Source organism: Mycoplasma paraquilae, from assembly GCF_048284415.1.
Classification (GTDB): domain Bacteria; phylum Bacillota_I; class Bacilli_A; order Mycoplasmatales; family Metamycoplasmataceae; genus Mycoplasmopsis.
In genome coordinates this window covers 57672-99932 of the sequence record NZ_JBLVZU010000004.1, presented here as the reverse complement: position 1 = coordinate 99932, position 42261 = coordinate 57672, and the positions used below count along the sequence as shown (strand labels likewise).

At 29.5% G+C, this 42261-nt stretch carries 33 protein-coding genes, 5 tRNA genes and 1 other RNA gene (1 of these 39 cut by a window edge); 17 read left to right on the top strand and 22 right to left on the bottom strand.

The window, feature by feature from the left end:
• Positions 1-252: 252 nt before the first annotated feature.
• Positions 253-645, bottom strand: a complete 393-nt coding sequence (locus tag ACNQ12_RS02765; RefSeq protein WP_416754774.1) for a hypothetical protein — start codon at positions 643-645, stop codon at positions 253-255.
• A gap of 189 nt (positions 646-834) precedes the next feature.
• On the opposite strand from ACNQ12_RS02765, the gene ACNQ12_RS02760 reads away from it, so the two are divergent.
• Together ACNQ12_RS02760 and ACNQ12_RS02755 are read left to right on the top strand one after the other, a co-directional pair.
• Positions 835-1479, top strand: a complete 645-nt coding sequence (locus ACNQ12_RS02760) for a hypothetical protein (protein WP_416754773.1) — start codon at positions 835-837, stop codon at positions 1477-1479.
• 43 nt (positions 1480-1522) lie between these two features.
• Positions 1523-2344 (top strand): MAGa7180 family putative nuclease, encoded by an 822-nt coding sequence (locus tag ACNQ12_RS02755; RefSeq protein ID WP_416754771.1) that lies wholly within the window; start codon positions 1523-1525, stop codon positions 2342-2344.
• A gap of 41 nt (positions 2345-2385) precedes the next feature.
• On the opposite strand, the gene ACNQ12_RS02750 is transcribed toward ACNQ12_RS02755, so the two are convergent.
• Genes ACNQ12_RS02750 through ACNQ12_RS02720 form a run of 7 tightly spaced genes read right to left on the bottom strand, consistent with a single transcriptional unit; the run spans position 2386 to position 17377 of the window.
• Positions 2386-3966, bottom strand: coding sequence for a hypothetical protein (locus ACNQ12_RS02750; protein WP_416754770.1), 1581 nt, complete (start codon positions 3964-3966; stop codon positions 2386-2388).
• Positions 3967-3985: 19 nt separating this feature from the next.
• Positions 3986-5317 (bottom strand): ABC transporter ATP-binding protein, encoded by a 1332-nt coding sequence (locus tag ACNQ12_RS02745; RefSeq protein WP_418037208.1) that lies wholly within the window; start codon positions 5315-5317, stop codon positions 3986-3988.
• Between the two features lies 1 nt (position 5318).
• The gene (locus tag ACNQ12_RS02740) at positions 5319-6599 is read right to left on the bottom strand and encodes an ABC transporter ATP-binding protein (RefSeq protein WP_418019329.1); all 1281 of its coding nucleotides are present in this window, start codon (positions 6597-6599) and stop codon (positions 5319-5321) included.
• A gap of 6 nt (positions 6600-6605) precedes the next feature.
• Positions 6606-7679: an ABC transporter permease gene (locus ACNQ12_RS02735; RefSeq protein ID WP_416754765.1), complete on the bottom strand. Its 1074-nt coding sequence runs from the start codon at positions 7677-7679 to the stop codon at positions 6606-6608.
• 1 nt (position 7680) lies between these two features.
• Positions 7681-8730, bottom strand: a complete 1050-nt coding sequence (locus tag ACNQ12_RS02730) for an ABC transporter permease (protein ID WP_418019327.1) — start codon at positions 8728-8730, stop codon at positions 7681-7683.
• A gap of 2 nt (positions 8731-8732) precedes the next feature.
• Entirely contained in the window at positions 8733-11825 is a 3093-nt protein-coding gene (locus tag ACNQ12_RS02725) for an ABC transporter substrate-binding protein (protein ID WP_418019326.1), read from the bottom strand.
• An 11-nt stretch (positions 11826-11836) separates the two neighbouring features.
• A complete protein-coding gene (locus ACNQ12_RS02720; protein ID WP_418019325.1) occupies positions 11837-17377 on the bottom strand; it encodes a PDxFFG protein in 5541 nt (1846 codons plus the stop codon).
• A gap of 145 nt (positions 17378-17522) precedes the next feature.
• Between ACNQ12_RS02720 and ACNQ12_RS02715 the strand changes: the two genes are divergently transcribed.
• Entirely contained in the window at positions 17523-19862 is a 2340-nt protein-coding gene (locus tag ACNQ12_RS02715) for a hypothetical protein (protein ID WP_418037210.1), read from the top strand.
• A 39-nt stretch (positions 19863-19901) separates the two neighbouring features.
• Here the strand turns inward: ACNQ12_RS02715 and ACNQ12_RS02710 are convergent, their stop codons facing one another.
• The 6 genes from ACNQ12_RS02710 to infC form a co-directional block, all read right to left on the bottom strand.
• Positions 19902-22862 carry a hypothetical protein gene (locus ACNQ12_RS02710; protein ID WP_418037212.1) on the bottom strand — a complete coding sequence of 987 codons (2961 nt, stop codon included), beginning with the start codon at positions 22860-22862 and terminating at the stop codon, positions 19902-19904.
• Between the two features lie 112 nt (positions 22863-22974).
• Positions 22975-23856, bottom strand: coding sequence for a translation elongation factor Ts (tsf, locus tag ACNQ12_RS02705; protein ID WP_416754759.1), 882 nt, complete (start codon positions 23854-23856; stop codon positions 22975-22977).
• A 23-nt stretch (positions 23857-23879) separates the two neighbouring features.
• The gene (gene rpsB, locus ACNQ12_RS02700; protein ID WP_416754758.1) at positions 23880-24716 is read right to left on the bottom strand and encodes a 30S ribosomal protein S2; all 837 of its coding nucleotides are present in this window, start codon (positions 24714-24716) and stop codon (positions 23880-23882) included.
• A gap of 231 nt (positions 24717-24947) precedes the next feature.
• The gene (gene rplT, locus ACNQ12_RS02695) at positions 24948-25301 is read right to left on the bottom strand and encodes a 50S ribosomal protein L20 (RefSeq protein ID WP_416738679.1); all 354 of its coding nucleotides are present in this window, start codon (positions 25299-25301) and stop codon (positions 24948-24950) included.
• Positions 25302-25361: 60 nt separating this feature from the next.
• Positions 25362-25541, bottom strand: a complete 180-nt coding sequence (gene rpmI, locus ACNQ12_RS02690; RefSeq protein ID WP_369810263.1) for a 50S ribosomal protein L35 — start codon at positions 25539-25541, stop codon at positions 25362-25364.
• Positions 25531-26109, bottom strand: coding sequence for a translation initiation factor IF-3 (infC, locus tag ACNQ12_RS02685; RefSeq protein WP_416754996.1), 579 nt, complete (start codon positions 26107-26109; stop codon positions 25531-25533). Before infC ends, rpmI begins: the two co-directional genes overlap by 11 nt.
• Before the next feature lie 377 nt (positions 26110-26486).
• On the opposite strand from infC, the gene whiA reads away from it, so the two are divergent.
• A complete protein-coding gene (gene whiA / locus ACNQ12_RS02680; RefSeq protein ID WP_416754756.1) occupies positions 26487-27350 on the top strand; it encodes a DNA-binding protein WhiA in 864 nt (287 codons plus the stop codon).
• Positions 27351-27430: 80 nt separating this feature from the next.
• Here whiA and ACNQ12_RS02675 read toward each other — a convergent pair whose 3' ends face one another.
• The 6 genes from ACNQ12_RS02675 to ACNQ12_RS02650 form a co-directional block, all read right to left on the bottom strand.
• On the bottom strand, positions 27431-28723 hold the full coding sequence (locus ACNQ12_RS02675; RefSeq protein WP_418019322.1) for an aldehyde dehydrogenase family protein: 1293 nt from the start codon (positions 28721-28723) through the stop codon (positions 27431-27433).
• A gap of 103 nt (positions 28724-28826) precedes the next feature.
• A tRNA-Leu gene (locus ACNQ12_RS02670) sits at positions 28827-28910 on the bottom strand.
• A gap of 71 nt (positions 28911-28981) precedes the next feature.
• Positions 28982-29057, bottom strand: a tRNA-Thr gene (locus ACNQ12_RS02665).
• Between the two features lies 1 nt (position 29058).
• Positions 29059-29134: transfer RNA gene (locus ACNQ12_RS02660), tRNA-Val, on the bottom strand.
• A 3-nt stretch (positions 29135-29137) separates the two neighbouring features.
• Positions 29138-29213, bottom strand: a tRNA-Glu gene (locus ACNQ12_RS02655).
• A 5-nt stretch (positions 29214-29218) separates the two neighbouring features.
• A tRNA-Asn gene (locus ACNQ12_RS02650) sits at positions 29219-29293 on the bottom strand.
• A 1093-nt stretch (positions 29294-30386) separates the two neighbouring features.
• Here ACNQ12_RS02650 and ffs point away from each other — a divergent pair.
• Positions 30387-30483, top strand: an RNA gene (gene ffs, locus ACNQ12_RS02645) — signal recognition particle sRNA small type.
• Between the two features lie 54 nt (positions 30484-30537).
• Here the strand turns inward: ffs and rplL are convergent.
• Both rplL and rplJ read right to left on the bottom strand, forming a co-directional pair.
• Positions 30538-30909 carry a 50S ribosomal protein L7/L12 gene (gene rplL / locus ACNQ12_RS02640; protein ID WP_416754754.1) on the bottom strand — a complete coding sequence of 124 codons (372 nt, stop codon included), beginning with the start codon at positions 30907-30909 and terminating at the stop codon, positions 30538-30540.
• 34 nt (positions 30910-30943) lie between these two features.
• Positions 30944-31441, bottom strand: coding sequence for a 50S ribosomal protein L10 (gene rplJ, locus ACNQ12_RS02635; RefSeq protein WP_416754753.1), 498 nt, complete (start codon positions 31439-31441; stop codon positions 30944-30946).
• A gap of 312 nt (positions 31442-31753) precedes the next feature.
• On the opposite strand from rplJ, the gene ACNQ12_RS02630 reads away from it, so the two are divergent.
• The 12 genes from ACNQ12_RS02630 to ACNQ12_RS02575 form a co-directional block, all read left to right on the top strand.
• Positions 31754-33121 carry a hypothetical protein gene (locus tag ACNQ12_RS02630; protein ID WP_418037215.1) on the top strand — a complete coding sequence of 456 codons (1368 nt, stop codon included), beginning with the start codon at positions 31754-31756 and terminating at the stop codon, positions 33119-33121.
• Positions 33122-33140: 19 nt separating this feature from the next.
• Entirely contained in the window at positions 33141-33455 is a 315-nt protein-coding gene (locus tag ACNQ12_RS02625) for a 4'-phosphopantetheinyl transferase superfamily protein (protein WP_416754751.1), read from the top strand.
• Between the two features lie 11 nt (positions 33456-33466).
• Entirely contained in the window at positions 33467-34240 is a 774-nt protein-coding gene (locus ACNQ12_RS02620) for a lysophospholipid acyltransferase family protein (protein ID WP_416754750.1), read from the top strand.
• Positions 34224-34988: a segregation/condensation protein A gene (locus ACNQ12_RS02615; RefSeq protein ID WP_418037217.1), complete on the top strand. Its 765-nt coding sequence runs from the start codon at positions 34224-34226 to the stop codon at positions 34986-34988. Before ACNQ12_RS02620 ends, ACNQ12_RS02615 begins: the two co-directional genes overlap by 17 nt.
• On the top strand, positions 34978-35550 hold the full coding sequence (gene scpB, locus ACNQ12_RS02610) for an SMC-Scp complex subunit ScpB (RefSeq protein ID WP_416741835.1): 573 nt from the start codon (positions 34978-34980) through the stop codon (positions 35548-35550). The genes ACNQ12_RS02615 and scpB overlap by 11 nt, the downstream gene beginning before the upstream one ends.
• A gap of 53 nt (positions 35551-35603) precedes the next feature.
• Complete coding sequence (locus ACNQ12_RS02605) at positions 35604-36479, top strand: pseudouridine synthase family protein (RefSeq protein ID WP_418019320.1); 876 nt, start codon at positions 35604-35606, stop codon at positions 36477-36479.
• Between the two features lie 8 nt (positions 36480-36487).
• Positions 36488-36790, top strand: coding sequence for a hypothetical protein (locus tag ACNQ12_RS02600; RefSeq protein WP_416754747.1), 303 nt, complete (start codon positions 36488-36490; stop codon positions 36788-36790).
• Positions 36790-38115: an amidase family protein gene (locus ACNQ12_RS02595; RefSeq protein WP_418019319.1), complete on the top strand. Its 1326-nt coding sequence runs from the start codon at positions 36790-36792 to the stop codon at positions 38113-38115. Before ACNQ12_RS02600 ends, ACNQ12_RS02595 begins: the two co-directional genes overlap by 1 nt.
• Positions 38108-39535 carry an Asp-tRNA(Asn)/Glu-tRNA(Gln) amidotransferase subunit GatB gene (gene gatB / locus ACNQ12_RS02590; protein WP_418019318.1) on the top strand — a complete coding sequence of 476 codons (1428 nt, stop codon included), beginning with the start codon at positions 38108-38110 and terminating at the stop codon, positions 39533-39535. Before ACNQ12_RS02595 ends, gatB begins: the two co-directional genes overlap by 8 nt.
• The gene (locus ACNQ12_RS02585) at positions 39513-40586 is read left to right on the top strand and encodes a YhjD/YihY/BrkB family envelope integrity protein (RefSeq protein ID WP_416754743.1); all 1074 of its coding nucleotides are present in this window, start codon (positions 39513-39515) and stop codon (positions 40584-40586) included. The genes gatB and ACNQ12_RS02585 overlap by 23 nt, the downstream gene beginning before the upstream one ends.
• 439 nt (positions 40587-41025) lie before the next feature.
• Positions 41026-41535, top strand: coding sequence for an MAG0490 family ComEA-like DNA-binding protein (locus ACNQ12_RS02580; RefSeq protein WP_416754741.1), 510 nt, complete (start codon positions 41026-41028; stop codon positions 41533-41535).
• A protein-coding gene (locus ACNQ12_RS02575) for a ComEC/Rec2 family competence protein (RefSeq protein ID WP_418034707.1) crosses the window boundary here: on the top strand, positions 41457-42261 show its 5' portion. It continues 593 nt past the right edge of the window; the window shows 805 of its 1398 coding nt (coding positions 1-805); its start codon is at positions 41457-41459; its stop codon lies beyond the right edge, outside the window. The genes ACNQ12_RS02580 and ACNQ12_RS02575 overlap by 79 nt, the downstream gene beginning before the upstream one ends.

The following is a 42261-nucleotide window of genomic DNA, read 5'->3' as shown; positions in this document are numbered from 1 at the left end:
TCGAAAAAATTGACTGTCATGTACATTGTATATATCTAGTTTTCAAAGAACTTTTTGTATGTTTGTTATTCGTGATAACAAGCGATAATATTATAACACCAAAATATTTTTTTATCAACAAATTTTTTATTTATTTTTTTAAATATTTTTTAGCTTTTGAAGCTATCTGTGTTGGAAATATTGATTAAATAATACCACTATATTATTTCATTCCTAATAAAAAAATAAAAAAATAGCTGAAATAGCTATTTATTATTTGTCTGAAACTTCTTCAGCTTTAAAACCACCAATAGTAAATATTAATTCACTTGATTTAGCATTAGTTTTTAAGTCTTTTATTTCATATTCAACATATATAGTTGATGATAAATATGGTACAGCTTTAACACTTTTGATAATTATTTGAAATTCTTTAACATCATAGCCTTTAACTTTGATGTCTGCAAGATTCACATCTTTTGCATATGTATCAGCTTTATTACCATTATATGAAAACTCTAACTTTTTATATACATTAATAAAAGGTTTGATATCAGCACCTTTTTCTTCAGGCTCTGTGTTTCCACAAGCAACTACAGAAAGAATTGGCAAAGCTAAAGCAGAAGTTCCAATAACTGAGTTTAATAATAATTTAATCTTTTTCATGTAAGAAATATTACATTATTTATTGCAAAAAATTGAATATTTGCTAAAAAAAATAAATGTGGAAATTCTTTTTTTCACATTTTAGTTTTTTTTAAGTTTTATCTAATTCTTATTCAATTACAATGTATAATAACATAACAAAACAACAAAAGAGCTAGTAGCTTTTTTTATATCATAGGGAGGAACAAAATGAAAAAAAATACACACTTAATTATTTTAATCAATGGTAAAAGAAGAAGTGGAAAAGGGCTTTTAAGTACTGAATTATCAAATAAATTAAAAGAACAATTCGATGATAACATCCACATTTTATCATTTGCTCAACCAATTAAGCAAATTACACAACCAATCTTAGATGAAATTAACTGAGATGGTATCGATAAAGAAATCGTTAGACCTTTATGAATCGCGATGGGTGAAGTAGGGAGAAAAATTGACTCAAATGTTTGATGTGCCAAAGTGTTTGACAAAATTAGAGAAACTATGGAAAAATCATCTAAGGAAAGCTTAAACAGTTTATTCATTATTGATGATCTTAGATTTCCAAATGAATTAGATTACTTTAAGGGTAATAAAGCATCACTTGAAAAATATGTAAAAGAAGGTGATGAAGTTAAAGTTTTAGCTATAAGAATTGAAAAATTTATGGATGCAACTAAATTTGTGCCTGGAGTTGATGATAATTCAACTGAAACAAGTTTTGATAAATTAGTAAATATTTGTTTTGACGAAATTGTTCCTCAAAATACACTAATTGACTTAGAATGATATCCTAAATTTGACAATGTTAAAGTTATTGCTGATGTTATCATTCGTAATCACATTAATAAATAGTCATAATGACTATTTTATTTTTGCCTTATGTTAAAATTAAAATATGCCTAGAAAATTTTTTAACAAAACTGATTACTATATAGATTATGAAAAACAAGTGCTAATTTTAAGTGATCATCTATATGAGAGACTTCATTCTAATGGACAATTTGATAAATATAAAAAAATGGGTGGTAGCTCAATTGCCGATATTTTGATTAAAGATGCTTTTAAAAATGAATTTAGTGCCTTTTGCCATATAACTCGACTTAAGCTACCAGTTCTGACTCAAAAATACGTGCATGCTGGAGTGGTGCTTGAACCGCGTATTTTTGACTACTTACGAAGCAAAATGCCAAATATTACAATTGAAAATTATGAAGCAGCAGCTTATAATTATGACTTTTTTGCTTCAGACCCAATTATCGGCGGGGTACCTGACGGATACTTACCATCTAAAAACATGATTTTAGAAATCAAAACAGCTGGTGAAAAGAAAAAAGATCTGTGAGCCAAAGAAGGAGTCGACCCCTCTTATCGTAAGCAGGCACAACTTTATTCATATTTAAAAGGAGCTGATTCTTACTCCATTGTTGCTTTATTCTTACATCCGGAAGATTATGAACATCCTGAAAGCATTGATTTAAGCCAACGAAATTTACAAACTTATGCATTCAAATTAAATAAACAAGATGCCCTTGATGACATAGCTAAAATTAAAAATTGATATAATTATTATACTAATACAAAAATTTCACCACGTTTTGACCTTTCAATTAATGCTGATCAAATTGAATATTTAGAATGTGAAAACTTTGCTCAGTGAGAAGCTTTATTAGAGAAATGAAAAGCTCAAGGCAAAGCAGATCCTGATATTAAAGCATAAAAAAATCCAGTGCTAACTAAGCTGTTAGGCTGGATTTTTTCTTAGACATTTGCATTAGTTGCTGTTTTCTTAGCAATGTCAATCATATTTTCTACATTATATGTAAGATATATAGCAAATAGTTCTTTTCCTTTAGGAGCATTAAATAATTGGTATGGTTCTGATTTAGGTTTTGATGCATAGTATTGTCTATCAATAGAGAATAAAATTGTTGCTAAAAATGTTCTTTGTGTAGTTGGTAAGTTAGGAATAATCATTAATGAACCTGATCCATCATTTGATTTTACAAATAGATTATCAAGAATTTTTTGACGTAATTCTTTATATTTATATTTTAAATCTTTGTGTGGGTCATTTTCATCAATTGGGTCTAAGTCTTTTTTAACAAATGCTGTTGCAGTAGTATATTTCTTATCTTCTGTTTTTTTTCTATATTGAAGTTGTAAATATTTAACATCTCTTGAGCCTGCTGATTGAGCTGGTTCTTCAACAACTGTTTTAGCTAATGGCGTTGAGAAAATACTTGCTGTAATATTTGGAAAACCACTTTTAATTTCAAATTCACCTGTTTGGCTGATTTCTGAATTAGTTTTTGCAGTTAATTTGAATTTAATTTTTAATCCTAGCTTTGCATATTTTGATGAATCTAATTTAAATTGTGGTTGTAATGCAGGCTCAACAACTTTAATTATGTTTCCTTCTTGTTGAGTTACATCATCTAAAATGCTAAAAGTAAAATTCTTTTCATCATAATTGCTTGCGGCAATATCATTACGAGTTACTTGTGAAGGAACTAATTTATTATTTTTTACAGTTAATTTAATGTCCTTCATATTTGCAGTTAAAGCTTCCTTAAGAGCAGCATTATTTAACTCATTTTCTTCATTTTTAAACCCTTCAATATCAAGTAAGATAGTTTCTTTTGCCGAGCTATTTTTAGCAGAAATTAATAAAGTTACTTCTAAAGTAGTTGAAACTGCTTTTGGTCTAAAGCTTATAATTTCAACATTAAATAAATCTTTTTGTGGAGCTTCTGGATCTATATTAATTGCGATTTGTTCCTTAGTTACATCTTTTGCTAACATTTCAGCTTTAGAAGCAACATCTAATGTAATTTTTTTAGCAAAAGCGTTGATGTATTTGCTTGCTATTAAAGCTTTTAGGTCTGCATCTGATATATTAAATCCACTTAAACCTTTAAATTTTCTTGTAAATGAAGTAACATCATTTTTTGCTTTATCAACAAGTTGAATGGTTAAATCTAAGTCGTAAGCAATTCCATCATCATTTAATTTCTTTTCAGCATTAACTACTATGATGTTAAAGTCCTCTGGGTTAAAGTTATCATCAGCTATAGTGATTAAACTTGCTAACTCTGCTTTATCCATAGCAACTAATTGATCTACAGTGTAACGCGCTTTATCTTTAATGTCTAAGTTTTTAATACTATTAATTGTTTTATTTAATTTTGTTTTTATTTTTTCATCTAATTGAGAATCTGTACCAGGTGTTTCTGGATTTGTTCCTTGTTGTTGACTAGGTTGATAACAACTAGCAGCTAATACAGGAGTTGCTACTAGTGGTAAGCCACTAATAGTTAGTAATATTCCTTTTAATTTCATAATATATTCCTTTATTATTTTATTTATAAATTCCTTTGCGTCACTCATCAAGCTCTTCTGGTGTAGCTAGAATATAGTGATCGTTATTAATTTTAATTCATTGAGGTTGTTTTAATGAGGTGTAACCGTGAATTGCTGGATTATAACTATAACCAATTAAACTTCCTTTTTCTCCTTCAATCGAAGGAACAGCGTCTAATAATGACTTAGTATATGGGTGTAATGAATGGTTCATAATTTCATCAGTTGTTCCGATTTCGAGCAATCTTCCTTTATTCATTACTGCAATACGATCTGAAATATATTCAACCATACGTAAGTCGTGAGCAATAAATAGAATAGTTAAATTATATTTTTCTTTCAGTTCATTAAAGATATTTACTACTTGAGCTTGAATAGAAACGTCAAGTGCCGAAATAGGTTCGTCAGCTATTAAAAGTGAAGGACGAAGCACTACAGCACGTGAAATACCAATCCGTTGTTGTTGTCCACCTGAAAATTCAAGTGGATAACGTTTAAGAACTGAATCATCTAGACCTACTGATTTTAAGATATCACGAACTAAGATTCTTTTACACTCAACTTCTGTTAGTTTGTTTAATTCTTCACGGTGTGCCTTAGCTTGAGCTAAATAATCACTAGCTTGTTTTAATTCTGGATAGTTAGCTAAATCATTAGCTAATTTGTTGTATAAACTTTCGAAAGCTACATTTTCATTTAGTGCAATATCAGCGTCTAATTGTTTTTTATATTCATCATAAAATTGTGAGTAGCTTATTTCTGGTAGTCACTTTGTATATAGCTCTTTTTCTACATCTTGGTCAATATTAAATAAATAAATTTCTTTGGCATTTTTAATATTTGTTAGCCCTTCTGACACTACTGCCTCAACATTGATGTGTGGGTTTAATGAGTTAGCAGGGTCTTGAAAAATCATTTGAACTTTATTAACCATAAAGTTTTCAATTTCTTTATATTCTTTAAGTTTTTTGCCAAACTTAAAGCCTCTTGCCATTTTTTTTGGCACAACTTTATCAAAAATCTTTATTTCTCCAAAGCTATGTGGTGTCAATCCGATAATTGCTCTTCCAATTGTACTTTTTCCTGAACCAGACTCTCCTACAAGTCCTAAAACTTCTCCACGATAAATATTCATATTCATATCCGTAACTGCACGGAATGCTTTGGTTCCAGAACCATAAGTAATATCAACATTTCTTAAAGTTGCAAGTAAAGTTTTACCTTTAGGAACTTCAAGCATTCCTTCTACACCTGGTGTGTTAAAACGGATTTGTTTTTGTTTAAAGAAAAGGAATTTTCTTTTGGTTTCATAATAAGGTTTTTGTGACATATTATTTAGACTTTGCTAAAAACTCCTTTCATAATTTTTTAATGTGTTTTGGAGGCTCATATTCAGGCGCACGATCATCAAGCAAGGCTGATTTAACTCTATGCGTTTCAGATAAGTAATAGAATTTAGGCTCTTCTTGGAAGTCAATTCCCAAGGCATAATCGTTTCTAACAGCAAAAGCATCTCCAACAATGTTATTTAAGTTTGAAGGAACTGAACCTCTAATTGTAGCTAAACGATCACCTCTGTTAACATCAGGCATACTTAGAATTAGTCCTCATGTATAAGGGTGTTGAGGGTATTGCAAGATTTCTTTCGCAGTACCTTCTTCAATAATTTGACCAGCATACATAATAGAAATAAAGTCACTAATTGAAGCTACTACCCCAAGGTCATGGGTAATAAAGACAATTGATAAGTTTAGCTTCTGTTGTAAATCTTGAATAACATCAAGAACTAAAGCTTGTACTGTAGGATCAAGTGCAGTTGTGGGTTCATCCATAACTAATATTTTAGGTTCAAGAGCAACAATTGCTGCTATAACTACCCGTTGGATCATTCCCCCTGACATTTCGTGAGGATAAAGTTTCATAACCCCTTCAGGGTCTGAAATCTTTGTTAATTTTAAGAATTCTACAGCTCTGTTGTAGGCTTCTTTTTTATTCTTAACAACTTTATTAATTAACATACCTTCCATGATTTGTTTTCCAACTTTCATAGTAGGGTTTAAAGTTGACATTGGGTTTTGGAAGACAGCCGAAACAACTCTTCCACGGTAGTGAGATTTTTCTCAATCTTTAAATGTAAATTTCTCTACATTATTGTTATATAACTTTACTTCACCACTATCGATAACAGCATTATCACCGGTTAATCCGTAAAGTAAAGAGGTAATAACTGATTTCCCAGATCCTGATTCACCTATAATAGCATGTACCTTTCCTTCATAAATTTGAAGCGAAGGGCCTCTGAGAACTTTATTTTTTTCTCCAGGTCTAGATGGGTTAGTAAATGATAACTGTACATCATTGATTTCAGCAGCTATTTTTACTTTTTCACCATTTGGCAAAATTTTATATTGCACGTTTTTTTCAAATTCTTCTCAATCAAATAAATTATTTTTTGAAGAGAAGAATGAAAATTTATTTGCTAAATATACTGTAAACTTACGTCATAATTTGTGTCCTATTGTGTGTCCTGCAGCTATATCACGTGCATGTTGAATTTCACGTTGACGTTTAGCAATATTTTTTTGATCTTTTGATAAGTATTCTGATTTCATAATTTCCTATCTTTGTCTTCTTAAGGAATCTTGCACAGAAGCTCCAATAAGTTGAACACTAGTTGTAATTAGAATTAAGAATGTTGCAGGCACGAAGACATATCTTACATAATCTGGGAATAATTTTTGACCATCTGAAATTAAGTTACCAAGAGTAGGCACATCTTCAATTGCAAGTCCAATGAAAGCAAGAGAAGTTTCAGATAGAACAACTCCAGGAATTGTAAAGACTAATTGAGTAATTAATATTGGTAAGATTACTGGAATGTAGTTTTTAAGAATTTTTCAAGTAGGTGTTCCTAAAATTTTAGAAGCTGATACTCATTCGAAGTATTTAGCACGTTTTACTTGGGCTCTAATTTGGTTAGCCATTCCAGTTCATGAAGTTAATGAAAGTGAAAAAACAATAACTCAGAAACTAGGTGAAATAATAATGGTCATTAAAATCAAGATAATAATTGTAGGTACAATTGAGATAACCTTAATAATAAATGTCATTATTTTGTCAAACATTTCAAATTGCCCCATCATGATTCCAATAGTTAGTCCAATTACTACTTCAATTGCAGTTACTACAAAGGCAAGCGCAATTGAGTAACGTAATCCCCATCACAATCTTGCTCAATAATCTCTTCCAACATCATCAGTTCCAAAGAAGTGATAAATATTAAATGAATCATATGAGTTAAATGTGAGTGATTTAGCAGAAATATTTGTAGTAGTTGGATCTTGAGTAGTGAATGGAATAATGATTGCTAGTAAAACTAAAGTTACTAAAGTAACTAGCCCAAAAACTCCAGCAAATGAACGTGAAAATCTATTGATAAATTCTTTAAAAGCTTTGGTTTCTGACCCCATGTGCATGTCAGATTGATAATCCATAATTTTTCCAACCAACTTTCAACTTTGGTAGTTAAATGGTTGAGTGATTGGGTTAGGAGCTGATAAATCTTGCATATTAACTTCATTTTGCTTTCCTAATGAAGCACGTTCCTTGATGTTATTAGCTCACTTTTCGAAGAAAGCTTTAGCTTTAGAAGGCTTTTTTGATTGTTGGTTTTGTTCGTTTTCTTGTTTCATTCTAAGCTCCTCTTCTTCTAATTCTTGGGTCAATTGCTTCATATAAAATATCACGGAAAGCATATGAAAGCACTGTTAATAAAGCAAACATTACAATTAAGAATAAGATAACATTGTAGTCTTTAGTTTGAATTGCTTGTAGTAAGGTATCCCCAGACCCTGGAATAAGGAAAATTTGTTCAATAAAGATACTTCCAATAAATGATCCAAAGATAACTGCAGGAAAGAATGTTGCAATCGGGAAAAGCGCAGGTTTAAGTGCATGCATTCAAACAAATCTATTTTTTGATACACCTTTTAAGTAAGCGAACTTAGCATGCACAGAATTTAATTCTCTATTTAATTCTGTACGAATGTATTTAATATACACAATGATACTTCCAAGTGAAAGGGCAAGCCCAGGAAGAATGAAAGTAACAAAGTTAGTATGATCAAATACATAAGGGATTCCAATTGCACGACCTAAAAAGACAAGCACTAAGGCAAAGATGATTGAAGGTACTGATGAGAAAATACTTACAATAATAGTTGAAATATTATCAACTCATCCACCAGGGTTTTTACCAATTCAAATCCCGAGTGGAATTCCAATTCCTACAGTAAGCACAACTGAGAAAATTCCAACTAAGAATGATTTATAAAATCTATCTCAAATAAAAGAGTTGATTTCTTGACCAGGGAATAATGAGAGCGAAATTCCAAAGTTTCCTGTAAATAAGCCTTTTAAATAATTAAAGTATCTCTGGATTAAAGGTAAATTGAGACCATATTTTTCTTCTACAGCTTTTCTAGATGCTTCATCTAACCCTTGAGTTAAAGGGTTTTCACCTGGAACCGAATTAATAAGAAAGAAAGTAATTGAAATAACAATAAGCCCGATAATAAAGAATTCTAGGATAATTTTAAATACTCTTCAAAAGGTTCTTAAAAATGGAGAATCAATTGAAAGTATTTTTTGCATTAAGGTTAGCTCATTACTTCTTTTATTTCTAAAAGTAACTTTAGCATCATTTAATAAATAGTTTTCGTCCTGGTATGTAACTTTCTTCATTATTATCCTTCCCTTGTTGTTGGTAAACCATTTCTTGGTGGTCTAGTCATATCATAAGCATATTGTAATGAGAATCTAAATAGTGAATCAACTCCACCAACTTTAGTAACTTCTCAGTTAGTATCAACTTCCATTAGAGGTACTACAATGGCAGCATCTCTAATAACCTTTTCTAGTGAACCAATAAATTGATATACAACACTTTGCTCTCAGTTTTGACTAAGTTCTTCATCAGAGAAGTTTCCTGTGAAGAATGAAGATAATCTTGAGGTGTAATCAAAAGTTGATTCATCAAATTTTGGTAAAGCTAGCTCAATAAATTTATTTCAGAATTTAGGTGCTATTCTTTTTTCTGTTTTCTCATCACCTGTCTCAAAAATGTTATCTTGATTAAATTCAAGTCTTTCTTGAGTTGCATTGGTTAGATCTGCAATTTCTTGTACACTCATAAAAGTTGGTAAAAAGAGAATGAAAGCAGAGTGTAATCTTGCTTTTCTGATGTTTGATTTATGTAAGCGTGTTGTATCATTATCTTCTTTATTATCAGCTAACAATAAGTATTCAAGTAAATTTTTAATGTATTGTTTTGAATATCTATTTGTAATAGTTTTATTTTTATTAGCCACTGCATTAGTAATTTGGTTTAAGTAGGCATCTGTGAAAGCTAAAATCTTACTTGTTTCTTCGCTATTAAGTGTTTCATTGAAAGCTTGTGCTATATTAGTATCAGCGTTAATTACTTGAGTAATAATATTTAAATCATTTTGTAGTAGACTTAAACGTGAAACATTAGCATCTTGTTTACGTAACTGTTCTAAAATTAAGTCAGCTAAATAATCAGCATAAGTAAATGAACCAACTGGGTTTTCTTTAAAAGCAATAGTTTTTTGGTTGATTGTATCAACTTCATCCTTTTTAAAGAAAGCCATTACGTAGTCTTGTGCCCCATTTCCACCAATTCTGTCATAGTTTTGGTAAATAATGTCATATTCACCTTTTTCAATGAAGCTTGCAAAGATATTTTCAGGTAAGCTTTTTAATTCAATATTAATAAAGCCACCAAATGCTTTGTTCATAGCTTCTTTTAAGTATGAACCAGCTTTCTTTTGTTCATCTTGTCCATTATTTAAGAAACGCAAGTTAATTTGTTTTACTTCTGGATGTGCTTTTTTGAAACGATTAATATAGAATTCAGCAGTCGGAACATCATAAGCTAAATCTCTACGTTTAGTCTTTTCAAAATTAAACCCTTTAGCCATGTGAACTACATATTCATAGTTTTGTAATGGAAATTCTTTATCATTTTTTGCTTTAGCTTTCATGCCTTCAAAGAACATTTCAAGGTTTTTACCATCAAATGTTTTATATTGTCCATAAGCTGTTCAAGTATTAACTGGGAACGAGAAGTCTCAGCCAACAAATTTTAAAGCATCATCACGGTTAATTGCATAATAAATAGCATTTCTGATGTCTTGATCTTGTAAATAGCTATCTCCATTTGTTTCTTGATCTAAGTTGAAACCAAAAGCAATTGTTCCATAACCTTGGTTTTTGTTTAGGTATTTTTTAATGTTTTCATCAGCTCAATATGTTGTCATTTTAGAAGCTGGAATGTAAGTTTGAGAAATATAACCATCTTCAAAGAATAAAGCATTAGTGTTCTTATTTGTTGAGAATAAGATCTTGATTTTATTTGACATAGTGTTTTCAGAATCATAGTATTCTTTATTTTTAACTAGATTAATGTAACCATTAGGCCCAAGTAAGATTCCATTAGCGCCTTTTGGAATAACAAAAGGTCCAGTTGTTAAGAATTTATCAGGTTCCGATCCATATTTGTCAATTCCACCAGCTTCAGTTTCAATATACTTACGGTTAATTGGGTATAGGTTATACAGAATTGTAAAGAGTAAGTATGATAAATCTGGAGTATGGTTTTCATCAAATATTAAATTAAATGAATTTTCATCTTTGGATAAAGATTTAATATCACCTTCTAAATTATGTGAATCTAATGAAAAAGTTTGGTATGGGTTCACATAAGGGTTTTTAACTATGGTAATAGTTTTTTCTTTTTTATCAGAGTCTTTGTCTTTAAATTTAAATTCTTGAATTTCTTTATCTAGGCTGAAGTCTGGGTTGTATTTTAAGTTACTTGCAATAAAACTGTTATCAAAATCTAGGAAAAGTTGGCCTGTATAGAATCCAAATTCTAAAGCAGCTTGTTTGATGGCAGCTACCTCTTTTGTATCCAATGCTTTACCATTCTTATCAAATGTTTGACTTTGATAAACTAATGCCTTAGGGTCTTGTACGTAGGTGTTTAACACACTGTTAAATACATAAGGACGACGCCCAAATGGATTTTTGTAAGTCTTATTAAATTTAGCTAAGTAATCTTTTTGTGCATCAATAAATTTATCAGCAGCACGGAAACCATATTTTTTAATAGTGTCTAGTTTTTGAGATCCGGTATTTAGATCCAAAATATATTCAAAATAGTCTCTGATGTCTTGTGCAGAAACGTAATCACCATTTGACCATCTATTTTTCTTAGCATTAACAAAGCCTGTAATAGCCATATAGTTATTGGTGTTTCTTGGGTTTTTGAAAGCAAAAACTGTAGATTTATTTTTTAACTCAGAACCATTGGCAGAGTCATCAGCAAGTCCTCCTACTGTATTAAATTGATCAATTGAATAGTAAGAACTAGTAATTCCTTTAGTACCATTATCTTGAGCTAAAATGCTAGCATTATCTTGAATGTATTTTTCAAAGTTAGCTGAACTCTTGTCTTTTGGATTATCCATAACAACAAAGTTGTAGCTTCTTTTTGAAGGTAGTACTCTTTTTAAGCTTGTTGTAGGCCCAGTTTTCAAGAAACTATCAACAAGTGAAGGTAAAATTTTATCCATTGACTTATATTTAATATAGTTTAGATTGTTAATTGGCTCTGTTGCTAATCCTAAGTCATAGTCAACTTTAATTGAATGGGTTTTATTATCACTTCCACATGCAACAGTTGTAGCTATCAGTCCTAAAGGAGCTGATGCTAACAGCAGATATTTAGATATTTTTTTAATGTTTTTAGTCATCACTCTCCTTTCTAATGTGTAATGTTAAATTGGTAATCAATACTAATAATTGATTTACCTGTTTTTTTCTCAACTTCTTCACCATTTTCAATTACTGTTTTTACCTCAGGAATAATCTTAATTGGTGATTGTTGTGATGCTTTAGCATTTTCAGAGATAGCATCTACATTTCCTAAATTTACATCTTGAATAGCTTTTTTATCTTGATCTGCAAATTCAATGTAGTATCTGTGTTTTGGCTTTAATAAAGCATCTCTATATTTAGCCATTAAGGCATAGTCTGTTAATCAAGAAGTGTAGCCATAATCTTCAATTGTTTTCTTAGTACTTACATCTCCTTGTTTTTCAAGTCAGAATATGTTATTTGTTTTATTTGTATTTATTTTTAAAAAAGCTGTTTCTTTTGTGTCAACATCTGTAAATTTAATATATTTGGCCTTTGCAGCTAAGTCAGTCGTGATATATCCATACATTGCTAGCGCATCTAAATCCTTATTTCTAAAAATACCTGAAATGCTTCTTTTTGACACACCATAGTTTAATAATTGTGAAATAAAGAAAGCTTCTGGACGTTTTGTAATTTTGTTTCCGTTAAAGTCCTTAAGTCTAATATTTTCATCCACAATTGGGTTTCGATCTGTATCATAAAGTTCCATACCAATAGTTTCTTTTTCAAATCTATCTTTGAAGAATCCATTGCTATTTGAAATGAATTTTCCAAAGTAATTAGATGATAGGTATGAATCTTCATTAATAAAATCTTTATCACTTATTTCTTTAAAAATAGGTGTTTTAGCAGCGATATTGTGTTTAATCTTATTTGCAGTTGCTGCCAAGTATGCATTTTGCTTAGTTAGTAAGTAGTTAGCATAAATTTTATTTGTATCATCGCCAGGTTTAGTTTTGTTAAATTTATCAAGTGCAGCTTCATATTCAGCTTTTAATTTAGCAATTTCTTTGTTTGCTGTAATTTGATCTTGAATAGTTTCAGCAATATATTTATTTCATCTACTTGCTTCTAGTGTGGCTTTTAGTCCTTTAGAAATACCTTTAATGTCATTACGTTTATCATTTAAGTAATTTAATTTAGTTCCATCAACGATGTAATCAAGACCAGTAATAGCCTCATTTAATCCAGAAAGATAATCAGGTGTATTACCAAAGTCCTTAGTATCAGGTGAGTAAACTGTTTGAACATAGTCTCTTGTTAAAGTTTCAGCAATACTATAAATATAATCTGTAAATTTATCATTTAATAAAGGTTCAACTCTAGTGTCATTGTAGTTAATTACATCACTTGATGGTTCTCCTGAAGTAAATCCACCTCAGAAGACATTAAATAATGTGGTATCTTTAACATCTAGTAAACCATGATCTTTTCACATTAAAGTATTTCCTACTAAAGCTAAGAAATCTGATAAGCTAAAGTATTCAGCTTGAGCTTCAAGCTTATTATTTTTTAATAATTCTTGTAAGAAAGCTTGTAATTTAACAACATCAAAAACAAGATTAGTATTGTTTTTAGCTTTAGTGATGTCTTCCATATAGAATTTATTGAAAACTGGGTCAATAATAGTTATTCCATATAATTTCGAGAAAACTGCCCGATGTGAGATTAAATCAGTTGCTGGAGAAAAGTCCACAACTGAAAGGACTAAGTTAGAATGTCTAAATCTATACATTGCATAGTTAGCCAAAGCTTGCTTTTTGTTTCCATTAGCTTGTTTAATAGATTCAACTAATGAAGTAGCTTCTTTGCTAGTATCACTAGCTGCTAGAAGTTCGATTTGGTTTAAGTCAAACTTAGATTCAACATAGGCAATATCTCAATTGTAGTTTTCACTTTCAGCGTCATAGTGAGCTTTAGCATAATCAATTGATGCAAAAGATAACAATTCGTGTAATGAATCTGCACGGAAGCTAGCTATTGATTCAGAACTTTCTGGAACAGAAACATTAGCATAATGTTTATTATTTTGACCTTTGTAAATTGCTTTAAGTAAAGAACGATCATTAGCATTAATTCCACTTGAAAATGGGTTAATCACCATTCCACGTACTTGGTCACCAAATTTATTTAATGGGTTAGCTGCTAAATCTCTAACTTCGGAAGTCGACATTATTACATCGTTTCGGTCTACATATCCAAATAATGTGTCATTTTGAGCATTAGGAGTGTTGCTTCTAGCTGTTCAGCCACTTCCTTCTAGGAAACTAAACACAAAATGACTACTTCATCTAGCCTTTGTATCATTAGTTCCATAATCATTTGCTAAAGAAGAAATTCTATTTGCAAATGAGTCACGGTAGTTAGCTATTTCTCCTAAAAAGTAATTTCCACTCATGTAAGGGAAGATAAATTTATCAACATTTTGCACAGTATCATTTTCGTCTTTTCTAAAAGTTAAAACGGGTTCAAGTCCACTATTTCTATAGATTGAGATTTTAACCTGATCTCCATTTAATCCAGTAGCCATGTCTGCAATGTATCTATTAATATCATTGATTTCATTTCTAATTCCGGCTCTAAGTGCTAAATATGTATTAGCTTGACGCACTTTATTTTCTCCAGTTGCTACAGCATTAGCATTTGAAGAAGGTTCAATTTCCACTTTGTTTTCACGTCCCTTTAAGCTTTCTAGCATAGAAACAATATTGTTGTCTTGATTGAAAAGTGATGTAGTGAAAAATTCAAATTTACCACCGATTCTAGTTCCATTGGTATCTCAACCAGAATCAAACATATCTTTGTTAATTGTTGCTCGAATTGAGTCTTCAATTACATGAGCTTGCGCGTGTAGATAACTTAAGCTTTCTTCGTCAAGTGGTACATTTAATGGAACATTAATTACAGGAGAATTATCCTTTTTAAACATATTGATCTTACGTATAATGTTTGGTTTATTTGGATCAGCTTCGTAAATCTTAATTGTGAAGTTGTCATCATCACTAAATGTCACAATATTACTTAATGGGTTTCCTGCACCATCTTTCATTTGCGAAATTACTTCACGAGCAGTAATTGGGACTAATTTGTAATTATAATTTCCACTAGCTTTTTGAATTTTTTCAAAAGCTTTTGCAATTCCTGAAATTCTAGGGTTTAATGTACCTGAATCAGCATCAAATGAGTTAGCGATAAATAAATCACCCAAAGCTACATGTCTTTCTTTTGCTGCCTTTACCATTCCTGCAAAGTCTTGTAAGAAACGACGTTTTTCATTTTTAAGTACATTGAAAATGTCATCATTTGATTTTTCTGTTCCTCAAATATCAGCAAGTGCTTCAGTTTCAAATTTAGTAACTTTTCCATTTTCATCCAAAATTCCAAATCTGAAACGAATAAATTTACCATATTCAGTAGGTTGATTATTAGCATTAACTCTAATTACTTCAATATTTGTTCTTGCTTCTAAGTAATTAACTAAAGCTTCATATGAGTAATATGATGATTCATTTGCTCCACCACGAGTTGAAAGACCTCCAACGATAATTGGGTTCTTGTCGTTAATTCAAGCTTGACCTTGGTCAAGTGTGTAGTGGTGTCCATATTCATGAGTTGCAACATATTTTAAAAAGTCTGTTGGTACACCTTTGAATCCAGGGATTAATGCACCTAAAACAAGAGGTAATCCAATTCTATCCCCAGGAGTTAATCCACGGTATGGACCATCTTCAAGGTGGTATTGATATACTCCATCTTGATCGACTGTCTTAACAATATGAGGCCCATTTAGTTTTCTAAGCAAGTGTGGGTAAGCTGTAGTAACTTTTTGAATTAATCCAGCATAAGCTTCATTATAAACTTGATATTTTCTAGCTTCAAGCCCAACAATTGGTTTACCATCTTGATCTAGTAAAGTTTTATCTTCAGGTGTGTAAAATAATGTGACTGGACTAATGGTTCCTAAATAACCTAGGGCATCTTTGAATTGTTCAAAACCTTCTGGTTGGTAGTTATTATCTGGACTAGCTGCAAATGATAAGTACAATTCTTTTTTCTTGTTGTCTTCATTTTGCAATGTTACATTTAATGTATGCATTTTTACTTCTGGATTATGTGTAATTTCCATCTTAGAAATTGAATATTTCTTAACTAATGCTCTTTGCTTTACATAACTTGCTTTTGCTAGTTCTGGAACAGAATTAAGTGCTTCTAAGAATGAAGCAAAATATTGCATTGGCTGCCCATTACGTGGTTGATAAACAAAGATTGAATCATGCCCATCAGCATATGAATCAATATCATAAAAATCTAAGAAATTTCTAATTTTTGAATTAGCAACTTGAACAAATAATTTATAGCTTTCATATGATCTACCTTGAATAGTTGCAAAACTCAATGATGTACTATAAACATTTTTAATGTTTTCTCTTTGTTTAATTTTCTCAGCACGTTGATGAGGAGTGTCACTAGCTAAATCCTGAATTTTTGCTAATTCTTCTTCTTGAACTTTTTGGTCTTTTTCAGGAACATTTAAATATTTAAATTCAATATTTAAATTGATATCTTTTTCAAGTTCATTTGGTTTATCTTCGTTTTTGTTATCAACTGCTGTTGTAGCTGAAATAATTTCAACTGGACGTAAGTCATCAAAAGAAGCTTGTACTAATTCATCAGAATATTTAACTTTTAATTGTTCAAATTGTTCTTTTGTGATATCAAAAGGTAAGTAAAGAGTTTGGTTACGGTTAATTTGACCTTTTGCAGTGATATTCTCGTCAAGTAGTACTTTAAATTTTTCTCCTTTTAACTTGCTTGCAATTAAAATTTCTTTAAATGAACTGTAACTTGGTAATACGCTAGCATTTTTAATTGCTGAAGCATATGGAATATTTTTTAAGTAGTCATCAAGAACTGATTTAGAAACTTCGTTTTTAAATGTAGAATAAGTTAAAGCATCTGAAGCATTCCCTCTTCCACCATTTAGCGAGTAAAGAGGTAAAGAACCAAAGAAAGCATCGGGGAAGAATTTAATTTCACTAACTTCCTTGTGCAATGTTGAGTGAGATCCTAAGGTAATTGCATTCCCATTTTGTTCAACTCCAGGAACAATTCTAAATGAGTTAAGAGTTAGAAGATCAGGTCCTCAAGCAACGTTTTTAATAAACCAATTTGAAAATTCAATAAATTGTTCAGGACGCACAGCTAAAACGTACTCATTGTAAAAACTAAATGAGCCATATTTTACTTCTAGAACAAATGCTTCATTGTACTTTTCAAAGTATGCATTAAAGAAATCAGTAAAGTTGTATTTTTTAGATGGTTCTTGAATGAATCAATATTCAGAAGCATCTGGAGAAATTACTGCAACTTTGTTTTTCTTTTGAGGATCTAAAATTGCTAATTCTGGTTTTAGATTGCCTTGTTCATCATATATCTTTGCATAGTCATTATTAAATAGCATCTTATTAGCAGGTGATAGTGGTCCTAATTTTTCATCAGAATTTTCTGCATAGCCAATCATTGAACCAATTGCAATACCAGCACCAACTGATAAAGCTGCTAATGATAATAAAACTTTTGTTTTTAATGATCAATTTTTAATCATATTCACATCCTTTTCTTCAATTTATTTCGGTTTATCTTATATTAATATAATTAATATAAGTATTTTACCACAATTTACAAAATAGGGGATAAATTAATTTCTAGTTCACTTAGGTCCAAAATTAATTTATATAGTGGAGGACAAAATGAACAAATGAACTAAAAGATTTTTAATTACAGGTGGTGTTACTCTTGGTGCATCTATAATCGTATTAGCCAGTGTGCTAGGTGCATATAGCCAAAAAAAGGCTAAAGTTTCTCAACCTGACAATTTACATTTAGATAAGGAAAGAAGCAACCCAATACTCCCAACTATTGATGAACTTGATGATATAACATTTAAACCAAACAAAATTCACATCCCTCAAAACCCAAAAAAAGCTTTTGAAAATAGAGAATTACTTTATGTAGATTTAGAGTCAAGTACTCCTGAAAAAATCACTTGGGTAAAAGATGCTAAAAAGACATATGATAATATCACTAATAGCTTTTCTAGTCTTAGTGACCAATCTAATAATAATTTTCAAACAATACAAGCTAAATTATTAACAATTGCAAATATTACTCAAAATCGTAATGTGTATGCTAAATTAGTCTCAGATATTTCTTGATGAAATAAGCATTATAATAAACTAATAACCAAAGGTACTAATAATATTATTTGAGACAAAAAATACCTACAAGATAGGCTTATTAATACTGATTTAAATAGTAAAAATAAGCTTAAAGATGATTTAGCACGCTATATCCTTAGTTTGCATCAATATCTCAGTATTTTCCTAAAAATACTTCAAACTGGGGATATTTCTAATGTGCCAAAAATTAATATAGACGATAAAACTATTGATCTGAAAAAATCGGTGGCCGGCGTTTTAACCTATCAGACAGCAGCAAAAGAGTTTTTAAGCTATCTTCAATCTATTGTTATTACAAGTCACAATATTGAAGATGTAATTTGAGAAGTTGATGATAGAATGTTGAAATTAGAAACCTTGTTAGCTGATCTATTGGTGCCTTTATCAACTAATGCTTATTATTTATCTATTATAGAAAACAGGGAACTAGCAGCGTTATTTAACTTAGCTTACGATAATGCTTTCTTATCAATGTCAAATTTTCTCGAAACTAAAAACTCTATCTGAGAGCAAAATTTAATTCAAAATCTACAATATGATATCGAACTATATAACAATAATTTGACAAATGAAAAGTTTAATTTAGAAGCTTATTTACATTTTCTAAACATTAAATATAACAAAATAAGTAAAGTCTTTATCTCCCTTGCTCAAAATAAAGAAATTGGAAAAGAAGTTGCTGCAGTCATTGATGAATTTAAGCAAAATCAAGCAAAAATTAATCAAATTGAGCAAAAATATATAAAAAACAAAGTTATTGATCAGATTATCAATTTAAGATATTTAGCCTCTGCATTAGGACAAAAAGGTTTAAAAACTATTGAACAAACTAAAAATAATTACTATGACTTTGCAGGTAATAAATTAAAAGCTGCATATCAATATGCAAAAGAAAATAATGACAAGTATTATCAAAATATTACTGAATCTGCTCCTATTGAACGTACACTTATGTTACTAAAAGCAAGGCTTAAAACTATAGAATCTTATCTTGAAGGACTGGAAGAACTACAAACAAATGTGTCACATTTAGCTAGTGAAATCCCAAGTATTTCACTCAATATAAAAGCAAAAATTGAACAATATAAAGGCTATAGCGATCGTTTGAAAACAATGATTCAGGAAAATGAAACCATTTTAAAAAATATTCCAAACTCTGACATAACTAATAAAGTGGAAAATAACAATGATGAGGCAGAAGCCTTGATGTTTGACGTAGAATTCGGTGCTGGTTTTCCTGCTGAAGGTGCTTACAGCACGCTATCAAATAACATAAATAACTTATTAGATAACATAGCTATGGTAAATATGCATTTAACACATGAATTGACCAAGGATTGAAAATTAAATTGTTCTGTATCTGATGTAGAAATTGATTATATCTTTAAAGCTTATGAGTCAGGATTAAAAGTTTCCCAACATGAATATGTTGAATTTCTAAAAAGAACATTTAACATTTTAAATTCAAATAAAAATAAGTTAAATGATCAAATTGAGGTACATAAAGCAGTAAGTAAAGAATTTTTAGCTAAATCATATGAGGTTCAACGCCAAAAAACTTATGCTCAATTAGCTTCACTCGAAAGCGAACTAAAACAAGCAATTAATAAAATGCCTGCTGAAATTAATAAAAAGAAAATTGATCCACAAACTGCACATTATTTAATTGAAGGATATAAAATTATTCTTGGCTCAGCCATAGCCTTTCAATCAAATAAAGACATTTACAATTATTGAGAACTAGATGCTAATAAAATATTAGCTAGTGAATTAGAGCTTTACATGAAAAGAATTGATTCAAATAAAAAGTTAGCTTCTGACCTGATGTATGCACTAATTAAAAAAATTTAAGTATAAAAAATATCCCAGCAATTAAGCTAGGATATTTTTCTATTCATATTCAGGTTGTGAGCTCTTAATAAATTCTAATAAATCTTTAATTGAGTTAAATTCAGCTAATGTAATTAAAATTTTTGCAGGGTTCTTATGATTTTCTTGTGAATCAAAATTATAATTTGCAACTGGGTTTAATTCATTAATATATACAGTTCCATCTAATTTAGCATTTCTTAATTGTGTGTAATATGCTTCGCGAGCAACTTTTAATGCTTGTTTTAAGGCATCAACATTTTGTGCCTTACTATCTAATGCTTTGAAATATTCAATATTTGCATTGTAGTAAGATTTTTCTAATTCATTTAATCTTTTAGCTTCTACAACTGGATCAAAATCATATTCTGAATCTTGTGCAGTATCTGCTTTAACACCTGTAATATTTCTATATAACTCATTACTTTGTTGAAGTTTCTTGAGCTCTTCAGTTGTTAAATCATATGCAACTTTATCAATATTTTTATATAGATCTGTTACTGAGTTTTGAGTAAAGAAATCGGAATTAGCAATTGCACCTTGTCTAATCAAGATATAAACTTCATTTAATGGAATGAGTAAAGAATTTTGTTTATATTCTTTAGCTTTTTTCTTTTGAGCACGGATAGTGCTTTTGTAGCCTTCTATATCATCAACAATATTTCTAATTGGTGTAGATGTAATTTCTAATCCTTCAGCTGCATAATATTCATCATCATTTGAATCATCAACATAGAATCTAAGACCAAGTTCAAACGCATCTTTTTTAACTTGTTTAAATTTTTCAATGATTTCTGCATCAGGAGTAGTTTCTAGTTCAACTAATTGAGCTTTTAATTTATCAACTAAAACAAGTAACTCGTCAATTTTTATATTCATATTGTCATCACCTGCGCCAAAGTAATATTGAGTTTCCCCTAGTCCTTCTACCCTAACTTTCGATGCTGCTAATTCTTGCTTAAATTTGTCAATAATTAGAACATTTGCTTTAGCTTGTTCCTTGATTGAGCTTGCTTCTTCAGCATTAAATTCCATTGCTTTAAAATTATTAACAACTTCAAGGTATTTATCAAATATTTTTTGTGAATTAGCAAGATTTTCTTCGGCTTGTTTAACCTTTTCATCAGCTTTTTTGCTTTGAGCTTCTAACTTAAGGAACTTGCTCATCATCGGATCATCTACAGTTATACTTAAATTCTTAAAGTAATTTAACATTCTATCAAATGTATTAGTTTCACTTTCGATTTTCTTGAATTTTAATAGCTTATCAAATGCAGATAAAATATCATTTTGAACTCCAGAGTTAGCTGAATTTCTTAAACTTGATAAATGTAATGCAATAGATTTATACAATTTCGCTTGAACAGTTTCATCTTTTCCTTCGTCTGCTAGTTCATTATATAATCTATTATACTTAGAAATTGCTTGATTCGCATTAGTGCGTGATTGTTCAATTTGGCCTTGAATTTTCTTTAATTCTGCTTCTGTATCAATTTTATATGAGGCAATTTTGTACTTAAATTGATTTAAGTAAGTAATAATTGATTGCTTACTAAAGAAGTCTTGAATTAAATTAAATCTTCTCAGATCTACTAAATCCTTACTAAAAGCAGCATAGTAATTTGCATACATAATAGAATTTAAAGCATATGCATTCTTTTTATAAAAATCACTATATAATGGCGCAATTTTATCTGCGATAGCTTCAAATTCTTTTAAAGCTTCCTTATCTGTAATGTTATTTAATAATGGAAACACTGAAACCCGATAATTAACATCATACTTAGCTTGAAATTCATCAGCTGTTGAAGGGTTCTTGATTTTCTTTTCAAAGGCTTCAACTTCTAGAAGCATGTATTTTGCAATTTGATCTTTTAATGTTGTTCCTTCGCCTTTAGCTTGTTTATAAGTTTCAAGAATACTATCAACAACCTTTATATTGTCATTTAATTTCACTATTTTTTCTTCTTTGGCTTTAATATCCTTTTCTTCAGTTGGGCTTAGTTTTTCTACACTTGCTAATGCATCCTTTTGAGATTGAAGTAATTTAGCCAAATCAGCAATTCTTCAGTCAAATAATTGATCCATAAAGGCTTGCTTTGGAAATGGCGATTCAACTTGAATTGTATCTCCTAAAACAATTCTTTGTGCGTTACTGAAAGCCATAGCGTCTTTAAGGGCATTATATACACGAATTGAATTAGCATATGACAATTCAATTGAATCAGCATCTTTAATTGTTTGTTCAATTTGGGTTTTTTGAAGTTCAAACATACGTTTGTTTTCTTCAACATTGTAAATTTCTGGTTTTAAATTCTTTACAGTGTTAATCATAAATAAGTTTAAACGACTAATCATTTTGATAGCATCAATAGCTGAATTACCTCTGGCTAGAAGTTTTTTACTTAAAGTTTCAACTTTATCTTTAGCAGCATCCAATAGAGCTTTTTGAGTATTTAATTGTTGTGTTAATTCTTGGATTTTTTCAGATGAAACTAGTTTTAGTTCTCCAGCTTCATCGCCATTTAAAATAGCATCAACATCAACACCTAAATTCTTAAGTTCTTTTGTTAACTTATCTACTTTACTCTGTAAAGTAGCTACATCATTTTGAGCTATATCTAATTCATCTTGAACATGTCCGACTACAGTTGTGCTTAATGATGAAATTTTGTCATTTAATTCTTTAACAAAGTCACGTAAGGTTTTAACATCAAGCTCTGAAATGTTGTTTTCATCTTTCTTACTTAATTGTGCTTGTAAAACATCTTTTCTTTGTTTTAGTAATTTGTATTCTGATGGAGATAAGACATTTATTGTGTTTAATTTTCCATCCAATGTAGCTAATGTAGCTTCTTTCTCAACATTTAATTCTTTTCTTTTTTGCTCACTTTCCCCGTCATTGCAAGCTAATGCAGTAAAAGGAACTAGTGTTAAGCTACCAGCACTAAGGGCTAGTAAAATTGATTTAATTCTTCTCATAATTCTTCCTTATGTTTTATCTTAATATTCTGTTATATATTTATATAAAGTAAAAAACGCATATACTGAAAAAGCTCAGTAATATGCGTTTACACATAAAATTGTAGTTTTATTATTTAACTACCATACCAGCAACTTCTTCAGCAAAGTTTGATTGAACTTTCTCAATTCCTTCACCTACTTCATATCTAACAGCACTTACTAATTCGCAGTTGTGATTTTGTAAGTATTTTGCTACAGATAATGAGTCTTCCATAACGAAAGCTTGTTTTTCTAAAACAAATTCTGATAATTGTTTATTTAATCATCCTTCTGTTATAGAGATTTGAATTTTTTCAGGTTTATTTTCGAAACCAGCTGGTTTAACAAATCCTTCCTTGATTGAGTCAAGTCTGTCAGCTGGAATTTCGTTTACAAGAATAAATTCAGGATTCATAGCTGATACATGCATTGCAACATTTCTTGCTGCTTCTGTGTTGTTTCCTTTAACAGTAACAACTGCAGCAACTTGTTGGTTTGCGTGAACGTATATTCCTAAAACTTGGTCTTCTTGAGCTTCTACTCTTGTGAAACGACGAAGAGAAATTTTTTCTCCAATAACAGCTGTAGCGTTAACTAAAGCTTGTTCAACTGTTTCACCGTTAGCTAGTTTAACATCTAACCCTTCTTGTAAAGTGTTAGCTTTTGAGTTAAATAAAGCTGTAGAAACTTCATTTAATAATTGAATAAATTTGTCGTTTTTAGCAACGAAATCTGTTTCTGAGTTAATTTCAACTAAGATAGCGTGCTTGTCATCTCCAAGAGCTGTTACAGCACCTTCAGCAGTAATACGACCTGCTTTCTTAGCAGCTTTAACAATTCCATTTTCTTTAAGCCATGCAATAGCAGCTTCAATTTCATATCCTGTTGCTTCTAAAGCTTTTTTACAGTCAACAAGAGCTGAGTTTGTTCTAGTTCTTAGTTCTTTAATTAATTCCATTTTGTTATCTGCCATGATAACCTCCTAAATTTTTTTAATTAGTTTGCTTCTGTTGTTTGAGCTTCTGCTTCAGATGCTCTGTTTGTGTTGTTTCCAAATGATGGCAATACAACTTTATCATCTTCTTGGTAAGCAAATTTAACTTGTCCACCACGTGCTTTAACAATAGCATCAGCTAAAATTGTCATAATTAACATAATTGATTTAGCTGAGTCATCGTTTGCAGGAATACCGAAGTCAAGTAAATCAGGGTTAGCATTTGTATCTAAAATACCAATAACTTTGATTTTCTTTCTTTTAGCTTCTTTAACTGCAATTTCATCTTCATTTGGATCAGCAACAATCATAACTTGTGGTAAACGTTGCATGTCACGGATACCATTTAAGTTTTTGTGTAATTTATCTAATTCTTTATTAAATTCTAAAGCTTCTTTCTTTGTGTATCCAGCAAAGTTTTTAGCAGCTTTTGCTTCAAGGTCTTTCATTTTTTGAACACTTGACATGATTGTTTGGTTGTTTGTTAATGTACCACCTAATCATCTTTCTGTTACATATAATGAACCTGTTCTTTCAGCAGCTTCTTTAACAGCTTCACGAGCTTGTTTTTTTGTACCAACAAAAATAAATGATGCACCTTTAGATGCTAATGTGTTTACAAGTGAGTAAGCATATTCTAAGTATTTTTGTGTTTTTGTAATGTCAATAATGTGTGACCCTTTGTTCTTTTTATTAGGAACGATGAATTCCTTCATTTTAGGGTTTCAAGCGTGAGTTTTGTGTCCAAAGTAAGCACCAGCTTCTAATAATTTAGTTTTTGACACAATTGGAGTTTTTTGTTCTTTTTGAACTTTTTCTTTTTTGTTTTCTGTTGTCATATTTTATCCTTTTAGTTTGTTTTTGCTAAATAAATATTTCGAACACCTAGCACTATGATTAGCACACCCAAGTGAATCCATATTTATTGATTTAATATTTTAAGATTTATTTAAATTAATAATTCTTGTTTATATTTTATAAAAAAGTTGATTTTTTTGAAATTACTTTTTTATTTTTTTATCACTACTATATAGTCAATAAAATAAAAAAGGCTATTACTAGCCCTTAAATTATTTAGCTTCTTTAGCAATTTGAACTAAAACTGAGAATGTTTTAGGTTCATTGATTGCTAATTCTGAAAGCATTTTACGGTTAATTGTAACATTTGCTTTTTTAAGCCCATTGATAAATCTTGAATAGCTCATTCCTTCAGCTCTAACTGCTGCATTAATACGAGCGATTCATAATTTTCTAAAGTTTCTTTTAACTTGTTTACGGTCTCTGAATGCATATGTTCATGATTTAACAACTGCTTGTTTTGCAACTTTGTATCCAATTGACTTGTGTCCAAAGTACCCCTTAGCTAATTTTAGTCACTTTTTACGTCTTGCTCTTGTAACTGTTCCACCTTTAACTCTTGCCATAATTATTCCTTTCTAATAACGTAAGTATCTATGTATTTGAAATCTAATTGATTAACAAGATTAGATTAATGCTTTAAATCTTTTAAGATCTGATTTTGACATTTGAGCAGATTTACGTGATTGACGTTTTTGTTTTGTTGTTTTGTTTTGAGCTAAGTGAGAACGATATGCTTGTTCTCTTAAAATTTTACCTGTTCCTGTAACTTTGATACGTTTCTTTAACGCACTTTTAGTTTTCATTTTTGGCATTTAATTCTCCTTCTTTAGCTTCTTGATTTGAATCAAGATTCTTTTCTTTTAAGTATTTTTGAATTTTTTGTTTATTTGGTTGGAGATTCATGTCAAGGAAACGATCGTTAACTAATTTAGGTTCTGAAGTTTTTTCAGCAATATCTTCAACTAATGCGAAGAATTTTTCAATTGTTGCAAAACCTAAATCTTTTCTTCCTATTTCACGACCTCTTAGTTTTAAAGAAACCTTAATTCTGTCACCTTTTAAAAGAAATTCTCTAGCTTTTCTTGCTTTGGTTTTCAAATCATTTTCACCAATCATGGCAGTTAATCTAACTTCACGATTTTGGATTGTTGTTTGTTTTTCTTTTAGTTCCTTATTTTTCTTCTTACGGTCATATTTGAATTTACCGTAGTCTAAGATACGACAAATTGGTTTAGGTTCAACGCTAATTAAAACTAAGTCCATTTTATAGCTTTTTGCTATCTCAATAGCTTCAGATGTATATTTAACTCCAAGTTTTTCACCATCAGGTCCTAATAAAAAAACTTGTTTAAATGGGATGTCACCATTAATGTAATGCTCTGAAGCTGGTTTTTTTCCTTTTGTTTGAATAATAACTCCTTAAATAAAATTTAAATTTAATAAAAAGTGGTTTCCCACTTCATCTACTAAAAAAGGTATCAGAATTATGATACGTTTAATTGTAGCTAAACCCAAGACTATGGTCATCAGGTGAGAAGTGTCTTCTACTTTTCTGCAATTAACTCTATTGCTTTTTAATTTTAACAAAAAAAAATTAATTGTGAAATTTATTAACTGTATGCTTTTTGTTTTTTTATTACTTTTGGCACTGTATTTAGGCTGAATACATTTTGATTATAATTTTTCATAAAAAAAATTAAAAAAATCAATCGTTTTGAATACAAAAATAATTTTTTATAATTGTTTTTATGAAAAAACTACATTCTACTTCATTTAGTTTCGAAGTTAAAAAAGAAGTAATTAACAGCATTAGCAAGAAATCTGAAATAGTATCATTTATTAATGGACTAGTCTTTTGTTCAGCAGAACTTGATAAAAACAATAATTATGTATTATCTATTAAAAATGAATACTTAATGGATAAACTAATTCGTAAGCTCGATAAAATACATATGCCATATCAAAAACAAGCTAATTGAAAATCTAAACTGGTTATTTTTAATAACTCAATGATTTCACCAAATTTAGATTATAAAGATTATTTAACTTACTTCTTTGCGGGTGTTTTTTGTGGTGGGGGAAGTATTTCAGGTAAAAATTCTACTTCATATCATTTAGAGATAGCATCACACAATAAAATGAACTTGCAGAAAATTCAATCAAAACTGAATGAATATGAGTTTAATTTTAACTTCTTAGCTCGTGGTAATAAATTTATTATTTATAACAAAAATAAAGAAAAGTTAATTGATTTTTTAGCTGCAATTAATGCTAAAAACTCATGATATGATTTACAAAATTTAATAATTAAGCGTGATTTTGAAAATGTTACTAATCGCATTAATAACATTGATTTAAGCAATATTAATAAAATTGCACAAAGCACAATTCGCCATATTGAAAATATTAATTATGTTTTTGAACATAATTTAGAACAGTATTTTGATGAAAACCAGCTTGTTGCTTTTCGCATCAAATCAGAAAATAAATGGATTTCACTAGCTGAGCTATCATTTTTGCTCCAACAGCAACATAATATTTATATTTCAAAAAGTGGTCTTAACCACTGATTCCGCAAATTAGCTTTGGTTGTTGAACAAAACAAAAAATAAAGTTTTACTTTATATGTTTTAAAAAGTAATAAACAAAGAGAGCACTTTGACTGCTCTCTTTTTCTTTAATTAATACAAGCTTAATATTTTTTAATTTTTAGTAAAAACTTTACTATAAAATGAAGATTGTTTGAAAATAAAATTGCATTTATGTTTTTTGTATATAAAATTCATCTTCTTTTTCTGATAAAAATACTTCTCTGGTGGCTGAATGTTTCAAATCCAGCTTTACCATGATATTTTCCAATTCCACTACTTTTTATTCCACCAAAAGGTAAATTAGAATTATATATAAATTGGGATGTGGAATTTCAAGCAACGGATCCACTTGATATTCACATCTTTATTGCATCATATATTTTCTTATTTTTTGAAAAAATATAGGCAGATAACGAACTATCCAATAACTTAATTTCATTGGACAATTCATCAAAACTATGAAAAATTTTCATTGGAAGTATTGGGCCAAATATTTCTTCTTTCGCTAATTTGCTCTCATTTTGCAATTCACAGAGATAAATTTTGTGCTTGTCAAAATCTATTTCTTCATTAAAAATTTGACTTAATCGAGTGGCACTATCGGAATTTATTAAGTGAGCAAATTGGCCTTTGCCTTTTAGTTCATGTTGTACTAAGTGATAAAGTTGGAAAGCAAATTCTTGTTTAAAGTCTTCCGCTATTGCTGCATCTATTAGAATAAAGTCAGGAGCTAAACATGTTTGGCCAGCATTCATTAATTTAGAAAAAATAAGTTCTTGACATACTAGAGGTAAATCTGCATCTTTCGTTATAATTACTGGATTTTTTCCACCTAATTCCAAAACACAAGGAATCATTTTATCCGCTGCTTTTTGATACATAATCTTACCAACTGCCTGTGATCCAGTAAAGAACAAAAAGTCAGCTTTTTCTTCTATTATATGATTTGTTTCTTCGATATTGCAGTCCACCACATTAACTTCATCCTTTGGAAAGACATTATCTATAATTTTCTTAATAGTCTCATTAGAAAACTTTGACTTTTCAGAAAGTTTTAAAATAACTTTATTTCCGGCACCGATTGCATTGATCAAAGGAATAAATGCTAATTGGAAAGGGTAGTTTCAAGTAGAAATAATAAACACAGTACCATATGGTTGGCGTTCTATTATAGATTTCGTCCCTAATAGAGAAATTGGTTTGGATACAGTTTTAGGTTTTGCTCATTTTCGAATTTTTTTAATATATAAATTGATTTCATTAATGATCGGCAATATCTCTGTTATGTTTGCTTCATTTTTAGACTTTCCCAAGTCTTTTTCCAATGCCAAGCAAATATTATTTATATTCTTGTATATTTCTTTTTTCAAATTTGCTAATTTTTCTTTTCTCATTTTTACATTCATAATATTAAATACTAACAAATTTCGGAAAATAAAAAAATAACGTTAGAAGTTCTAGCGTTATCTTACTATTTAAAACTTTTTTATAAGATAATGGTGCGCGAGAAGGGACTCGAACCCTTATGCCGGAGGCACTAGAGCCTAAATCTAGCGTGTCTGCCAATTTCACCACTCGCGCATAAAATAAGGTTTAAAAATTATTGAACTAACGTCCAATAATAGATAAATTTTCCAATTTAAATCAGTTATTGGTGCCGTTTATAGGACTCGAACCTACGACCTACTGATTACAAGTCAGTTGCTCTACCAACTGAGCTAAAACGGCATGGTGGAAGATAAGGGACTCGAACCCATGACATTCGCCTTGTAAGGGCGACGCTCTCCCAACTGAGCTAATCTTCCAAATGGCAGTCTGTACGGGGCTCGAACCCGTGCATGCATGGATGAAAACCATGTGTGTTAACCACTTCACCAACAGACCATAAATGGCGCCGATTATTGGGATTGAACCAACGACCAACTGGTTAACAGCCAGCTGCTCTACCGCTGAGCTAAATCGGCACGCCTTATTTATTTATATCGCTTATATATTATAGCACACATTTAAAATTTAAGAAAAATATTTTTCATTTTTTTCTTTTTATTTTTAGCTATGCTTTAAAAGCAAGAATATTATAACACGAAAATATAAATTCATATTTTTTTATTCAAAAAATATCATTTATTTTTTATTATTAAATTTTATTTAAAAAATATAGCTTAATAAGCATACAAAAAAGAAGCTATATAATTAAATATGCCAAGTATTTAACTGCCCATTCGTTCTTATATTTGAGGACAATTCTTTGAGACTATTGAAAATTAATTGTATTGTTCCTTTATTTTCTAATCATTATGTGGAAATTTTGCGATAAGCGATTCATTTTAGCAATGTATTTTTAAATGGTATTGAAATGTCTAATCCTTCTGCTAATCCTCATATTACTGATTCTGTTAAATAGATTCCTTTTGGTTCTTTTACATAATATCTTTTGTTCAAATATTTAAAATAGATTTATCTACTAGATAAATTTACTAATGTTACATTTGAATATAATGAAGAAATAATCTTTTTCCCCTCTTCATCAAATGCAGCATATTAACTTTACTATATCAGGCAACATCATTTAATCTTTTTTATATTTACTTCAATATCCATTCTGCAGTTTTCTCTTTTTGTGGCTCTCTTATTAAGTAATGATTTTTTATTAAAAAATTTTTTGTGTTAAATTTCAATAATCTTAAAACCTTCTAAATATCTTTTAGATCAGAAAGAGAGATTCGAATTAATTCATAATTTGTTAGCACTTTTATTTTATTTATGTCTGTTTTGAATTTATATAAGAATTTTATACATCAACTATTATTTTTAAAAAGGGGAGAGTAAAATGAATCTTATTTACAGTTTCCCACAAATTATATTTTTGTGCATTTTGCCTACATTTATTATACAATTCAATGAGTTTCAAAATCGCTTTTTCTACACTTATATCACAATAGAAACCCAAAAAAAGATGGCAACTCTACTTTAACTTTAGTGGAATGTCATCTTTTTAATTTTTAGTTCAACAACAAGAGAAAAAAATTTCAAGAATATAGTAAATAATTGATATAATAATTAGGCCATTAGAACGATAACACCCTAACCTGGTCAGGATAGAAATAAAGCAGCCACGTGGGAAAGTATTGTGTCTAGTGGTTTTTGTTTTAGCTGTAAAAAATAAAAAGAAGCATTAGCTTCTTTTTTTAAAATTATATATAAGAAATTATTCAACTGTAACTTCAGCACCAGCTTCAACAAGAGCTGCTTTAATTTGTTCAGCTTCTTCTGGTTTGATGTTTTCTTTAATAACAGCAGGTAATGTATCAACAATTTTCTTTGCGTCCATTAATGGTAATCCTAATAAGTCTTTAACTACTTTAATAATAGCAACTTTTTTACCATTGTCAGCTTTTAAAACAACTTTAACGCTTGATTTTTCTTCGTTTGCACCTTCTGCTGGAGCAGCAGCAACAGCAACAGCAGCTGTTGGGTCGATTCCGAATTCTTCTTTCATTGCTTCTACAAGTTCCATAACTTCTTTAATTGACATTTCTTTTAATGATTCAATAAATAATTCTTTTGTTAATTTAGCCATAATATAATGTCCTTTCTTTAATTTGATTTATATATTATTCTGATTTACCTTCACTTACAAGTTTAAGTGATAATGAGATTTGTTGTAATGGTGCCATCATTGAACGTGCAAGGATCCCAAGTGCTTCTTCGTATGTAGGAAGTGTAGCAACTTCGCTAACACCTTTTGCATCAATAACTTTTCCTTCAAAAGTACCAGCTTTAACTACCATTAATTTGTGTAGCTTAGCAAATTTTGTCAATAATTTAGCAGCAGACATATCATCATTGTTTGAAAAAGCAAAGATGTTAGGTCCTACTAAATAATCAGCTAATTCACCGATACCTGTTTCATTTGCTGCAAGTTTAAATAAACGATTTTTATAAACTTTAATATCAACACCTAATTTTTTAGCTTCTTTTCTGAATTCTTCTAATTCTGAAACTGTTAAACCACGGTATTCAGCAAAAGCAACAGCTTGTGAGCTTTTGATTTTGTCAACGATTTCTAAAACAACTTCTTTTTTAGCTGCTTTTAATTTTGATTCTGACATATTTTCTGCCCCCTTTCAAAATTTATTGCAATACAATTGAACATTTGAAGTGATACACTCGGTAACCATAAATTAAGCTTGCGCAGTTACTGTCTTTATGTATTGCGTGTAAATTATAATATAAAAAACTAAAAACATAATCAAAATTGTATTTTTTCATTATTTTATTAAAATAGATAAAAATTAAATCATGGCACTCTACTTTAGTTTTGATGGAATGCCATTTTTTTAATTTTTACATTTAAAGTTTTTTTAATTTATTTTCTTTGTTTATTCCAAAACTTATAATATAATTTTATATGGAGTAAAAAAATGCTAAAGAAAACAAACATTTTAATACTAACATTATTAGCTAACAGCATCAATGAACTTGATGCTAAGTTTAAGATAGTAAAAAATGGTAAAAAACAGTTTTTACTCGATCTCGAACAAGCATTAAGTGTATGGCCAATGTCACTTATTAGTAGAAAACAAGAAATTTATTCATTGCCTAATGTTGCTTCTGCAAATAATGCTATAATTAAATGTAAATATCTTGACATTATAGAGAACTTGCCAATTGTTCATGAATTAAAAAACATTTTTCCGACAGAAATTTTTGAAGATTTCTTAGATATTTTTTACTGATATATTGGTGAACCAGTTGTTGAGTCACATGATAAACTTGATTTAGCAGTACTCCATAATCCATCAGATTACTTAAAATATCTTTTTGATGGTTCTTTAACAAAAAACAAAACAATCTTTTCTTTAGGTGACTTTGACTTTAAAATAACCAATGATCCAAGTTTTAATTATTTGTTTTTGCTACCTAATTTTTTCATTAATAATGCAATGGGCGATAGAGTCCTTCTTTTGGACTCGCTAAATCGCCCATTTTCTTATAAGTCTTTTAAAGATATTCATATTAAGCCTAAATTAATTATTGCTAACTATTCAAAGGCTATGTTAGAGTTTCTTAATCTTTATAATGTTAATTTCTGCTTGCGATTAAACAGCTTGCATGATATTAGTAATAACATTTTTACAAGAAGTATCAAAATGAGTGTAAAAATTATGGAAAGATATGAAAGTAAACGCTTAGAGCGACCATTTTTGCTTTGCATGAAGACAATAAATTACAAAAAATACTATCTATACTGCTATTTTATCCCAACTGGGGATGAAGTTAGAAGTGTTAAGCTGGATTTACTGCTTGATTATTACTTTTCTCCAAAAAATCACAAGCATTATTTTGAGATCTTTCAAGAAACTTATGTTAAATTTTTCTTAACAAACAAAAAACTAGTCTTGGAAAAATCAAAGTTACTTCCTGTTCACAACTCTCGTTTAGAATGGAATCAATATATACTAGATAAAGTTAACTATCTTAGTGAAAGTTCAACAAGAGGACACTCAAATGAATCAATCAGCTATCTAGGAATGTATCTGCTTTTTGTTGAAGCAGCTTTAAGTGACATAGCAAATCGTATTAATGCAATTATGAAAGATATTTATAATTCTAATTACCATTATAGTTTAAAAGATGTAGTTGAAATATTACATTTCAATGAGTCATTAAGTTCTGTTCATTCAGCAACTTTTGAAGTTTCCACCTTTAATGCAGTCTCGTTTGAAAAAATACGCTATTATAAAAAGTTTTTAGAATTGCTTGAATCCATTATTACTAATAATCAATAAATCTTATATAATTCATTACATGAATAGTTTAGGGATAGATATTACCAATATTTCACGTTTTTTAAATAAAGGTGAAATATTTTGAAATCGCATTTTATCAGCTGATGAGTTAGTTTATTTTAATAAACTTGAGACTCAAGATTCAAGAGCTAAATTTCTAGCGCGTTCTTGAGCTATTAAAGAAGCGATTTTTAAGGCTGATAACACATATATTGATTTTCGAAAAGTCAACATTAAAAAAGATCCAGAATCTAAACTATGAAAATTTAAAGATTTTTTAATCTCAATTAGCTATGCTAACGACTATGTTATAGCTGTTGTGACTAAACAATAAGAAAGGCCTTTATGAAAAAAACTGCATTAAACATCACCTTTAAAAAAATTATATTGTCTCCTTTGTGAGCTGCACGCTTTTTAAACTTAAAGCTTAAGTATCGCAAATATAAAAAGGATGCTGACCAAGTTCAGTCAATTGAACGTTATAAATATTTACTAAAATTAAGCAAAAAAATTCTAAGCTTATATAACATTGATGTTGTAGTGGAAAATTATGAAAATTTACCTGCATCTGGTAGTGTCTTAGTAACACCAAATCATAAGTCTCTTTTTGATCCACTTATTATGTTAGTGGCTTTAGAAAAACAAACATATGAAGCAAGTGCAAAAGAGCTGATTCCAACTTTTATTGCTAAAAAAGAGCTAGCTGATGCTAAATTTATTAAAAGCGCATTACACTTATTAAATACTTTCTTTGTTGATCGTAATAGTGTTAAACAGAGTTTGCTAGAAATGAATAAATTTGCTGAATTCATTAAGCTAAATAAAACTTATGGTGTAATTTTCCCAGAAGGAACTAGAGTATTAGACCAGCCACTAGGCGAATTTAAATCAGCGCCTTTTAAGCTAGCACAAAAAGAATACTTAACAATCCAGCCAGTGGCCATTTTACATTCACAAGAAGCTGATAATAGTAAACGCAAAGGTAGATTAACAGTAACGGTAAGATTCTTAACACCTTTAAAGCCTAATAATTTCATTACTCAAGATTCAGCTAAGGTTGCGGCTCATGTACACTCAATAATTCTTAAAGAGGTTGATTCTGATGGCGATCAAAACTAATCCATACTACAGTGAATATACTTTTCAGTTACAAGACTTTGATGGTCCATTAGATTTATTACTTTCTTTAATTAAAGATAAAAAAATTAGTATTTTTGATATCAACTTAGTTGAACTAGCTGATCAATACTTAAAAATTATTAACCAATTAAAAGGTAGCGAAATAGATATTGCTGGTGACTATCTAGTTATGGCTGCTACATTATTAAAAATAAAGGCCAGCATGGTTTTACAAGATCCAGAATCTGATGAACCTGCTGAAGTTGTTGAAGAAAAAAAGAAACTGATTCAACAGCTTGTTGAATATCAACAATTCAAAGAAATCAAAGAAGCACTAAGAACATTTGAGTCTGACCGTGAAGACATGTTCATAAAAGCACCTTCAAATGTTGATGATTTTATTGTTGACAGTGATGATTCCAGATTAGATGGACACTCTAATCCAGTTAAACTTATTTCCGTTTTAAGAAAAATGTTTGAAAGGGTTTATGCACAACATTTGCGGACAACTAAATTAGAAACATTTAATTTATCGCCTTCTGACCAATTTCCTTTTATTAAAAAAATGCTTAAACAACACGAGGTTCTAACATTTGAAATGGTATTTACACAGCCATCCTTAAATCACTTTGTTGTTACACTGCTTGCTGTATTAGTACTGGCTAAACAACAAGTACTAGTTATTGAGCAAAAGGAAGAATTTGGAGAAATCACAATCAAAAGAGGAGAGCTTTATAATGAAAAATAAAATTTTAGAAGCTTTATTATATATTCAAGGAGATGATGGATTGACACTAGAACAAGTCAAAGATATCTTCTCTTTAGCTACTTTAGCAGAAGCTAAAAAAGTTATGTCTGATTTTCATACTTATTTTAATGACATGGAACTAGGGATAAAAGTTGTTAACTTTAATGAAGTTTACAAATTTGCCACCAGAGAAACATTTAAAGATTATGTTTCAAAAATGGTTTCAATTGTTAAAAAACAAAGATTATCTAATGCCGCAATTGAGGTAGCAGGTATTGTAGCTTATAAACAACCAGTTACACGTAGTCAAATTTCAGTAATTCGTGGAGTAGCATCCGATCAAGTGGTTAATACATTACTTGTCAAGGGTGTTATAGAAGAAGTTGGGATTGCGCCAACACCAGGAAACCCTGTTTTATATGGTGTTACAAATAAATTTTATGATCACTTTAAACTAACTAGTATGCGTGATTTACCTAAATTAAACGAATTCAACTACGTAGAAGGTGTTGAAAACGAAAATAGTGATTTCGATTTATTTTCATCACAACGTGAAGAATAAGTTGGCTATGCCAATTTTTCTTTTTTAATAATATAATAATATAAAGGGGTTATATGCTAGAAATAAAAGCAACAAAAAACGATGCTGGTAGAAGTATATTTAAAGTAATTACTAAATATTGTTCAACCCTACCACATAGTCGCATTGAAAAAATATTTCGGAAAAAAGATATTAAAATAAACAATGATAGAAGAATAACAAAAAATCAAATAATTAATGAAGGTGACTTAATTTTAATTTATGGAATCTTAGAAGATAGTGCAGAATTTAAGTCCATCGAAACAAATGCAGTTAAGCCAAACTTTAAAGTGTTATATGAAGATGACAACATTTTAATCATCGATAAGCCTGCTGGCGTTGAAGTTCATGGCGAGGATAATTGCCTTGATAATCAAGTATTAACTTATTTAAATTTTAAACCAATCGATAGTTTTAGACCTTCTCACATTGGACGTTTAGATAAGGAAACAAGTGGTATTATTTTATACGGAAAAAATTATCAAACTGTGTCATATTTTAATGAGCACTCTAATAATTTAATTAAAAAATATACTTTTTGAAGTAATATAAATCTGGAAAAGTATACAGAATTAAATCCTTTAAAAATTACATTATATTCAGTTAAAGATGAGCCAAACAAGCGCATGAAAGTAAGTCCAAAAAAAATTCAAGATGGGAAAATAACAACCACTTTATTTTATATGGAAGATGGCAAAAAAATAGCTGAATTAATCACTGGTCGTAAACACCAAATTAGAGTTACATTAAAATATTTAGGATATCCAATTTATGGTGATAAGAAATACCATGGTCCTAATGCTAAAAGATTACAATTACATTCATATAGTTTAAAATTCAAAGATATTACAGGTGACTTAAAATACTTAAATAACTATGAAGTATTTTCATTACCGAACTTTAAAAAATAGGAGTACAAATGAAACAAATTTCAAGAGAAAAATTAATAGATATTGTGCAATCTTTAATGTTACGCCCAAATGATGATGTTTTAGATAAAATACTAGTTTCTTGGGAGCACATTCAAGCAGATCTTGCTGGTTTAAATGCTTTAAATTTAGAAAACTTAGCACCAATGGAAAGAATTAATGAAGATTTACACATAGATCTTTTGCGCGAAGATATTGAAGATGATTCATATTCAATTACTCAAGCTAATATTTTAACTAATGCTCCTGCAACTAGCGGGGAATTTGTTGTACTTACAAAGGTGGTAAAATAATGAGACAATTTAGCAACAAAGGAAATTACACTAAAGCTTATAATGAATTAAAAAATGACTCAAATAATGCTGTAGCATACTTATATCCAGAAAAAACTTATCAAGAACAAAGTACAGCATTCAATAATGTTGTAGTCACAATTAAAGATGTTTTTGCAACAAATGATGCTCCAACAAGAGCTTCTAGTTTAATATTGGATAATTTCCAACCATTTTATAATGCAACTGTTGTACAAAAATTAATTGATGCTAATGCAAAAATTGTTGCAAAAGTTAATAATGATGAATTAGCTCTTGGAGGAACTGGTACATACAGTGCTTATGGGCTTGTAGTGAATCCTCACGATCCAGAAAGATTTGTTGGCGGGTCGTCATCAGGATCAGCAGCTACAATGACACCAAATGTTGGCTTTGCGTTAGGCAGTGATACAGGTGATAGTGTAAGATTACCTGCTGCTTTCAATGGATTAATTGGATTTAAGCCTTCTTATGGAGCTATTAGCAGATATGGCATGTTTGCATATGCTTCTTCATTAGATACAGTTGCATATTTTACGCATAATGTTAATGATGCTATATTAGCTGCTCAAACATTATTTGGAAAAGACTACAAAGATATGACTAGCATTAATGTCCCGATAGCAAACGCAGTCAATAAAAAACCAAATAAAATTGCCTTTTTAGACTTTAGCAGATTTGTTAAACCTTATGTAAATGAAGCAATGATACAATTTATTGAAAAAATTAAAGCAAATGGAACTGAAGTCGAAATTATTCAACCTAACCTAGAGATTTTAAATGCTATCAATATAGTGTACCGTGTAATAAGTTTCTCAGAAGCAAGCTCAAATTTAGCGAACCTAACTGGTATTGGATTTGGTAACAGGGTGAATGGTGATTCTTGAGAAGAAATTATGCTCAATACCAGATCACAAAAGTTTGGAAAAATGGTACAAGAACGTTTAGCTCTTGGTAGTTACTTTTTATATACGGAAAATCAAGAAGAAATTTTTATTAAAGCTCAGAAAGCGCGTAGATTGATAAAGAATTATTACACAGAGCTACATAGTACATATGATTGTGTACTTTTCCCAGCATATTCTGGAATTGCACCAAAATTTAATGAAGATACATCAGCAAACGGAGTGATGAACTTTATTTTAACAGGTGCAAACTTAACAGGAAATCCATCAATTACTATACCACTTGGTGTACACCAAAATATGCCATACAGTTTTGCAATTGAATCAGCTATTTACAGCGATGAAAAACTATTAGGATATGCTGAATACTTTGAAGAATTAAGAGGAGAAATCAATGGATAATTTTGAAGTAATTATTGGTATTGAAATTCACGTTGAGTTAAAGACTAAGACAAAAATGTTTTCACCTGCCGGAATTGATTTTAATGCAATACCTAACACCAAAGCAAATCAAATTGATTTAGCTTATCCAGGCACATTGCCCCAAGTTAACAAACAAGCTGTTAAATATGGTATAGCACTTGCTAAAGCATTAAATATGGAAATCGATGATGAGTTACATTTCGACAGAAAAAATTATTTTTATCCCGACTTACCTAAAGGATATCAAATTACCCAATTTTTTAGACCTATAGGTAAAAATGGTTCTTTAGTGATACCAACTAGTTTTGGGTCAAAAACAATACAAATCGAAAGAATTCACCTTGAAGAAGATACAGCTAGACAACACCATGATGAAACAGGTACAAAACTAGATTATAATCGTGCTGGAATTCCATTAATCGAAATCGTTACGTATCCAGTTATACGTACAGCTGAAGAAGCTGCTAATTATGTGGATATGATTAAGAAAACTGTTCTTGCTTTAGAAATTTCCGAAGGGAAACTCGAACAAGGATCATTAAGAGCTGATATTAATATTTCACTTAGACCTTATGGTGTAGATAAATTTGGAACTAAAGTTGAAATAAAAAACATGAATTCGACTTCTAACATCAAAAAAGCAATTGAATACGAAATTAAATTGCAAAGAGAAAAATTACTTCGGGGTGAAGTTATTTTACAACAAACAAAGCGTTTCGATGACACCAATAATCAAACAGTTGTTATGCGTACGAAAACTGGCACAACTGATTACAAATATTTTGCCGATCCCAATATCCCTATTATTAAGCTCTCAAAGGAATTTGTTGATAGCGTTAAAATTAATGAATTGCCTAATGAGAAATTAGCTAGATACACTAATTATGGTATTCAAAACATTTATATCCAAAGCTTAATTGATGACTATGAATTAAGCAAATATTTTGATTCTATCCCTTATAACGATAAGGACAAATTGTCTAAGGTGTTTTTTGCTGAAGTTGTCTCTTTAGCCAATTCAACATCTAAGCACACTGTGGAATTAGGTATTGATCCTAAATTATTAGCTCAAGCATTAGAATTGCTGCAAGATGAAATTATTTCAGGAAAATCACTTAAAAAATTAATACCTATGTTAGTTCAATATAATGGAGAATTGGAACCATTACTAGTAAAACACAATCTTAAGCAAATTACTGACCCAGTAATTATTGAAAATCATATTGCTCAAATAATTTCTGCTAATTCCGACATGTTAACTGAATACAATACTCGGCCTGAAAGAGTTATCAAGTTTATTCTAGGGGCATTAATGAAGGAAACTGGTGGGCAAGTAAGTCCAGTGCTTTCAAACCAAATTGTAGTAAAATTATTAAATGAAATGACAAAGCAAAAATAATGATTTTTATTACAAACTAACAAAAAGCAAAAATAAAAATCGCCATATTAAAAAGCAATTCCATCAAAACTTAATTTTTCCAGATCGTTTTGTAGTATTCTTAATTTTATATGAGTTTTTAATAAAGAAAATATTAATAACATTCTTTGCTAAGTTGCTACTTAGAGCAAGAAATGATAGTGACAATCGCAAAAGAATTAAGGTTATCGATAATGTTTACACAAACTTTAACAGCAAAGAATATAACTTTATTTGACTTTCTAGTGCTTTTTATCTTTTAATCTCTTTTGTGCCCGTAATTTATATTGTTTACTTACTAAATCTTTTTGTAAGCAATATTCCATCATTTTATAATTTTGTTGGTAAAGATTTTGCAACTGAATTTTCATCACGTACCTTAGGGAGATTTTTGCCTGGTTCACAATCTTATTTAATTAATATTGTTGCTGATCCAAATGCGGGATTTTCATCTAAAACTATTTTGCCAAACTTACTATTATTCCTTTCATCACTTTATATTTCAAGTACTGGATATGGTAAATTAGTATCATCAACTAACTATATTTATGAACATTATAAAATGGGAACTTATTGAGGAAATAAAATAAAAGGCTTTTTCATCGTGCTTTGTGTGTCGGTATTGTTCTGGGCGTTTGCGACTGCAGACATCATGTTAGAGAAGCGTATTGATCCAGCACCTAATAATTGACTAAATTTAATAGTATATTTTACATTTACAACAATATTTGTTTTTGTATTGTTAATAATGTTATTTAAACTGATACCATCATTTAAATTAAATTTAAAAAGTATTTATAAGGGCGCAATGCTTTCTGCTACCCCAACCATTTTGCTTGTCTTATTATTTAATACAATCAATAGTTATTTCAATTATGATAAATTTGGAGGGGTTGTGGGATTCTTCTTCACAATAGCTTTCTTTATTAACTGATTTGTTTACTTTATGTTTTTGGGGATTACCTTTAATAATGCATATTATAAAAACTACATCAGTACACGCACAATTAACAAAAGACAATGATTATTTTAAATTTATTTTATTTATCATGCTAAGGAAATTAGCATGATATTTTTATTTAAGCCTACCCTGTAGAGATGAAAAAAAATAAAATCTAAGAAATATTATTTCTGATTAGAAAAAAATAGTGTATTATATCTATGGGACATGAGAATGTCCTGTATACTGCTTAAATAGTAAACTATTTATTATTTTGTACTAAGTTATTGTGCTTAAAAAGTCGCATTTTAAGCAAATCATTTATATATACATATTTATTTTTTATTTTACAACTTGTTTTTTATTTCTTATATATCTTAATATATTTTATAAATTCTTACACATCCAGTATTTTATTTTTATACATATAATATATAAGGCCACAGTTATCTGTGGTTCTTTTTTATGTTTACTTTTTTGGTATTTTGTTAACTTATAGTACTTTTTAGGCTAAATTTAATATATAGAATGTATGCAAAATAAAAAAATCTGACTTTACCTTATAGGGCTTTCAATAGCTGGTGCCATTTCAGGTTTTGTTTTATCTCAAAGATTAAACCAGAGGCAAATATCTGATGGTCAAGAGAAAAAAGAAAAATCTGAAAAAGTTTACCACTATCGCCTTAGTGGCAATGTTTTGCATACAAAAATCGAATCATTAGCTCCACTTACATATCGTGAATTGTTCTTTTTAGCGCAAGCAAAGACTGGCTCTAAATTTGATAAATTTAAGCTAGATGAATATGCAGATGATAAAAAAACAATTTTTGTTCCTAAATATGATTGAATCTTATATTGAAGCGATATTAAGTCCATAAGTGACTTTATTGCATTCGGAATAGATAAAAAATATGCAAAAATTTTATTCGAATATCAAGAAAAACACAAGCAGGATACGGTGACATGAAAAGATATTGAATCAATAAAGGGTATTGGTTACAAAACTTTTCTAAAATTAAAAAAATTTTTAATTTTAGAATAATGTGAATCAACTTTTTTATTTGCTTATCTCTTTTTGCACTAATGATTGATACAAACCAATGACTTTTAGGAATCCCGATAGCAATCTTAATATTTTATATTGCTTGTATAAATTTGAAGTTTATGTGATTAATTTGGTTATGCTTACTTATTTGATTTATCTTTTGAAATATCCATAACTATATTTATCTAGAAAATTGATATGAATATAAAGAGATAAATGGGCGTTATACAGTAATTGATGTAACTGAAAAAAATGTTTATGTGCAAGATCAGTATTTACGTAAGCTTGTAGTTTGAAAAAGTGATCTATATTCCGACATTACAATATACTCACAGTTTTATGCATCGGGAAAATTAATGCCCATGGACTATAATTCAAATTATTATGCGTCAAACAATATTTATTATATTTTCAAGGTTACCCACTACACTAAACTCGAAAACTGATGAAATATAAGGCATTGATTTTTTAGATATTATTTACAAAAAGATATAGGCTATTATCAATTAATAATCCCATTATTATTTGGTTTTAATATTCAAGTACACAACGAAATAATACAGTCTCTAAAAGATATGGGCGCTGTTCATTTAATAGTTGTCAGTGGATTACACTTTGCTACAATTTTTGGTTTAATAAAACTACTAACATATAAATTTGATAAAACTAAAATATTGTGCACTGTTTTAATAATCATTTATTTCTTTTTTGTGAAAAAGTCAA